The sequence below is a fragment of the Pseudomonas fragi genome (assembly GCF_002269505.1).
Classification (GTDB): Bacteria; Pseudomonadota; Gammaproteobacteria; order Pseudomonadales; family Pseudomonadaceae; genus Aquipseudomonas; species Aquipseudomonas fragi_D.
Window position 1 is genome coordinate 1 of the sequence record NZ_NQKQ01000030.1, and the last position, 56461, is coordinate 56461.

The 56461-nt window shown below is 59.3% G+C and carries 53 protein-coding genes and 3 pseudogenes (1 of these 56 cut by a window edge); 23 read left to right on the plus strand and 33 right to left on the minus strand.

The features are described 5' to 3' along the window. Positions 1–77 precede the first annotated feature (77 nt). From CJU81_RS20510 to CJU81_RS20535, 5 genes and pseudogenes are all read right to left on the minus strand, one after another. Positions 78–269, minus strand: a pseudogene (locus CJU81_RS20510) (helix-turn-helix domain-containing protein); the annotation flags it as partial. An 870-nt stretch (positions 270–1139) separates the two neighbouring features. Continuing rightward, positions 1140–1271: a DUF4880 domain-containing protein gene (locus CJU81_RS20515; protein ID WP_095038023.1), complete on the minus strand. Its 132-nt coding sequence runs from the start codon at positions 1269–1271 to the stop codon at positions 1140–1142. Next, positions 1271–1744, minus strand: a pseudogene (locus CJU81_RS20520) (sigma-70 family RNA polymerase sigma factor); the annotation flags it as partial. The pseudogene CJU81_RS20520 and the gene CJU81_RS20515, both read right to left, overlap by 1 nt. A gap of 632 nt (positions 1745–2376) precedes the next feature. Beyond that, the gene (locus CJU81_RS20530) at positions 2377–2703 is read right to left on the minus strand and encodes a hypothetical protein (RefSeq protein ID WP_095038026.1); all 327 of its coding nucleotides are present in this window, start codon (positions 2701–2703) and stop codon (positions 2377–2379) included. 236 nt (positions 2704–2939) lie between these two features. After that, positions 2940–3980 (minus strand): LacI family DNA-binding transcriptional regulator, encoded by a 1041-nt coding sequence (locus CJU81_RS20535; RefSeq protein ID WP_095038027.1) that lies wholly within the window; start codon positions 3978–3980, stop codon positions 2940–2942. Between the two features lie 205 nt (positions 3981–4185). Here CJU81_RS20535 and CJU81_RS20540 point away from each other — a divergent pair, with 205 nt between their 5' ends. From CJU81_RS20540 to CJU81_RS20565, 6 genes are all read left to right on the plus strand, one after another. After that, positions 4186–6411, plus strand: coding sequence for a TonB-dependent receptor (locus CJU81_RS20540; protein WP_095038028.1), 2226 nt, complete (start codon positions 4186–4188; stop codon positions 6409–6411). A 2-nt stretch (positions 6412–6413) separates the two neighbouring features. Further along, a complete protein-coding gene (locus CJU81_RS20545) occupies positions 6414–7775 on the plus strand; it encodes an LLM class flavin-dependent oxidoreductase (protein WP_095038029.1) in 1362 nt (453 codons plus the stop codon). Then, positions 7772–8809, plus strand: a complete 1038-nt coding sequence (gene mgrA, locus CJU81_RS20550; RefSeq protein WP_095038030.1) for an L-glyceraldehyde 3-phosphate reductase — start codon at positions 7772–7774, stop codon at positions 8807–8809. Before CJU81_RS20545 ends, mgrA begins: the two co-directional genes overlap by 4 nt. A 49-nt stretch (positions 8810–8858) precedes the next feature. Beyond that, the gene (locus CJU81_RS20555) at positions 8859–9797 is read left to right on the plus strand and encodes a sulfonate ABC transporter substrate-binding protein (protein ID WP_095038031.1); all 939 of its coding nucleotides are present in this window, start codon (positions 8859–8861) and stop codon (positions 9795–9797) included. Between the two features lie 196 nt (positions 9798–9993). Continuing rightward, positions 9994–11595: an ABC transporter substrate-binding protein gene (locus tag CJU81_RS20560; RefSeq protein WP_095038032.1), complete on the plus strand. Its 1602-nt coding sequence runs from the start codon at positions 9994–9996 to the stop codon at positions 11593–11595. Between the two features lie 75 nt (positions 11596–11670). Next, complete coding sequence (locus CJU81_RS20565) at positions 11671–12276, plus strand: hypothetical protein (RefSeq protein ID WP_095038033.1); 606 nt, start codon at positions 11671–11673, stop codon at positions 12274–12276. Positions 12277–12314: 38 nt separating this feature from the next. Here CJU81_RS20565 and CJU81_RS20570 read toward each other — a convergent pair whose 3' ends face one another. Next, positions 12315–12821 (minus strand): GNAT family N-acetyltransferase, encoded by a 507-nt coding sequence (locus tag CJU81_RS20570; protein WP_095038071.1) that lies wholly within the window; start codon positions 12819–12821, stop codon positions 12315–12317. Between the two features lie 121 nt (positions 12822–12942). On the opposite strand from CJU81_RS20570, the gene CJU81_RS20575 reads away from it, so the two are divergent. Both CJU81_RS20575 and CJU81_RS20580 read left to right on the plus strand, forming a co-directional pair. Continuing rightward, positions 12943–13332 (plus strand): hypothetical protein, encoded by a 390-nt coding sequence (locus tag CJU81_RS20575; protein ID WP_141232619.1) that lies wholly within the window; start codon positions 12943–12945, stop codon positions 13330–13332. A gap of 24 nt (positions 13333–13356) precedes the next feature. Further along, positions 13357–13824 (plus strand): GNAT family N-acetyltransferase, encoded by a 468-nt coding sequence (locus CJU81_RS20580; RefSeq protein WP_095038035.1) that lies wholly within the window; start codon positions 13357–13359, stop codon positions 13822–13824. Positions 13825–13838: 14 nt separating this feature from the next. Here the strand turns inward: CJU81_RS20580 and CJU81_RS20585 are convergent, their stop codons facing one another. Further along, positions 13839–14183, minus strand: a complete 345-nt coding sequence (locus CJU81_RS20585) for an antibiotic biosynthesis monooxygenase family protein (RefSeq protein ID WP_095038036.1) — start codon at positions 14181–14183, stop codon at positions 13839–13841. Further along, complete coding sequence (locus CJU81_RS20590; protein WP_095038037.1) at positions 14180–15328, minus strand: cytochrome P450; 1149 nt, start codon at positions 15326–15328, stop codon at positions 14180–14182. Before CJU81_RS20590 ends, CJU81_RS20585 begins: the two co-directional genes overlap by 4 nt. Before the next feature lie 74 nt (positions 15329–15402). Here CJU81_RS20590 and CJU81_RS20595 point away from each other — a divergent pair, with 74 nt between their 5' ends. Further along, complete coding sequence (locus CJU81_RS20595; RefSeq protein ID WP_095038038.1) at positions 15403–16167, plus strand: ArsR/SmtB family transcription factor; 765 nt, start codon at positions 15403–15405, stop codon at positions 16165–16167. On the opposite strand, the gene CJU81_RS20600 is transcribed toward CJU81_RS20595, so the two are convergent. Further along, positions 16152–16607, minus strand: a complete 456-nt coding sequence (locus CJU81_RS20600) for a helix-turn-helix domain-containing protein (protein WP_095038039.1) — start codon at positions 16605–16607, stop codon at positions 16152–16154. The two genes, CJU81_RS20595 and CJU81_RS20600, sit on opposite strands and share 16 nt — an antisense overlap. Before the next feature lie 78 nt (positions 16608–16685). On the opposite strand from CJU81_RS20600, the gene CJU81_RS20605 reads away from it, so the two are divergent. From CJU81_RS20605 to CJU81_RS20620, 4 genes are all read left to right on the plus strand, one after another. Beyond that, positions 16686–17192, plus strand: coding sequence for a DUF2938 domain-containing protein (locus tag CJU81_RS20605; RefSeq protein ID WP_095038040.1), 507 nt, complete (start codon positions 16686–16688; stop codon positions 17190–17192). A gap of 369 nt (positions 17193–17561) precedes the next feature. Beyond that, the gene (locus CJU81_RS20610) at positions 17562–19091 is read left to right on the plus strand and encodes a flavin monoamine oxidase family protein (RefSeq protein WP_095038072.1); all 1530 of its coding nucleotides are present in this window, start codon (positions 17562–17564) and stop codon (positions 19089–19091) included. Positions 19092–19105: 14 nt separating this feature from the next. Continuing rightward, positions 19106–19501 carry a c-type cytochrome gene (locus tag CJU81_RS20615; protein WP_095038041.1) on the plus strand — a complete coding sequence of 132 codons (396 nt, stop codon included), beginning with the start codon at positions 19106–19108 and terminating at the stop codon, positions 19499–19501. A gap of 51 nt (positions 19502–19552) precedes the next feature. Continuing rightward, positions 19553–20056 (plus strand): RidA family protein, encoded by a 504-nt coding sequence (locus CJU81_RS20620; protein WP_095038042.1) that lies wholly within the window; start codon positions 19553–19555, stop codon positions 20054–20056. 37 nt (positions 20057–20093) lie between these two features. On the opposite strand, the gene CJU81_RS20625 is transcribed toward CJU81_RS20620, so the two are convergent. Further along, positions 20094–20594 (minus strand): HPP family protein, encoded by a 501-nt coding sequence (locus CJU81_RS20625; protein WP_095030868.1) that lies wholly within the window; start codon positions 20592–20594, stop codon positions 20094–20096. 106 nt (positions 20595–20700) lie between these two features. On the opposite strand from CJU81_RS20625, the gene CJU81_RS20630 reads away from it, so the two are divergent. Then, entirely contained in the window at positions 20701–21285 is a 585-nt protein-coding gene (locus CJU81_RS20630; protein ID WP_095038043.1) for a TetR/AcrR family transcriptional regulator, read from the plus strand. Here CJU81_RS20630 and CJU81_RS20635 read toward each other — a convergent pair. Further along, positions 21233–22135 (minus strand): LysR family transcriptional regulator, encoded by a 903-nt coding sequence (locus CJU81_RS20635; protein ID WP_095038044.1) that lies wholly within the window; start codon positions 22133–22135, stop codon positions 21233–21235. The genes CJU81_RS20630 and CJU81_RS20635 overlap by 53 nt on opposite strands. A 161-nt stretch (positions 22136–22296) precedes the next feature. Here CJU81_RS20635 and CJU81_RS20640 point away from each other — a divergent pair, with 161 nt between their 5' ends. Then, positions 22297–22677 (plus strand): RidA family protein, encoded by a 381-nt coding sequence (locus CJU81_RS20640; RefSeq protein WP_095038045.1) that lies wholly within the window; start codon positions 22297–22299, stop codon positions 22675–22677. 81 nt (positions 22678–22758) lie between these two features. On the opposite strand, the gene CJU81_RS20645 is transcribed toward CJU81_RS20640, so the two are convergent. Further along, positions 22759–23130 carry a GFA family protein gene (locus CJU81_RS20645; protein WP_095038046.1) on the minus strand — a complete coding sequence of 124 codons (372 nt, stop codon included), beginning with the start codon at positions 23128–23130 and terminating at the stop codon, positions 22759–22761. 184 nt (positions 23131–23314) lie between these two features. Between CJU81_RS20645 and CJU81_RS20650 the strand changes: the two genes are divergently transcribed. Beyond that, positions 23315–24178, plus strand: a complete 864-nt coding sequence (locus CJU81_RS20650) for a diguanylate cyclase (RefSeq protein ID WP_095038047.1) — start codon at positions 23315–23317, stop codon at positions 24176–24178. A 272-nt stretch (positions 24179–24450) separates the two neighbouring features. Next, positions 24451–25752, plus strand: a complete 1302-nt coding sequence (locus tag CJU81_RS20655) for an MFS transporter (RefSeq protein WP_095038048.1) — start codon at positions 24451–24453, stop codon at positions 25750–25752. Between the two features lie 90 nt (positions 25753–25842). Here CJU81_RS20655 and CJU81_RS20660 read toward each other — a convergent pair whose 3' ends face one another. The 3 genes from CJU81_RS20660 to CJU81_RS20670 all read right to left on the minus strand — a co-directional run bounded on the left by CJU81_RS20660 (position 25843) and on the right by CJU81_RS20670 (position 28032). Beyond that, entirely contained in the window at positions 25843–26382 is a 540-nt protein-coding gene (locus CJU81_RS20660) for a DUF1523 family protein (RefSeq protein ID WP_095038049.1), read from the minus strand. Between the two features lie 163 nt (positions 26383–26545). Then, on the minus strand, positions 26546–27649 hold the full coding sequence (locus CJU81_RS20665) for a DUF1615 domain-containing protein (RefSeq protein WP_141232620.1): 1104 nt from the start codon (positions 27647–27649) through the stop codon (positions 26546–26548). 41 nt (positions 27650–27690) lie between these two features. Beyond that, a complete protein-coding gene (locus tag CJU81_RS20670; RefSeq protein ID WP_095038050.1) occupies positions 27691–28032 on the minus strand; it encodes an FKBP-type peptidyl-prolyl cis-trans isomerase in 342 nt (113 codons plus the stop codon). A 305-nt stretch (positions 28033–28337) separates the two neighbouring features. On the opposite strand from CJU81_RS20670, the gene CJU81_RS20675 reads away from it, so the two are divergent. The 4 genes from CJU81_RS20675 to CJU81_RS20690 all read left to right on the plus strand — a co-directional run bounded on the left by CJU81_RS20675 (position 28338) and on the right by CJU81_RS20690 (position 32866). Then, the gene (locus CJU81_RS20675; RefSeq protein WP_095038051.1) at positions 28338–30596 is read left to right on the plus strand and encodes a FepA family TonB-dependent siderophore receptor; all 2259 of its coding nucleotides are present in this window, start codon (positions 28338–28340) and stop codon (positions 30594–30596) included. A gap of 107 nt (positions 30597–30703) precedes the next feature. Next, the gene (locus tag CJU81_RS20680) at positions 30704–30994 is read left to right on the plus strand and encodes an iron transporter (protein WP_095030856.1); all 291 of its coding nucleotides are present in this window, start codon (positions 30704–30706) and stop codon (positions 30992–30994) included. Beyond that, a complete protein-coding gene (locus CJU81_RS20685; protein ID WP_095038052.1) occupies positions 30991–32529 on the plus strand; it encodes a PepSY-associated TM helix domain-containing protein in 1539 nt (512 codons plus the stop codon). Before CJU81_RS20680 ends, CJU81_RS20685 begins: the two co-directional genes overlap by 4 nt. Position 32530: 1 nt before the next feature. Next, positions 32531–32866 carry a DUF3325 domain-containing protein gene (locus tag CJU81_RS20690; protein WP_095038053.1) on the plus strand — a complete coding sequence of 112 codons (336 nt, stop codon included), beginning with the start codon at positions 32531–32533 and terminating at the stop codon, positions 32864–32866. Between the two features lie 105 nt (positions 32867–32971). Here CJU81_RS20690 and CJU81_RS20695 read toward each other — a convergent pair whose 3' ends face one another. The 14 genes from CJU81_RS20695 to CJU81_RS20760 all read right to left on the minus strand — a co-directional run bounded on the left by CJU81_RS20695 (position 32972) and on the right by CJU81_RS20760 (position 51345). Beyond that, the gene (locus tag CJU81_RS20695) at positions 32972–33655 is read right to left on the minus strand and encodes an amino acid ABC transporter permease (protein WP_095038054.1); all 684 of its coding nucleotides are present in this window, start codon (positions 33653–33655) and stop codon (positions 32972–32974) included. Positions 33656–33658: 3 nt separating this feature from the next. Further along, positions 33659–34387, minus strand: coding sequence for an amino acid ABC transporter permease (locus tag CJU81_RS20700; protein ID WP_016780639.1), 729 nt, complete (start codon positions 34385–34387; stop codon positions 33659–33661). Between the two features lie 134 nt (positions 34388–34521). Continuing rightward, positions 34522–35328, minus strand: a complete 807-nt coding sequence (locus CJU81_RS20705; protein ID WP_095038055.1) for an ABC transporter substrate-binding protein — start codon at positions 35326–35328, stop codon at positions 34522–34524. A gap of 288 nt (positions 35329–35616) precedes the next feature. Next, a complete protein-coding gene (locus CJU81_RS20710) occupies positions 35617–37215 on the minus strand; it encodes an ABC transporter ATP-binding protein (RefSeq protein WP_095038056.1) in 1599 nt (532 codons plus the stop codon). Positions 37216–37223: 8 nt separating this feature from the next. After that, complete coding sequence (locus tag CJU81_RS20715; RefSeq protein WP_095038057.1) at positions 37224–38246, minus strand: ABC transporter permease; 1023 nt, start codon at positions 38244–38246, stop codon at positions 37224–37226. Further along, entirely contained in the window at positions 38246–39316 is a 1071-nt protein-coding gene (locus tag CJU81_RS20720; RefSeq protein WP_095038058.1) for a microcin C ABC transporter permease YejB, read from the minus strand. The genes CJU81_RS20715 and CJU81_RS20720 overlap by 1 nt, the downstream gene beginning before the upstream one ends. A gap of 1 nt (position 39317) precedes the next feature. Next, positions 39318–41195, minus strand: a complete 1878-nt coding sequence (locus tag CJU81_RS20725; RefSeq protein ID WP_095038059.1) for an extracellular solute-binding protein — start codon at positions 41193–41195, stop codon at positions 39318–39320. A 136-nt stretch (positions 41196–41331) separates the two neighbouring features. Then, positions 41332–44043: a TonB-dependent receptor gene (locus tag CJU81_RS20730; RefSeq protein ID WP_095038060.1), complete on the minus strand. Its 2712-nt coding sequence runs from the start codon at positions 44041–44043 to the stop codon at positions 41332–41334. A 221-nt stretch (positions 44044–44264) separates the two neighbouring features. Beyond that, entirely contained in the window at positions 44265–44666 is a 402-nt protein-coding gene (locus CJU81_RS20735; protein ID WP_016780647.1) for an ExbD/TolR family protein, read from the minus strand. Beyond that, the gene (locus CJU81_RS20740) at positions 44666–45370 is read right to left on the minus strand and encodes a MotA/TolQ/ExbB proton channel family protein (RefSeq protein WP_095030846.1); all 705 of its coding nucleotides are present in this window, start codon (positions 45368–45370) and stop codon (positions 44666–44668) included. The genes CJU81_RS20735 and CJU81_RS20740 overlap by 1 nt, the downstream gene beginning before the upstream one ends. 53 nt (positions 45371–45423) lie before the next feature. Continuing rightward, complete coding sequence (locus tag CJU81_RS20745; RefSeq protein ID WP_095038061.1) at positions 45424–46233, minus strand: energy transducer TonB; 810 nt, start codon at positions 46231–46233, stop codon at positions 45424–45426. A 688-nt stretch (positions 46234–46921) separates the two neighbouring features. After that, complete coding sequence (locus CJU81_RS20750) at positions 46922–48745, minus strand: ABC transporter ATP-binding protein (protein WP_095038062.1); 1824 nt, start codon at positions 48743–48745, stop codon at positions 46922–46924. A 550-nt stretch (positions 48746–49295) separates the two neighbouring features. Further along, entirely contained in the window at positions 49296–50684 is a 1389-nt protein-coding gene (locus CJU81_RS20755) for a sensor histidine kinase (protein WP_095038063.1), read from the minus strand. Further along, complete coding sequence (locus CJU81_RS20760) at positions 50662–51345, minus strand: response regulator transcription factor (protein ID WP_016780653.1); 684 nt, start codon at positions 51343–51345, stop codon at positions 50662–50664. Before CJU81_RS20760 ends, CJU81_RS20755 begins: the two co-directional genes overlap by 23 nt. Before the next feature lie 211 nt (positions 51346–51556). On the opposite strand from CJU81_RS20760, the gene CJU81_RS20765 reads away from it, so the two are divergent. Next, positions 51557–52912, plus strand: a complete 1356-nt coding sequence (locus tag CJU81_RS20765) for an MATE family efflux transporter (protein ID WP_095038064.1) — start codon at positions 51557–51559, stop codon at positions 52910–52912. A gap of 221 nt (positions 52913–53133) precedes the next feature. Here the strand turns inward: CJU81_RS20765 and CJU81_RS24295 are convergent. From CJU81_RS24295 to CJU81_RS20775, 3 genes and pseudogenes are all read right to left on the minus strand, one after another. Next, a pseudogene (locus tag CJU81_RS24295) lies at positions 53134–53211 on the minus strand (GNAT family N-acetyltransferase); the annotation flags it as partial. Positions 53212–53439: 228 nt separating this feature from the next. Then, positions 53440–53970, minus strand: a complete 531-nt coding sequence (locus CJU81_RS20770) for a nuclear transport factor 2 family protein (RefSeq protein ID WP_095038065.1) — start codon at positions 53968–53970, stop codon at positions 53440–53442. A gap of 34 nt (positions 53971–54004) precedes the next feature. Continuing rightward, positions 54005–55198 carry an MFS transporter gene (locus CJU81_RS20775; RefSeq protein WP_095038066.1) on the minus strand — a complete coding sequence of 398 codons (1194 nt, stop codon included), beginning with the start codon at positions 55196–55198 and terminating at the stop codon, positions 54005–54007. Between the two features lie 128 nt (positions 55199–55326). Here CJU81_RS20775 and CJU81_RS20780 point away from each other — a divergent pair, with 128 nt between their 5' ends. Beyond that, the gene (locus CJU81_RS20780) at positions 55327–56160 is read left to right on the plus strand and encodes a helix-turn-helix transcriptional regulator (RefSeq protein ID WP_095038067.1); all 834 of its coding nucleotides are present in this window, start codon (positions 55327–55329) and stop codon (positions 56158–56160) included. 8 nt (positions 56161–56168) lie between these two features. Here CJU81_RS20780 and CJU81_RS20785 read toward each other — a convergent pair whose 3' ends face one another. After that, on the minus strand, positions 56169–56461 hold the final stretch of the coding sequence (locus CJU81_RS20785; RefSeq protein WP_095038068.1) for a LacI family DNA-binding transcriptional regulator. The gene runs 736 nt beyond the window's last position; only the last 293 of its 1029 coding nucleotides appear in the window; its start codon lies beyond the right edge, outside the window; it ends in the stop codon at positions 56169–56171.

Consider the following 56461-nt stretch of genomic DNA (forward strand, 5'->3'; position numbering starts at 1 on the left):
TCGGTACTCAAGTGTTTGTATTGGGTAGACATGGCAACACCTTACATCAGGTGTTGCACTTGTTCCTTGAGACCGCCCTGTTGAGCCCTGCTGGTAGCTTGTATGGCGTCATAGTGAGACTGCTGGGGGGTGCGTTTGATCTCACGACTAATGGTGCTGGGGTGACGGCCTAGCAAAGCGGCAATAGCCCGCAACGTCTGTTGTTGAAATAGCATCACCATAATGGTGACGCGCTCCTCGGTACTCAAGTGTTTGTATTGGGTAGACATGGCAACACCTTACATCAGGTGTTGCACTTGTTCCTTGAGACCGCCATCCCTTTGCCCATGACTCCGGTGCCGATAACAGCTACCGAGTATAAATTTTCAGGCGTATCCATATGCGCAGCTCGCTCCAATGTAGAAATGTGGGGTGCATCATAACGAATGCCGAATATTGGCAGGTAGTGAAAATGGGTAAGCGTGCGAACTGAACCCTCTTGTTGCTTTTCAGACTTTCTGATTCGCTTCTGGTTTTGTAGCCATATCGAAGGGCTGCCCAGCTTGATATGACATCTACGATCACGGCGTGCGCTTTTGCACCTGCGCTGCCTTCGGTTAAGACCGCACACACAGGGTGCCTCAACGGGTCAAAATATCCGAGCCCTGCTGGGTCTATCGAACCAGCAGGGTTGCCCGATAAGGTAAAGATAAGCCAGTGTCTGTTCGCTGCAAATGGTCATTGGCTTATTATTGTCTCTGTGGACCTGAAAAAGCCCGCATTGGCGGGTTTCAGTGTGTTGCTGGAATCAGGTGCTCGGTTGGCGGTTTTGCCCAGGCAGGCTTCAGCCGATCAGCTTGGCTGTCGACATTGCGGACGACTAAACCCGATCGCTGGTTTGGCAGCGATAGGCCCAGACTATTCCCCGCTTCAGGCATGCGCAAGTGAAGGTAATTCGTTCGGATGATTCGCGAGATAGAAAGCGAAACGTCGTAGGAAAGCCCTGATTCTGTATGAGTAAGCTAGCGCAGATAGTGTGCAGAGGCACCTGTTCGTTTGTCTGAAGCTACAAGAAACTTCAGTTCTCATCAGTCACTTGAGTTTGCAGTTTTAGCACCCGTATACGCTGTATACATTCACAGCGCTACGTGCATTGAGGCTCAGGCGTGTACCGTCAGCCAGGCTTGCCAGTCACTTTTTTCCTGATCACTGACTTCACCCGAGGACAAAACCGCGTACCACTCGGCAGCCTCTTGCTGGGCGGGCGCCGCTGGCGGGCAAGGGGTATCCATCAGAGTCGGTCCTGAGCAACCGCAGTCATGCACTGTAATAATGCGCGAGCGATGTATTGGCGTACCGAACTTTGGGATACGCCCAGTTGCTCGGCGATTTGACGATGGGTAAGCCCCTCGAGCTGACAAAGCAGAAACGCCTTGCGCACCTTGTACGACAAGCCATTGAGCAGGGTGTCTAGCGCATGAAGTGTCTGTAGCAGTTGTAAGCCATCTTCGGGCGAAGGCATTAGCGCTTCAGGCAACTGGGCCAGCGCTTCAAGATAGCTCTGCTCCAATTGGCGCCGACGTAGCAGGTTCACAAACAGGCTGTGGGCGATCGTCACGAGGTAGGCCAGCGGTTGCTCTACCTCTGTCAGTGCACGCTTGTTCAATACCCGCACAAAAGTGTCCTGTGCCAGATCTGCTGCCACTTCCGGACAGCCCAGGCGTTGATACAGCCAACGCCGCAGCCACGTGTGATGTTCACCATAATGGCGCTAAACAATGCAGTGTGCCGGGCGTCGCTCATCCAGGATTTCCATAAATTTGACCTGTAGAACGGCCTAGGGTCGGTTCAGCGAGGGACATGGATAGACTTTCCGCAGGAGTGTGCTGTCGTTTTATAAATAGGAATGATTATTACGTGCGCTTGTGGAGGATGGAAACACACTGCTGGCAATCAGCAAACAAAGGGCCTTCGGGTGCTTGGCGTTTTCCGGGGGATTACCGACGCGTCAACGGCGATTCTGGAAGGTCACGGCACACGAGGGTTCCTGGCGTTGAAAGGCGTATTCCATGTACTGACGTTCGTGCGGGTTAAGTACAAAGCTTTGAAAGTTTCGAATTGATCTGACAGTTACCGGATGTTAGGTGGTAACTGTCAGGTGCAATCAAGCCAGTTTGCTTTGGTGTGCCGGACTCGTTTCCCGTTGGAAGATAATACGCTTGGCAAACGACTGCTATAGCTCTAACTAACCCAAGGCTCGGTTTTACAATCTGCGCAGTAAAAAGGCAGAGATTTAACCCTAGGAGCACGCAGGAGAACAACGCCTCGACTTGCGAAGAGGTAAGCGCTAGAGTTTAGGTCTATTGTGTTTTAAAGTGTAACAGTGGATGGCTGTAACTATATAATGATATCCATGCGCGGCCCGAGGCCATCAACCATTAAAGAAATATTGGCTCGTATATCGCAACGTGCATTATAAAGATTGATGACAGCTCTCAGTTCCCGATCAATGATGTCTCGCGCTTCCTCTCTTTTTTCACAGTCTGTTTGCGCTGTGAGTGTCACCCGGCCGGAAAAAGTGGTTTCGACTGTGGTCAGCTTGGTCCAGTCAGGGTTATCTATATTGGCGATGGCTTTTCTGACTTTGTCAGCTGCTTTGGCTGCACTGTCAGTATCTCCTGTCGGAGAAATCGAGTAAGTGAATAGGAAGTGGTATTTTGTCATTTGATACGCCCTTTTGATAGAGTGTTTTAATATGCCATGCGCTGCGCATGGCTTATGCAGACAATAACACTTGAGTTGGAAGGGGAAGTGCAGTCATTCAGCCTGTTTTGATGAAATAGTGTGTGTAATTGTTTGCTTGTCAGGTTTGTAGTTTGTTACCGGTTTTTACATTTAAATGATGGCTGTGCATTGTTCGGTGGCGATGAAGTTTGATTGGCTGTAATGGCCGGCAGTGTTTAAGTGCTTTCACGCTCGATCAACAGGCATTCCAGCAGGTTTAAACGCTGCAACTCGTTTTCCAGCGGCAGTACGCCGAGGCTTTCCAGCACCCGCGTCGCCGCCATTACACCGATTTCCAGGGCAGGGGGTTTGAGGGTGCTCAAACTCGGCAACAGCATCTGGGCAAATGGATAATCGCCAAACCCGAGGACTGCGCAATCTTCGGGGATTCTCAGCCCCGAGCGTTGTCCGGCCAGCAACCCGCCCGCCGCGAGGTTGTCGTTGGCGAAGATGATTGCATCCGGTGGGGAGGGGGCCTGCATCAGTGTTTCCATGGCCTGTTTTCCGGCTTCAAAGGGTGCCAGACCCACTTGCGGGGCAAAGACCCACGGCTGCAGGCCCAACTCGTGCGTACAGCGGATGTAACCATCGCGGCGCTCCAGCGCACTGAAATCCCCGGCACTGCTGTTCAGCACAAAAGCAATGCGCCGGTAGCCTTTACCATGCAGGTAACGCGCGGCTGTCGCACCCACTTCAATGTGGGAAAAACCGATCTGCACAGGCCCGCGCCCGGGTTGGTAGTCCCAGGTTTCAATCACCGGTATGTCCGCTTCAGCGATCATTCTTTCGGTGTCCGCGCTGTGGAAGTGACTGGTCAATACCAACGCCGCCGGTGACCAGCCGAGAAATGCGCGCACTGCGCTTTCTTCCTGTTCAACGCTGAAGTAACTCGATGCCAGCAGCAGTTGGTAACCGTAGCGGCTGAGGGTGTCGCTGAAACCCTGGATCGTGTTGGCGAAGATCGGCCCGGATATGTTCGGGATCACCATGCCAATGATTTTACCCCGAGCAGAAGCCAGCCCTCCGGCGACCAGGTTGGGCACATAGCCCAACTGTGCGACCACGGCAGCGATGCGCTCGCGCAGCTCTGGCGATACGTGCTCCGGCTGGTTGAAAAAACGCGAAACGGTGATGGCTGAAACGCCGGCCTGTTGCGCCACGGTATTGAGGGTCACGCGCCCGGCACCACGGCGTTTACGGGGTAAATGGTCTCTCAACGTGCAACCCTCTAAATAACAAAAAGATATATAAAAGTGGTATTTAGGTATTTGACGGCATATTGGACTGTTACTGATACTAGCGATGTTAGCGCTAACAACGCGCTTTGTCTGCTACTCGCTCGAGCGAATGCCCAAGACACATTTCAGCCGCTGTGGTCGTAGAACGGCAGCGGTTCAGGGCACATTTTCGAGCGGGTAGACCATGCGTACTTTTCCTGGGGCAACAAATACTCTGGCACACTCGATTCATATTGCCGGGTGGTTATCTACCGGTCTGGCCGTGTTTGCGCTTGGCAATGCGGTTGCTGCCGACAGCAATGAGCAGGCGATTACCCTTGATGCCGTCACCGTCAGTGCGACCCGTCGCGAAGAACCACTGCAAAAAGTCCCGGTGGCGGTTTCCGTTGTCGACGGTGAACAGCTGGAGCGAGACGGCCGTAACAGCGTATCGAGCATCGTCCAGCAAGTGCCGTCACTGAATTTCCGTACCGGTGCCTCGAACAAGGACACCTCGTTGTTTGTGCGTGGCGTGGGCACGATCTCGACTTCACCGGGCGTAGAGCCGACCGTGGCGACGGTGATCGATGGCGTGGTCTACGCGCGCCCGGGGCAAACCACCCTGGACCTGCTGGATCTGGACCGGATTGAAGTCTTGAGAGGCCCGCAAGGTACGTTGTTCGGCAAGAACGCTTCGGCCGGGGTGATGAATATCATCAGCCGGGCACCGAGTGCTGAAACCCAGGGTTATATCGATCAATCCTACTTCAGCGGCAACGAAAGCCGTACCCGTTTCGGCCTTGGTGGCAGCCTGATTCCAGACACCCTGACAGGCTCGGTCACGGCGTTGTTCGGCACCTATGACGGTAATGTCGATAACGCGTACAACGGCCAGGAGGTCAATGGCTATAACCACAAGGGCGCACGGGGCAAGCTGGTGTTCACACCCGACGATGACCTGACGCTCACCGTGATCGCGGACTATATGCAGTCCCATGACGATGCGCCCAATGGCGTGGTGGTCGAGGCACTGACGCCGGGTTTTGCCAATGCGCTGGGCCCGGTGTGGGCATCCAGCGACAACCGCAAGATCAACACCGATACGCGTTCGCGGGTGGATGACATCAATAAGGGCCTCTCAGCCCAGCTTGACTGGAACCTGGGCGATTACACCCTGACCTCGATCACCGCGTGGCGGGGTTGGGACAATACCCAGTACCAGGATGGCGATCGTCTCAGCACCGTGACCGCCGATTTCCCTGGCTCTGCCGACCAGGGCGATTTGACGTTCAACCAGTATTCTCAGGAGCTGCGCCTGGCCTCACCCAAGGGTGAGTTTCTGGAGTACGTGGGTGGTCTGTTCTACATGCACGGCAAGGACGATGAAACCTACCGGCGCACGTTGACCACACCTGCCAGCGTCAACACCGGGATCGCCGATTACAGCACTACCAGCGACAGTTACGCGGTGTTCGGTGAAAGCACGCTGAACTTCACTTCGTCTTTTCGTGGCATCGCCGGCCTGCGCTGGACCCATGACGATCTGAAGTACGATCACCGCCGGGTGTCCACTTCGGCCACCGCCGTCACCGGCATCCAGCCGGGCACCAGCAGCTCCGGGTCAGTGGACGAAGACGGCTGGTCAGGACGGCTTGGTCTGCAATACGACCTGAGCGACACCGTCACCACTTATCTGACCTATTCCCGTGGTTACAAAGGCCCGGCCTACAACGTGTTTTTCAATATGCAGCCCCGTGATACCGACGCTCTGAAACCTGAAACGTCGAATAACTGGGAGTTGGGGATTAAAGCCACGTCCTGGAACAATCGCCTGACCACCAATCTGGCGGTCTTCCATAGCCAGTACGACAACTATCAGGCGAACTTCTTCGACACTGTGGCCGGGCAGGTGGTGACCCGTCTGATCAACGCAGGCAGCGTCAGCACCGAAGGCGTCGAGCTCGATTACGCTTTGCAGGCGACCCGGCAATTGAAGTTTTCCGGCGCGCTGGCGTACACCCATGCCCGTATCGACAAGTTTGGCTGCCCGGCGGGCGCTGCGGCGTCCTGTAACGTCAATGGCAAGCCGCTGCCGTACAGTCCTGACTGGAAAAGCTATGTGCGCGCCGACTACAGCATCCCGCTGGATAACGGTATGGATGTGGAACTGGGGACCGACTACAGCTGGCAGAGCGAAGTGCAATACGACATCAGCCAGAACGCCGACACCAAACAGGGCACCTACGGAATCTGGAATGCCAGCATCGCTCTGGCTGATTACAACAACGGCTGGCGCGTAGCGCTGCTGGGTAAAAACCTCGCGGACAAATCCTACTCACCCATGCTGGCCTCCGGCGGAACTTACATCTACCGCGCTGTGCCACGGGACGACGAACGCTATTTTGGTGTGCAACTGCGCAAGGACTTCTGACCATGTCTCGACAGCTCAAACTGGGGGCTTTTCTCATGGCCGGCGGGCATCATGTCGCCGCCTGGCGGCACCCCGAAACACCGGCCGATGCCGGGCTCGATTTCGCCCATTACAGACGCCTGGCGCAGATTGCCGAAGCCGCCAGGTTTGACGCTTTGTTTGTTGCCGACAGCGTCGCCGCGCCGAGGGACGAGATTGCCAGTCGTATGGCGCGCTCGACGTATTTTGAGCCCCTGACCTTGCTTTCAGCCCTGAGTGTGGTGACCGAACATATCGGCCTGATTGCCACGGCGACCACCAGCTACAACGAGCCTTATCATGTGGCGCGCAAATTCGCCTCGCTGGATCACCTGTCCGGCGGGCGGGCGGGGTGGAATCTGGTGACGTCGGACAACGCCGCCGAAGCGCAAAATTTTGGCCGTGAGCAGCACATCGGGCACGCTGATCGCTACAGCCGCGCCCGCGAGTTTCATCAGGTCGTCACGGGGCTGTGGGACAGTTGGGAAGATGATGCGTTTATCCGCGACAAGACCAGCGGCGCCTATTACGACCCCGCCAAGTTGCATGTGCTGGATCATCAGGGTGTGCACTTCCGGGTCAAAGGCCCGCTCAACGTTGCGCGCTCGCCGCAAGGGCAGCCGGTGATTGTGCAGGCCGGATCTTCCGAGAGCGGCCGCGATCTGGCGGCACAAACGGCGGAGGTGGTCTTCACGGCACAAACCTCGCTGGCCAATGCCCAGGCGTTTTACGCGGATCTCAAAGGCCGTTTGAGCCAATATGGCCGCAGCCCTGACGCGCTGAAAATCATGCCCGGCGTGTTTGTCGTGGTCGGTGCCACCGAAGCGCAAGCCCAGGAAAAATTTCAAACCTTTCAGCGACTGGTCGAGCCTGAGGTGGGCGTTGCCTTGCTCGGGCGCATGCTCGGCAACTTTGACCTGTCGATGTATCCACTGGACGGGCCGCTGCCTGACTTGCCGCTCACCGACAGCGGTCAGCAGAGCCGGCAGAAATTGCTGACCGAGCTGGCAGGCCAGGACAATCTCAGTCTCGCCGAGCTGGGCAGAAGAATTGCCGGGGGGCGCGGCCATTACACGCTGGTCGGTACAGCGGTGCAGATTGCCGACTGCTTGCAGGAATGGTTCGAGCAAGGTGCAGCCGATGGCTTCAACGTGCTGGTGCCGCACCTGCCAGGAGGTCTGGAAGATTTCGCCAACGCCGTCGTGCCCGAGCTGCAACGGCGGGGGCTGTTCAGAACCGAATACGAAGGCGGTACCTTGCGTGAGAACCTGGGGCTGGCGCGGCCTGCAAACACACTCACACAGCGTCGACATCCCTCTGCAGACAATCAGGAAATCGCTCAATGACTTACATCGCAGCTGACAACCGTTACGACGCCATCCCTTACCGCCGCGTGGGCCGTAGTGGCCTGGTGTTGCCCGCACTGTCCCTTGGTCTGTGGCACAACTTCGGCGACAGCACACCGATCGACACCCAGCGCGCGCTGTTGCGTACCGCGTTCGATCTGGGGATCAACCATTTCGACCTGGCCAACAACTACGGCCCGCCCTATGGCAGTGCCGAGGTCAACTTCGGCCGCCTGTTGCGTGAAGACTTCAAGCAGTACCGCGATGAACTGATCATCTCCAGTAAAGCCGGTTGGGACATGTGGCCGGGGCCGTACGGGCAGGGCGGCGGCTCGCGCAAATACGTGCTGGCCAGCCTCGATCAGAGCCTGCAACGCCTGGGCGTGGACTATGTCGATATCTTTTATTCCCACCGTTTCGACCCCGACACCCCGCTGGAGGAGACCGCCAGCGCCCTGGCCACGGCGGTGCAGCAGGGCAAGGCGCTGTACATCGGCATCTCTTCCTATTCAGGGGTGAAAACCCGCGAGATGGCGGCGCTGCTCAAGGAATGGAAAGTGCCGCTGCTGATCCATCAGCCGGCTTACAACCTGCTCAATCGCTGGGTGGAAAAGGACTTGCTGGAGGCCACCGAGGAACTGGGTACCGGGGTGATTGCCTTTACCCCGCTGGCGCAGGGGCTTTTGACCGACAAGTACCTCAACGGTGTGCCGGCGGATGCGCGGGTCAATCGGCCGGGCGGCGGTTCATTGCTGCCTTCACATCTGAGCGAAGCCAACCTTGCGCAGGTGCGTGGGCTTAACGAAATCGCCAGGCGTCGTGGTCAGAGCCTGGCGCAAATGGCATTGGCCTGGACGCTACGGGATCCACGGGTAACGTCAGCGTTGATCGGTGCCAGTCGGCCAGAGCAAATCATCGAGAATGTCGGGGCCTTGAATAATCTGCGGTTTAGCGCTGAGGAGCTGGCGCAAATTGACCGGTTTGCCCAAGAGGGCGGGATCAACCTGTGGGAACGACCGTCGACGGCTGAGTAATTGCCAGTCCGACTCACCTTTACTCCCAGGCTTTAACGACGAGATTACGATGAAATTCCTGAACGTTTTTATGGCGGGATTAGCACTGATCAGTCTGGAAAATCCGGTCATGGCAGCAGATCCGGCAACCCTGAGAATTGGCTACCAGAAAGGCTCGATTGCTCTGTTACTGGCCAAAGAGCACGGACTTCTGGAGAAGCGTTTTGCGCAAACGGCGGTGCAGTGGATTGAGTTTCCTGCCGGGCCGCAGATGCTCGAAGCGCTCAACGTCAATGCGCTGGACATTGGCTCAACCGGGGACATCCCGCCGTTATTCGCGCAAGCGGCAGGCGCCGATCTGGTTTATATCGGTGCCGAGCCACCCAAGCCACAAGCGGAAACCCTGTTGGTGCGCGCTGACAGCCCGCTGCAAGACATCGCCGACTTGAAAGGAAAAAAGGTCGCCTTTCAACGCGGATCCAGTTCACATAACCTGATTTTGAGGGCGTTGAACAAGGCCGGATTGAGCTATCAGGACATCCAGCCAGTCAACCTGCCTCCGGCGGATGCGCGGGCCGCCTTTGAGCGGGGCAGCGTCGATGCCTGGGCAACCTGGGAGCCTTACTCGTCGCTGGCCTTGAGTCAGGGCAATGCCCGGGTGCTGGCCAACGGTGAGGGTCTGAACCTGTCAGGCCCGGTCTACACCGCCCGGCGCGCCTATGCACAAGCCAATGGTGCTTTTGTCCATGCAGTGCTTGATCAGCTTACTGGCGCTGAAGCGCTGACCCGCAGCCAGCGGGAAGAAAGCCTGAAGGTGGTGAAAAAATACATGGGCCTGCCCGACGCCGTGATTGCCAGCTATCTGGATAATCGGCCGCCTTCGCCGGTGCTGCCCATCGATGAAAGCATCATCAACGCCCAACAAATGACGGCCGATTTGTTTTATCAGAACCAGCTTCTGCCCAAAAAAATCGTGGTGCGTGATGCGGTCTGGCACGAGCCAGATTGAGCACAGATATGACCTGATTGCAGAACACCCAGACTGTTCTCGACCTGTTCCGCCAGCCTCACAGGGCTCCACTGAGGGTGATGATGCGCAATGGGGCTGGATTTTCACTACCTGATACGCCGCCACGGCGGTAATCTCGCTGAGCGCCGCTTTGGTTTATACCTCTGCTTACATACCTGCCATTTCCGGGGTCTCCATGGATAGAATCGCCTTCAAACCGCTCCTCCTTGCCGCCGGCCTTCTGGCGTTTATGCCAATGGCCCAGGCTGCCAGCACGCTGGTTTACTGTTCAGAGGCCAGCCCCGCCGGCTTCGACCCCAGCCAGTACACCAGCGGCACCGATTTTGATGCCTCCGCCGAAACCGTATTCAATCGCCTGACCCAGTTCAAGCGCGGTGGTACTGAAGTGGAACCTGGTCTGGCAACCGGTTGGGATGTCTCCAAAGACGGCCTGGCTTATACCTTTCACCTGCGTGACGGGGTCAAGTTCCATACCACCGATTTCTTTACCCCGACCCGGGATTTCAATGCGGATGACGTGTTGTTTACCTTCAATCGCCTGCTGGATGCCCAGAGCCCGTTCCGCAAGGCTTACCCGTCCGAGTCGCCGTACTTCACCGATATGGGCCTGAACAGCACGATCAAGAGTGTCGACAAGCTTGATGATCACACCGTGCGCTTCAACCTCAATAACGTTGATGCCGCATTTGTGCAAAACCTGGCCATGAGCTTCGCCTCGGTGCAATCGGCCGAATACGCGGATCAACTGCTCAAGCAGGGCAAGGCCGAAGAGATCAATCAGAAACCGGTGGGTACCGGGCCGTTTGTGTTCAAGCGCTACCAGAAGGATTCACAGATCCGCTACGTCGCCAACAAGCAGTACTGGAAGCCCGAGGATGTGAAACTCGATAATCTGGTCTTTGCCATTACCCCTGATGCGGCGTCGCGCCTGCAGAAACTCAAGGCCGGGGAGTGCCAGGTCAGTGGCTACCCGCGGCCGGCGGATATCGAGGTGATGAAGCAGGACCCCAATCTGCGCGTGCTGCAGCAAGCCGGGTTCAACCTGGGCTTTCTGGCCTATAACGTGACGCATCCGCCGCTGGACCAGCTCAAGGTGCGCCAGGCCCTGGACATGGCTATCGACAAGGCGGCGATCATCAAGGCCGTGTATCAGAGTGCCGGGCAATTGGCGCAGAACGCCTTGCCACCGGCGCAGTGGTCTTATGACCCGACTATCAAGGATGCCCCCTACGACCCGGCCAAGGCCCGGGCGCTCTTGAAAGAAGCCGGGGTGGCACCCGGTACCACCATCAACCTCTGGGCGATGACCGTGCAACGTGCCTCCAACCCGAACGCACGCATGTCGGCACAGATCATCCAGCAGGATTGGGCCAAGGTCGGCATCAAGGCCAATATCGTCAGCTATGAATGGGGCGAGTACATCAAGCGCGCCAAGAATGGCGAGCACGACGTGATGATTTACGGCTGGACGGGTGACAACGGCGACCCGGATAACTGGCTCGGTGTGCTCTACAGTTGTGCGGCGGTCAAGGGCAGCAACTACGCCAAATGGTGCAACCCTGACTACGACAAGCTGGTGCAGCAAGCCAAGCTCAGCAGCGACCGCGAGCAACGCATCAAGTTGTATCAAGAGGCGCAGAAAATCCTCAAGGAACAGGTACCCATTACACCCATTGCCAACTCGACGGTCTTTCAGCCCTTGCGCAAGGAAGTGACCGACTTCAAGATCAGCCCCTTTGGCCTGACACCGTTCTACGGGGTGGGTCTGGATAAGTGACAACAATGCCTGATCAAGTGCCCGAGAGGCCTTGATCGGGTTTTTTAATACACAGGGACGTTGCGGTATGTATCAATGATTTTGGTAGTTGAAGGCATCAGCGCCAGCGGTAAAACCACGTGGTGTACTCAGCAGGGTGGGCAGCATGTGATTGCTGAACACGGCCGTATGGACGGTGTGCCGGAGCGCGCCAGCGATCCCGTTGCGGCCGCAGTTTTCTGGGCTGAGCGTAACGTCGATCGCTGGCAAGCCGCGTTGGCCATGGAAGCCAGCACTTCGTGGGCGGTGTGCGACAGTGACCCGCTCAAGCTTCACTACCTGTGGTGCCTCTGGCAGATCGGCGAGGCCAGCACAAACGACTGGCTAACAGAACTGGACGCTACCCGCGACACCGTCGCACAGGGGCGTATCGGCTTTGCAGACGCCTACATTGTAAGGGCCATAGACCCGCAACTGGCGCGGCAGCGGGCCCTTGCAGACACTACCCGGCGCAGGAGCAATTTCGAGTTGCACGTGCGGCTGCAGCAAGCGTTGCTGAGCTGGTACGCAGCGATCGAGCAGGTGCTGCCTGGCAGTGTGCAAGTGGGCTTTCCTGCAAAAATGCCCGCTGTGCAACCCCGTGATGACAGGTACTCGTTGGCGGCCTTTGACCGGATGATCGCGTTGCTGCCCGGTAAGTAATCAGCGCTAACGCAACAATCCCCACCACGCCCGGTCATTTACTCGCGTGCTTCAAACGCCGCAGCGTATTTCACTACTCCGACAGGCACCTCGCCGGCAAAGGGCAGGGCCTGGAAGTATTCGGGGGGAACGCCGGGCAACTCAAGGCCGGGGTGGGCTTTAAAGCCGAAGCGGCCATAATAACCGGGGTCGCCCAACACGACGCAACCGGCAGCGCCCAGGTGCCGCAACTGTTCGAGTGCGGCCTTCATCAATGCCGAGCCAATGCCCTTGCCCTGACAGTCAGGCCTTACGCTGATCGGTCCCAGGCCATACCAGCCGGTTACCCCGGATGAAATGCTGACAGGGGAAATGGCAACATGCCCGAGGATTTCGTCTTGTTCTACCGCCACCAGGGAGATGCTCAGTTGTCCGGTGCGCCGCAGCGCATTGACGATGAAATGCTCGGTGTGGCTTGAATGCTCTTCGTTGCGGAACGCCGCCTCGGTCAGGCGACTAATCGCTTCGATATCTTGCGGGTGCTCGTTGCGCAGGGTCATGTTCAACGTTTCGAAATCCATAAATACCCTTGGTCCAGTTGGCAAATGGCTGCCAACGTTATGGGTACCAGTCTAGGCTGCAAAGTAGATGACGCAGGTTAACTTTTGCTTAAACCGGGGGCAGGATATGGATATCTCGATTTATCGAATGCAGGGCCTTCTGGACAACGCCTACGCACGCGCTGCGCCGCTTGCGGTGTTCTTTAACGGCAAGCCGGTCGGGCGCGTGGAAACGGGTGAAACGTTGCTTCTGAGCCTTGCTGATACTGCGGGTACATTGCAGGTATTCCTGCTTGAGTCCGGCAATGTGCCCTATATCGGCCAATATGCTTATGACAACATGACCCCCAGCAACAGCCTGGAGATCAGTGCGCAGCACGAGGTTCAGGCGTTCTCGGTAAGGACGCGTGCCTGGGTGTTTTTTGATGTGCTGGATCTGGGGTTTTTAAAGGCGCTCAACAACAGGATTCTGCTACTAGAACCTTGTGTGCACAAGAACGGCAGCCCATGCCGATAACGCGATCGACATAAGGAAATATCAATGATCAGGACACTGCTCGATACCGATCTGGGCGCTGCCAGCGCGTTGTGCATGCGTTCGTTCATGCAAGCGGTAGCGCCATCGTTATCGGCTGCCGGGGTGGCCACATTCACAACCGTGGCATCGGTTGGAGGGTTTGTGCAGCGCGCTATGCAGGACAATCTGCAGTTGGTGTTTGCCGATACCGACGGCTTGAAGGGCGTCGCGGAACTGAAGCAGGGGCGCCACGTAGCGCTGCTGTTTGTCGACCCGCACTGCCAGCACCAAGGGGTCGGCGAAGCGCTGCTGGCGGCGCTGATTGAGCAGGTGCGCACCCCCGTGCTGAGCGTGAGTGCTTCGCTGCCTTCGATACGTTTTTATGAGCGGTATGGCTTCAAGTGTTCAGGGGAGGTGGACGAGTCAGCGGGGCTGGTTTACCAGCCGATGGAGAAAGCAATGCCGACAACGTCTATGCCGCCGGCAGGCTGATCCATACCCTGTGCTTATTCATGTGCCTGGCGGCTATCACCCGGCGCCTGGGCCCGATCCTCAAGGCTGTAGTCGCGCACCACGTGGGCAATACGCAGATGGTAGTCAGCGAAAACCTGCGTGCGGCCCGCGCACTGGGCTGCGCGATGCTGCTCAAGGCCGCGCCAGCGCTTGACCGCTTCCTCATCGCGCCAGAATGACAGTGAAAGTACTTTGCCCGGCTCACTCAGGCTTTCGAAACGCTCGACTGAGATAAAACCGTCCAGCTCTGCCAGCAAGGGTTTCAGTTCACCTGCAAGGTCCAGGTAACGCTGATAGTGCGTCTCGTGAGGCCATGCCTCAAAAATAACGGCGATCATAGGGCACCCTCGAATTGCGGGATACGGCCATTCAGGGAGGGCAGGTAATGCCAGCGCAGTTGTCGGGCAGATGACGGCGGCGGGTGTTGTAACCACAGTCTGATCGCCTCACTGGCGATGGTCAGTGCCAGTTGCTGGCCCGGACACTGGTGCCTTCCCGAGCCGAAGCTGAAGGTTTTTGGATGAGCCCGGTCAAGCAGGAAACTGTCGGGCGCCGGGTTCGCTGCGGGGTCCCTGTTGGCCGAAGCGAGCACCACCACAAGGGAATCGCCAGCTGCCAGGGTGCAGTTGGCGATCACGCATGGCCTGGCGACGAAGCGTCGGGTGTTCTGCACGGGCGGGTCGTATCGCGCCGTTTCTGCTACCAGCCTTGCGAGGGTTGCGGGTGCAGTTTGCACGGTTTCAAGCAACTCAGGGCTGCGATGCAGCGCGATCAGCGTGTTGCCGATCAGGCCTGCGCTGGCTTCGCAAGTCTGGGAGAGCAGGCCAATCAGGTTGGCGACCAAGGCGTCAGGGTCTGCCCAGGTCGTGGCGCGGCAGTCGCGCAAAATATGGCTCAACACGCTGCTGGCGTTGGCGTCATCACTCAGCAGCGTATTGAAGCTTGCACTTAGCCGGACTGCCCCGGCATGGGCTTTGGCGAGCTGAGGCCCGTTGCTTAAGGGTGACAGGCAGGCAACAAAGTCCCGCGTTCGCCTGACCACATCCCGGCACTGATCAGGGCTAAAGCCCAGCAAGGTGGCAATGACGTAAACCGGTAGAGTGAACATCAGTTCATCCAGTTTTTTGGCCGGGTTGTCGAGGGTGGCGACCAGGCCGGTCACAATGTCCGCCAGGCGTTGCGCTTCGACACTGGCCAATGCCGGCGCGATGGCCATTCGCGGGCGAAGGTGTGACGGGCCTTCATTCATCCGCATCATCTGCGCAAAAATCTGACCGGCGGCCCCTGGCGCAATGGGCGCTGGAACCGGTTCGTGCAGCGGGCGAACCCGGCAGTCGGGATGGTCGAGAATGGTCTCGACCACATGGGCGCCGCTGGCAATCCACAGGTGCAGGCCAGCATCGAAATATAACCCCCCCTGTTGCCTGAGTCGGGCGTAATAAGCGTAGGGATCGGCATGGGTGGCAGCTTCAAAGGGTGTCATTTCGCGCGTCCTGTTCACAAAGAACGGCTACTATCGAACACCCTTGATCTCGACGATTCGCTCTGGAGCGAAATATGCCCGCTGATAGCCATGACCTCGCCATTTCACGGGTGGCCGGCGCAATTGCCGAACCAGCACGCACTAAAATGCTCTGCTCGTTGATGGACGGTCATGCCCGCACCAGTACCGAATTGGGCGTGATCGCCGATGTCAGCGCCTCTACGGCGAGCGCTCATCTGGCAAGGCTCAGGGCAGATGGCCTGATAAGGTTGCATACCCAGGGCAGGCATCGCTACTACAGCCTGGCTGATGCGCAAGTGGCCAGGGCGCTTGAGGCCCTTATGGTGATCAGCCCGAATGCGGGCGCAGGTTTTGTGCCCACCACCCCCGGGCGCTTGCAGTTTGCGCGTACCTGTTATGACCATATGGCGGGCACATTGGCGGTACAGCTGCATGACTACTTTATCGCCTCGGGCTGGTTGACTGCAGCGGCTACCGGCCGTGGCTTGTATGAACTTACGGCGAGTGGCGAAAGCGCTCTGGGCGAGCTTGGCCTTGATCTGCAAACAGCAAAGTCACAACGCCGTCGCTTTGCCTGCTCATGCATGGACTGGAGCATGCGCCGCCCACATCTTGCCGGTGCCCTTGGCAGCGCTTTTCTGCAGATGGCCCTGCGCCGCAAATGGCTGGTCCAGGACCTCGACAGCCGGGCGCTTGCAGTGACGCCCAAGGGGCGTAAAGCGCTGGCTGACCAATTTGGTCTGCATCCTGAAAAGCACGATGATGCGTTATCAACTGCACAGGGCAGGGCTGTGCACGCAATTCATGGGGCTTTCTGACGCTTGTCCGTGGAAGTTTGATTGCGTCCCGGGTTTATCCGGTTGAGGCTGCGTGGTCTGACCGCGGCCAGTTTTTTCTGAAAGGTTGAGCATTCAATATGGCGGGGCGCAGGGCAGGCCGCCGCCCTGCGCAGCTCGTCGCGTATCGCGCTCAAGCGCTGGATGGTGCGATCAAGCTCGTCAGCCTTTTCGGCCAGCCGCTGGTGATCAATTTCAGGCTGACCGTCTGCGTTTAACATTGCGGCGATATCGTCCAGTGAAAACCCCGAACACTGCCCCAGCGCGATCAATGACAGGCGCTGGAGTACATCTGCATTGAATACACGGCTCAGGCCCCGACGACCTGTGGAGCGGATCAGCCCTTTTTCTTCGTAGTAGCGCAGGGTTGAGGGCGGCAGGCCGCAGCGCCGTGCCACTTCACCGATATCCATTTCTTTCATGCTTGACCTCAAGTCGACTTGAACTTGCAGACTGCTCTGACCAAGCCGTTAAAACAGGCTCAAAGCAGAGGGAACAACATGCAAACAAGTGAGATGGTACTGCGTATTCTGCTGGTTGGCGTGGGAGCCACGTTGATCATGGATGCAGGCGCTTTAATTCGCGCGCGGGTCTTTGGCATCGCGTCCCTGGACTATGGGCTCGTCGGTCGTTGGCTGGGGCACATGCTGCAAGGTCAGTTTCAGCATGCCGCGATTGTGGCTGCGCCCCGTGTCAGGCATGAGCGCCTGACCGGCTGGGTGTTTCATTACCTGACCGGTATTGTTTTCGCCATGCTGCTGGTGGGGTTCAAGGGCTTGGAGTGGCTCAGTCATCCCACGCTGATACCTGCATTGGCCACTGGCCTGATCAGCGTGGTGGCCCCGTTCTTTATCTTGCAGCCCGCGTTCGGCCTCGGCATTGCGGCATCCAGGACGGCGGCTCCGCGCGTGGCGCGCCGGCGCAGCGTGATTACCCATCTGACATTCGGCCTGGGGCTTTTTGTGGCCGGGTGGCTGGTGCTGTTGTTCTATCCTGTACAGGCGTGATCCCGGCCCGACAGCGATGCGCCCATGAGGCACGCAGGCGTCTGGCCTGCCCAATGCTGGCGCATCCGTCTTGCACCAAAAACTGACCTGGCCGACCTGTCTGGAAGCATTGTGCCGCATATGTTTTGCGATTTTTCCCATATGTCCCGTTTTTTCTCTCGCCTTTAATTCTTGGCATACCGCTTGCTCAAGGACATCACCGGGCGCAGACATTTCTGTGGTCGGGCGATGACCCATGCCGGGTTGTTCGTCAGTCATTGCCTGCGTATTTCCCTTCGATGCAAAGGACTGGTCATGCAAGAGAAAGCAATGGTTGTGAGCCGACGCAAAGTACTCAACTGGATCGGCGTGACAGCAGGCGCCGCTGCGATGTATCAAGCGATGAGCTCATTGGGCTTTGCCGCAGAATCAAATTATCAGCGTGATTTTGCCTTGAGCGGCGCGCCCAAGGGCACTCGCGTCCTGATCCTCGGTGCAGGCCTGGCCGGCATGACCGCCGCTTACGAGCTGCGCAAGGCCGGCTATCAGGTCAAGGTGCTGGAGTTCAATGCCAAGCCGGGCGGGCGTTGCTGGACGCTGCGTGGCGGTGACCGCTTCACCGAGCTGGGCGGCGCTACCCAGCATTGCGAATTTGACAAGGGCCTGTACCTCAACCCCGGCCCGTGGCGTATCCCTTATCACCACCATGCCGTGCTCGATTACTGCCACAAATTCGGCGTCGCCCTGGAACCCTTTATCCAGGTCAACTACAACGCGATGGTGCACTCCACCAAGGCATTTGATGGCAAGCCGCAGCGCTATCGTGAGGTACAGGCCGACTTTCAGGGGCATGTGGCCGAGTTGTTGAGCAAGGCGGTCAATCAGCACGGCCTGGATCAGGCGCTGACCCGGGAAGACCGCGAACGCCTGCTGGAAGTGATGCGCAAATGGGGCGCGCTGGACGCGAACAATGCCTACAAAAAGTCCCTGGAGACCAGCATGCGTCGTGGCTTTGCCGTGGACGACGGTGGCGGCCTGATGCCTGAAGCAGTGCCCTCCGAGCCGATCGACTGCAAGGCACTGCTCGACTCCAATCTGTGGCAAAGCATCGCCAGCGGCCAGGAATACGAATTCCAGAGCAGCATCTTCCAGCCGGTGGGCGGCATGGACATGATTGCCCAGGCCTTTCAGAAGCAGGTCAATGACCTGATCCACTACAACGCCAAAGTCACGCGCATCCAGCAAAACGACCAAGGCGTGACCGTGACCTATCAGAACAGCGACGGCAGCGGCGGGGCACAGCAGGAACAGGCCGACTGGTGCGTATGTACCTTACCGCTGTCGATCCTCGGGCAACTGCCGGTTGATGTCAGTGCACCGATGATGAGCGCGATCCGCGCCGTGCCCTACGAGTCTTCGATAAAGGTCGGACTGCAATTCAAACGCCGTTTCTGGGAGCAGGACGAGCATATCTACGGTGGCATCAGCTACACCGATACGCCGATCAGCAAAATCAGCTACCCGAGCACCGACTATGGCAAACAGGGCAAGGGCGTATTGCTCGGTGCCTATATCTGGGGGCCGAACGCTTATGAGTTCACGGCCATGAGCCCGCAAATGCGTGTGCAGAAAGCCGTTGAGTACGGTACCCAGGTCCACGGGCAATACCCGGCAGAGTTCGAAAACGGCATCGCCGTCGGCTGGCACCGTGTGCCCTGGACCAACGGCTGCTACGGCCTGTGGACCCCTGAAACCCGCCAGCAGCATTACAAAAACCTGTGCCAGATTGACGGTCGCATCGTCCTTGCCGGCGAGCATGCTTCCTATATCCCGGCCTGGATGGAGGGCGCGATCCTGTCCTCCCAGGATGCGATCAAACGTCTGCATACCCATATCATCGCCAGCGCGAAAGCGGCCTGAGCCAGGAGTCAGCCATGCGAACGACTTTAACCCCCGCTATCCTGGCAGGCCTGCTGGTCAGTGCTTGTGCCTTTGCTGAAGATGCGCCGATGTTGTCCACTTCCGGCAAGTTCGATCAGCCCGGCGGCGAAGCCCTGTTCAATCAGGTCTGCCAGGGCTGCCATATGGCTGAAGGCCAGGGCTCCCACGGGGCGGGCGCCTATCCGGCGCTGGCCGCCAACCCCAAGCTGGGGGCCAAGGTGTACCCGGTGTTTATGGTGACATCAGGGCAGGGCGGTATGCCGGGTTTCAAGAAGTACATGGATGACCAGCAGATCGCCTCGGTGGTCAATTATGTGCGAACTCATTTTGGTAACCATTACGCCGATAGCGTGACGGTCGAGGATGTTCAGGCGGTCACTCGCCGCTGACAAGCAACCATGGACTGCGCGCTTTTTTCATACCTTTGAAGGAATATAAAAATGTCTAAAAAAATGATCCCCGCTTTTGTGTTGACCTCGGTGCTTGCCGGCCTGATGGCTACCCAGGTCAGTGCCGCAGAAGTGATCCGCCACAAGCTGCCCAACTCCGATTTCCCGATTTCCCTGGCCGTCGAGATTCCGCCGGGTGTTACCGTGGTCAATCTCAGCGGTGTGGTGCCGCCCATTGCCGACAGCAAGGCTGATCCCAAGACCCTGGCGGCCTATGGTGACACCGAAGTGCAGACGGTCAACGTGCTGAAAAATATCGAGGCTACTCTCAAAAGCCTGGGCCTGAGCATGGGCGATGTGATCAAGATGCAGGTGTATCTGGTGGGCACGCCGGAAACCGGCAAAATGGACTTCGCTGGCTTTATGAAGGGCTACACCCAGTTCTTCGGCACCAAGGCCCAGCCCAAGCTGCCAACCCGTTCGGCGTTCCAGGTGGCCGGCCTGGCCAACCCCAACTATCTGGTAGAGATCGAGGTCACGGCAGCCCGGCCTTAACCCCGTCGCCAATGCGCTTGCCCGGCAGGCAAGCGCGCTACCACCAGTACTTGGGATAACTGCCCGGGTGACGGGAGTTATTCAGGCACCAGGCAACCACCACGATCACGATGGAACCGGCCAGCACCGGGGTTAGCAAAAAAGACAGCGGCGCGCCTGTCATCAGCACCACAATCGGGTTTGCCCCTGCTGGAGCATGTACGGTGCGGGTTTGTTGCATGGCAACCAGCGCCAGACCTACAGCCAAAGCACATGCCCACCATGAATTGCCCAGCGTGTGCAAAATAATCAGCCCCACCAGAGTCGAGATGACATGCCCGCCGATAATGCTGCGTGGCTGCGCCAGCGGCGAGTCGGGGACACCAAATGCCAGCACGCAACTGGCTCCCATCGAAGCCATCAGCCACGGTGTGCCCGACAGGTTGCTCAGCCAGCCAGTAGCGCCAATGGCGATGACCACACCCATGAACGATGTCAGCGTGAAACGCAGCGAGGGCGCGGCTGGCGCACCTGATTTGAGCAGGCGTGGGGTCGGCATGGTAGTACTCGCGATAAGGGAAATGGCACAAAAGGATACCGATCGGTATCCTTGAAAGTCAACCGATCGGTATACACTGTGCTGATTCCACAGGAGGCCAGCGCCAATGAGTACGTCTGATGTGATCACCAGCGCCGCCTTGCGCCTGTTCTATCGGCAGGGCTTTCACGCTACCGGGGTGGAGCAGTTGAGTCAGGAGGCAGGCGTTACCAAGAAAACCCTGTACCGGCATTTTTCCAGCAAGGAAGATCTCGTCGAGGCCGCCCTGGAGCTACGCCACAACGAGTTCCTGGCGAAAGTGCGTGCGGTGGTTGATGCGGTTCCCGCCGCAAAGCGCCCGCTTGCCTACCTTGATTTTATAGCGTCCTGGGTTCAGGAGCCGGGCTTTTACGGCTGTGCTTTCATCAACGCATCCGCGGAATATGCCAGCCTGTCATTGCCGCCGCACAGGCTGGCACGCCAGCACAAGCAAGCACTGCAGGCTTATCTTGAGGACATGTACGCGCAAGCAGGGTGTAGCAATCCTCGCCTGGCAGCCATGCAGCTTCTGCTGATCGGCGAGGGCTTGATCGTGTCATGCCAGGTCAATGGTGCGTGCCCTGACTTGATCAAGGCGGCCAGGGATATGGTGGTATTGCTCAGCCCGCAAATGGCGGCTGAACCGGCGGTAAAAGTTCATCCATCAAACTGAATACGGTGGCTTTCACCGCACTGTTCAGGTCGGTCCATGCCAGCCCTGTGGTTGCCCGGTAGTCGCCCAGCTGCAGGGGCCTGGAGATGACATTGGCGGGCAGTGCGCGCCCGGCGTTGGCCGGCAGCAGGCCAACCCCCAGCCCGGCGGACACCAGCGCCAGCATGGTGGTGAACTCACCCAGTTCGGTTGCTATCTGCAACTGCGCGCCCTGGCGGGTGAGCGCTTGCATCAGCTCATCGTAAAAGCCGGGGGCGTAGCGCCGGGCCAGGATAAACACCGGCAGTTGCGCCAGGTCTGTTGGATGCAGGCTGGTGCAAGCCACCAGCGGATGATCGCCGGGCAGGGCGACAATAAAGTTTTCCTGCAGCACTGCACGGGTATGGATGCCCGGGATGGCAGCCGGCAGGCGCATCAGGCCGAAGTCGAGCTGGCCGCTTTTCAGCGCCGCAGCCTGATCCGGGCCGGGCATGTCCTTGAGTTCAAGCTCGATGCGTGGCAAGCGCGCATGCAGTGCGCGGACCAGCGTGGGCAGCAGCTCGGGCAGTACCGAGGAAACAAAGCCCAGGCGAACGCGGCCGATCTCTCCGCGCCCGCCCGCCCTGGCCACATCCGCTGCGTGCGCTGACTGGTAAAGCGTGGCCCGGGCTTCGGGCAGGAAGATAGTGCCCACTTCGGTCAGCGCCACGGAGTGCCGGTTACGCTCGAACAAACGCACCCCCAGCTCTTCTTCAAGCATTTTGATCTGCATGCTCAGGGCCGGTTGGACAATGGACAGCCGTTGCGCGGCGCGGCCGAAGTGCAGCTCTTCGGCCAGGGTCACAAATGATCGCAGGTGTTTGATTTCCACAGGGCACTCCAGGCTATGCAACGACGTCATGGCGAAGCGCATGATAATGGATCACAAGCCGTATTAGCCAAGCACGCGCATGCGCGGCCACGCAAAAAAAAGCGCACGGTGCGGGCGGACGTTGGACAATGGCTGTTTTCAACTCAAGCGAGCGATTACTTATGTCTCAACACGACCTCACTTTTATCCCTGATCCTGATGCGGACTCCATCTCTTCGGATGTTGCCGGTTTCGCGGGCTTGCTGGTTTCGACGCAGATTCCGACCCGTGCTGATGGCAGCCTGGAACTGGGCGGGATTATCGAGCAGAGCGAGTGCACGTTGCAGGCGCTCAAGCTGGCGCTGGAGAAGGCGGGCAGCTCGATGGAGCGGGTGTTGCATCTGACTATTTACCTGACCGATATGGCTGATCGTGCGGCCTTCAACGAAGTCTATAAACGTTTCTTTGCCAAGCCGTGGCCGGTGCGGGCGGCTGTAGGCGTGGCCGAGCTGGCGGTTGCGGGGATGCGGGTGGAAGTGACGGCCATGGCGGCCAAGGGCTGACTCCCGGAGGGAGAGGGGACTCAAGGCAAAAGCAGATCTGCGCAACGCCGCAAACCAGCACCCTCTCCCTGCGGGAGAGGGTCAAACCCAGTGCACTGGCGAATCGAGATAAACATGTTTTTGCTTTTGTGCCACAAAGGGCGTGTCGAGCGTGCCCAGCGCAATGGAAATCCAGTCGGCAAACTCACCTTCGCTGCGTGACCAGAACAGGGTCGAACCGCACTGCGAGCAAAACTCGCGGACCACCGTCGGCGAGGAAGAGTAGGCCGTAATTTTGTCAGCGCCGTGAAGTATCCGCAGTGCGCTGCGCGCAATGCTGGCGTAGGAGGAAAATGCGGCACCATGGCCTTTTCGACACTGCCCGCAATGGCAATGGCTCACTGCTTTTGGCGTTGTGAGCAGCTCATAACGGACCGCTGCACACAGGCAGCTGCCTTGATATCGCTCTGTCATGGTGGCGTCCCTGGGTTTGAACAAATACTGACTTTAGCACCTTGATGCGACCCGCTGACTATCTCTGTTGGCGTTGCTGGTGTCCGGTTTTTGACGCCAAAAATGCCACATAAAATGGTTATTTGGCCATTGCTTTGCTATCAGGCTATGATCAGGGCGATTTTCAAACCGGACACCCCGAGCTATGGCCGTTGACCTGCAGGCGCTCTATCCCAAACTGATCCATCTGATGTTGGACACGGTGTTTGTGGTCGACAGGGACAACCGGATTGCCTTTGTCAGTGATGCTTGCCAGACCCTGTTGGGCTACCGTGCCGACGAGCTTACGGGGACCCTGATCACGGACTATATACACCCTGAGGACCTGGCGATTTCACGGGCCTCCATTGTCCGGGTGATGAATGGCCAGGCCCATGTCGATTTTCGCAATCGCTATATCCGCAAGGATGGCGCTGTCGTGCATATCCTCTGGGCAGCCTTCTGGTCTGAGGATGTCGGTGCGCGGATCGGGGTGGCGCGGGACGTGACGGCCTTGAGGGAGGCCGAGGATGAATTGCGCTTTCTGGCTCATCACGACCCGCTGACCAAACTGACCAACCGTTCGCTGTTCAATGACCGCCTGGAATCTGCCCTGCGTACCGCACGCCGGCGCCAGAGCACGCTGGCCTTGCTGTTTGTGGATATGAATGATTTCAAGGGCATCAATGATGCCTATGGGCATGCCACCGGGGATCGCGTGTTGTGCATGGCTGCGCAACGCCTGCACAGTTGCGTGCGCGAATCGGACACGGTGGCGCGCATGGGCGGTGATGAGTTCACCGTGCTGTTGACCGATATCCAGTCTGCGGACGACGTGGCATGGAAGATCGAACAGATTACGGTGGCGATGGCCGAGCCGCTCGGTGCTGAATTTGGCGGGATTCAAATGCCGTCCTGCAGTATCGGCATGGCCTTTTACCCCGTAGACGGCGAGGATGCCGATACGCTGCTCAGCCATGCCGATGGCGATATGTACCGGATAAAAAGGCAGCGTTCCAGGGCCGGATGACAAGGGGCTGGGCAACTGCGGCAAAATGGCCTGAAAAATCCCGGAGCGCTCGCTTCAAATTGCCCCCGGCTGCAGCTACTATGCGCGCCCTGATTCTGCCGGGTCGATGCTTGTCTTGAGCCTTGCCTGTCACTCGTCCACCACGTCCGTGGCGTCGAAGACGCACAATCACACCTTCGGTTTTTCTGTCCCGCCCCGGCCTTTGCCGGCAGGCGCCGCTGTGCTTTTGCCCGAGCGGATTATCCAATGAACAATGAGGTCTTGAGTCAATCATGTCTGTCCAATTGCTGGCGATGGCGCTGGCGCCGTTACTTGGGCTGTTTATTATCAGTATCGGCAACGGCATGCTTGCCTCACTGACCACACTGCGCCTGGACACCATGGGCCAATCGGCGACCATGGTCGGCATCGTGTCTTCCGCTTATTTTATCGGCCTGACCCTGGGCTCGATCTTCAATGACCGGCTGATCGTGCGCATCGGCCATATCCGCGCCTACAGCTGCTTCGCGGCATTGATTGCCACCTCGATCCTGTTCCAGGGCATGTCATCCGAGCCCTGGACATGGTTTGTCTTGCGCCTGGTCAACGGCTGGGCCAGCGTCGGCGTGTTCCTGGTGGTGGAAAGCTGGCTGTTGATGGCCGCCGACCCCAAGATTCGCGGGCGCCTGCTGGCCCTGTATATGATTGCCCTTTACGGTGCGGGGTTGCTGGGGCAGGTCAATCTGGGCGCCATTGCCCTGACCGGTGACACGGTGCCCTTTATGATCGCCGCCATTCTGGCCTCGCTGTCGTTGTTGCCCATTGTCATGCTGCCGCGGGCAACCCCCATTGTTGAGCGCGCAGAACCGCTGATGCCGCTGCAGTTGCTGCGTGCCACGCCCACCGGCGTGATTGGCTGCTTTGGTTCGGGCATTGCCATTGCGGCGGTCTATGCGCTGCTGCCCCTGTATCTGCAACGCATCGGCATGGACGTCACCGAAGTGGGGCATATGATGGCCTGGGTGATTCTCGGCGCCATGCTGTTGCAGTACCCGGTCGGGCGCTGGTCGGACCATCAGGACCGGCACCTGGTATTGATCGTGCTGGGCGCTGCCTGTGCGCTGCTGTCGCTGATCATCCTGATGCTGCCAGCCGGTTCGCCGCTGTTGGTGGTGGCGTTTTTTCTGCTGGGGGGCGGTATCTTCGCGATTTACCCGGTGGCGGTCAGCCATGCGGCGGACCGGGCATCGTCTGGGGCGATCGTGAGCATGATCCAGGGTCTGCTGCTGATCAACTCCCTGGGCTGTGCCATCAGCCCGCTGGTGATTTCGCCGCTGATGACCCGGGTGGGTGAGGCCGGGCTGTTCTGGGCCCTGGCCGCGCTGAACGTGGGCCTGGTGCTGCTGTTTGCCTGGCGCCGTGCCAAGGGCTCGGAGCCTGTGACCGCAGCACCTTTTACCGCTGCGGCACAAATGTCGGCAGTTGGTGTCGAGATGCGCGTCACCGAAGACCTGGCCCAGGCCGTGCTGGAGCATGAGCGCGAGGCCGATGTTGGCGTGGCAGACGAGCTGGCTGTGGCTACCGGCAAACCTTGAGGTCAAGGACTGCCGGTGAGGCCGCAGGGGAGGGTGTCGCGGGTGACCGATTGACGGCCCCTGGAATGCGCCCCCGCAGGGGCGCAGCGATCAATTGACCGGCATTTGTGGGCGACGTTTGACGCGACGCTTGATAAAGACGGCAATCACGATCAAGACCAGTGCCAGCACGCTGAAGAACACGGTGTTGAACCAGGGGAAAGGTTCATCGCGGCTGTTGGTGGCTTCTATCGCGGTGATATTGGGGAATACCGAGAAGATCTTGATGCGCCAGCCGTAGTAGCGGATCAGTGCCAGTTGGTTGGCATCGCGGGAGTACCCCTGGGCCTTGGCCTGGATATCGGCAGAGTCGAACTTGAAATACCAGGGGAAGGACCAGCCGGTGTCTTCGTTGCGATAAACCATGACCTCCTTGGTCACCGGGTCTTCAGTGTTGATGAAGTACACATCGCGGGTCGGGCCGTCAGCCGGGTTTTCTGCGCTGATCACACCGTTGTGATCCATGCGCTTGACCTCAACCCCCGTGACCATCACCACATCGTGCTGGGGCAGAAAGTAAAACAGCCCCAGCCCCACAGCGCCGACTGCCAGCAGGATGACCCCCAGAATGATGCCTTTGAGCCATTTCATGCAAAAACCACGCACATATCAATTATTCCTGATGACTGTTGATTGAACTTGCGGCGCAGCTTATCGCAGCCTGCCCAAGGGACTACAAGGCCTGCATGCGCTGGCTACATAATTTGTAGCATTTTAGCTGCGCGTTTGCCTGCAGGCTCGCCCCTGCAAAAACTCAGCGGCTAGCCGCTGCCCGGCTCATGCACCGCTGGCGTCGTTCATCAACCCGCTGGGCAAACCAGGCGGTGGTCAGGTTGCGGGTGATTTTCGGGCTTTGCAGGGTGATGCCCGGTAATACCGCACGGGGCAGCGGCTTGCCCTGCTGGCGGTCGGCGAGGGCGAACACGTCCTGGTACAGATCGGTTTCGTTGAAGTCCAGGCTGTCGCCTTTTTCAAGCTGACGGCGGATTGCGTTATGGCTCAGGCCCAGTTGCTTGCCAAGAGCCCTTACCGCCAGCTCGGTGGAGCCGACCGCGTAGGAGCCCGGGATGGTCAGGTCGCCATCAAGTGCCAGTGGTATGCCAGACGCACGGCTGACGGCATTCTGAAAAGCGGCATTGCGGCTGGCGTACCAGCCCGCATTGAAGTCGGCAAAGCGATAAATCGGTTGTGTGTAGTCCACCGGATAACCCAGCAGGTGAGCGATGCCGAAGTACATGCCACCGCGTCGAGTGAAGACTTCCTGGCGGATCGAGCGGGCCACGGGGTAGGGGTAGTCCCGTGCGCGTTTTTCGGCAAAGGCGATGCTGACCTGCATTGGCCCGCCGGTGTGTACCGGGTTCAAGCCACCAAACAGGCTTTTACCTAGTGGCACCATGCCAATGAAATCATCAAAAATGGTGCTCAACTGGCCCTCGGTGCGGGCCGCATCCAGGCGTTGATTGTAGGTTTTGCCGTCGGGCGAGGTGATGTTCAGCGCACTGCGCACCACAAATTCGGGGATATGCAGCTTGCCGGCGCGGCGGTTGATTTCGCTGCGGGCGATTTTGGCCAGCCCCGGCACCGGCGGATCGGCCTGGAAGGTCGACTCCTGCTCGGTCACGGCCAGCACGGAACACAGGTTTTCATCGGTGGGCGCCAGGCCTTGGGCGCTGAATGCGACCTGGATATCAGTGGCCCAGCCGGTGCGGTCCGCGGTCTTGGCCGGCAGCAGTTGCACAATGCGGGCGCGGGTCTGGTCGGGAGTCCGGCTTGGCAGTGTCTGCGTGCTCTGACTGCTGCAACCTGCCAGTGCCACTAGCGTAATAATCGGTAAACAACACCTGAAAAATCGATTCACCAGCCTTTAACTCCCTAGTAGTGCGCAACGTGCAGTCGCGCTCAATCGTCGCGTGTAAGCACTTCCAGCAGTTCGATCTCAAACCGCAGGTTGGAGTTCGGTGTGATATGCGCGCCCATGCTTCTTTCACCATAGGCCAGGTGCGCGGGCACCTGCAGTGCGCGCTTGCCGCCGACCTTCATGCCCATCAGGCCGATGTCCCAGCCCTTGATCACTCGCCCGGTGCCGATCACGCACTGGAACGGCTTGCCGCGCTGATGCGAAGAGTCAAATACCGTGCCGTCTTCGAGCCAACCGGTGTAGTGCGTGGTAATCAGGGCGCCCTTGACCACGGCTTTGCCGTCGCCGGCTAAGAGGTCAGTGATGTGCAGTTGGTCAGTCATGGTGACAAGGCTCAAAAAAGTAGGATGAAGGATTGTACAGGGCAGGGGATTTCTTGATCTGAGGGCATTGTTGCAATTTGTATTAATTTTTTTATGTAGGAAAAGGCTCTAAAACAAAGGGATTGTGGAACTTGCGAATGAGGATTGGTGTCAATTGCGCTTTACTCTCAAATGAGATTGTTTATCATTGCGACCCTGGCAGTGCCGGGGAAAGCTAAATACGTAGGTCCTTTCTGGGTCGAGCGTCAGCAATTTCCAGCCTTTGGCCTGCTGAGCACACTCCATTGTTAAGGGATCAACTGGACATGTCGTCTCGATTCAACCGCAGTCATCTTTCACTGGCTCTCATGGCCGCTCTGGCTTCGCCCACCTTGCTCGCTGACGCACTTGAGCGCGAGCGTGACGAAGTACCGGTAGAGGCCACCGATTTGCCGGTGGATGGCACCCGTCAGGCGTTGCAACTCGAAGAAACCCGCGTACTGGGCACCGCTGCACAGGAGTTGAAGCAAGCGCCGGGCGTGTCGATCATCACCGCCGAAGACATCAAGAAGCGCCCGCCGGCCAATGACCTGTCCGATATCATTCGTCGCGAGCCCGGGGTCAACCTCACCGGCAACAGCTCCAGCGGCGCGCGCGGCAATAACCGCCAGATCGACCTGCGCGGTATGGGCCCGGAAAACACCCTGATCCTGATTGACGGCAAGCCGTCTTCTTCGCGCAACGCCCAACGCTATGGCTGGAGCGGCGACCGTGATACCCGTGGCGAAACCAACTGGGTACCGGCCGAAGAAGTCGAACGCATCGAGATCCTGCGTGGCCCGGCAGCCGCACGTTACGGTTCCGGGGCAATGGGCGGGGTGGTCAATATCATCACCAAGCGCCCTTCGAACAAGCTCAGCGGCTCGTTGACCGCCTATTACCTGTCGCCGGAAGACGACGCCGAAGGTGTCAGCAAACGCACCAACTTTAACCTCAGCGGGCCGATCACGGATGATCTGGTGTTTCGTGTGTATGGCGGCCTTAACAAGACCGATGCTGATGACCCGGGTATCAACACCGCCGCCCAGGCATCCCCCGACAGCGTTGTGGCGGGCCGCGAAGGCGTGCGCAACAAAGACATCAACGGCCTGGTCAGCTGGCAGTTCACCCCTGAACAAACCCTGGACCTGGAAGCCAGCTACAGCCGCCAGGGCAATATTTTTGCCGGTGACACCATGCTCAACAGCGGTGGTGACTTCGTCAACAGCCTGACCGGCAAAGAAACCAGCGTGCTGCAACGCAGTACCTTTTCGGCCACCCACAATGGCTCGTTTGACTGGGGCTCGACGTCGGCCTCGTTGACCCATGATCTGACCCGTAACGCCCGCCTCAACGAAGGCCTGGCCGGTTATGGTGAAGGCGCGCCGTCTGCGAGCGCCGGCAAGTTCGAGTCGCGCCTGCGCAACACCCGCGCCACCGGCGAGGTCAACTTGCCGCTGAATATGGGCACCGCCCAGGTACTGACGTTGGGGGGCGAGTACCTCTACGAGTCGCTCAACGACCCGGGCTCGCTGCGCCCGCAAAGCTGGGACCCGGGTGCTGATGGTGGCGCGGCGCTGCCGGGCACTGACCGCACCGAAACCAAATCCACGGCCAACAGCTATGCCTTCTACGTTGAAGACAACATTGAAGTCGGCGCCAAGACCATCGTCACTCCCGGCGTGCGTTTTGATCACCACAGCGAATTTGGCGGCAACTGGAGCCCGAGCCTCAATGCCTCGCACCAGATCACCGATGAGTTGAGCATCAAGGGCGGTATTGCCCGGGCCTACAAGACCCCGAACCTGTACCAGTCCAACCCCAACTACCTGTTGTACAGCCGTGGTGCGGGCTGCAGCTCGGTGGAAGTGAACATCGGTGGCTGCTACCTGGTCGGTAACCCGGACCTCAAGCCGGAAATCAGCGTCAACAAAGAGATCGGCCTGGCATTCGATAAAGGCACATGGCGCACCAGCGCCACCTATTTCCGCAACGACTACCAGAACAAGATCAATGCCAGCAACGAAGCGGCATTCCGCCTGCCCAACGGCCGTCGCGTGCTGCAATGGGAAAACAGCGGCAAGGCCATCGTGCAAGGGGTTGAAGGCAACCTGTTTGTCAGCCTGCGTGACGATCTGGACTGGAACACCAACCTGACCTACATGATCGAAAGCAAGGACAAGGAAACCGGCGACCCGCTGAGCATCATCCCCAAGTACACCCTCAACACCATGCTCGATTGGTACGCCACCGAAAAACTGTCGTTCCAGGTCAGCGGTACTTACTACGGCAAGCAGGAAGCGCCCAAGCGTAACAACCGCGCCAACGAAGCACTCGACAAATCCGTGCAGCAACCGGTCGACCCTTACGGTCTGGTGGGCCTGAGCAGCGGCTATGAGTTCAACAAAAACTTCAGCGTGCGGGTGGGCATCAACAACCTGTTCGACAAGCAGCTGTACCGCAAAGGCAACGCGGACGAAGCGGGTGCGCAAACCTACAACGAGGCGGGCCGTGCGTACTTTGCCTCGGTGACCAGTTCGTTCTGATAACACTGTGGCCCATGCAGGCGCGACACCCGTGAAAACGGGTGCCGCGCCGTTGTCGCATCTGGCCCGGGCAAAAAACCGCAGCTCGATAGTAGGGGATTGAACAAATGAAACTCGCAACGTCGGCCTGGGTGCCGATTGTGTCGCGCACACTGGCTGCGCTGGTCGGCGGTTATGCCTTTACCTATGCCTTTACTGCTGCATTGGCGCGGCTGCTGCCGCTGGACAATGTGGACTCGATGATCGTCGCCAGCCTGCTGTCGTTCGTGATCTATACCTTCGCCATTCTGTGGGCGTTTGCCGCCCGCCATCAGTGGTCAGCCTGGATGGGCGCAGTGCTCGCGGTGCCCCTGGCAGGCATCGGCTTTTGGCCACAATTGCTGGAGCAACTGGGATGAAACAGACCCTGACCCAATCCATGGCCTGGCTGCACACCTGGGGCGGCTTGATCGTCGGTTGGTTGTTGTTCGTGATCTTTTTAACCGGCAGCCTGGCAGTCTTTGATCAGGAGATCGACAACTGGATGACCCCCGAGCTGCCGGCCCACCACCTGACCGACGAGCAGGCCGCGCAACGGGCACTGACTTACCTGCAGACCCACAAGGCCGACGCAAAACAGTGGGGCATCAGCCTGCCCTATGAGCGCTCGCCGCAATTGCAGGCCTCTACCGGCGGGCGCCGTGATGGCGTGTCGGTGACCCTGGACCCTGATACCGGCGAAGTGTTGCCGGTGCGCGAAACAGTAGGGGGGCGGTTTTTCTTTCTGTTTCACTTCACCTTGCACATGCCGCGCATGATCGGCATTTACCTGGTCGGTGCGCTGGCCATGGGCATGCTTGCGGCGTTGGTCAGCGGCATCGTGATCCACAAGAAGTTTTTCAAGGAGTTCTTCACCTTCCGCCCCGCCAAAGGCCAGCGCTCGTGGCTTGACGCGCATAACGCCAGTGCCGTGCTGTTGCTGCCGTTTCACTTGATGATCACTTACACCGGGTTGGCGATTTTTCTGGTGATCTATATGCCGGCAGCGATGGACGCGCTATTCGATGGTGACCGCGAGGCCTTTTTCAAGGCACAGGACAAGACGCCGGCCAGCGTTGCCGTGCAGCGCCCGGCAACCACAGAGCCTGCACCGCTGGTAGCCCTGGGGCCGTTGCTGAGCCAGGCCCGGGCAGTCATGGGACCGTTGGGCGGGATCAGCATCAGCAACCCCGGGATGAGCAATGCCGAAATTCAGATCCGTCCGATTCTGGGCAATCGCATTGCCCTGACCAAGGGCCAGGGCATGCGTTTTGACGGGGTTAGCGGTGAGCAATTATCCGGGCCGACCGAAATGCGGCCCACGGTGCTGACCCATCGGGTAATTTCAGGGCTGCACTTTGCCCAGTTCGGCGGTTACCCGATGCGCTGGCTGTACTTTATTTGCGGCCTGATCAGCAGCGCCATGATTGCCAGCGGGCTGGTGTTGTTCACGGTCAAGCGGCGGCGCAAGTACGCCAGCGAAGGTCGGGTTGCCCAGGTGCTCTACCGTCTGGTTGAAGCCCTCAACGTGACGGTCATGGCGGGCTTGAGCCTGGCCTGCATCAGCCTGTTGTGGGGCAACCGGCTGTTGCCGCTGGGCATGGTCGATCGGCCTGATGCGGAATTGAATGTGTTCTTTGGTGTGTGGGCGTTGAGCTTTGTTCATGCGCTGGTGCGCCCGCGCATGCAGGCCTGGCGCGAGCAGCTGGGGTTGGCAGGTTTGATGTGCGTGAGCTTGCCGTTGTTGAGTGTATTTACAGTCAACCGGCCTTGGGCACTGCACAGCAGCATGGGTGTTGAGCTGACCGCGATGGTGCTGGGCGCCTTGTTGTTGTGGGCGTGCTGGAAAGTATCGCAACCGGCGGTGGAGCGGGTGCCGCGCAAAAAGACCGCCGTCATGGCCGAGGTGAATTGAGATGCTGGCTGATTTTTTTGCGGGTCTGGGATTCGCCTACCTCGGCATGCTGGCGCTGTGTCAGGGGTTGGACCGCCATTACAAACAGGTGTGGGGCAAAGCCCCATCGGCCCGACTGAGCCGTTTGCTGCGGGTTGCTGGCTGGGTGAGCCTGGCACTGAGCTTGTGGTTTTGCGCGCAGGCCTGGGGCTGGGCGATGGGGCCGGTGGGCTGGTTTGGCCTGCTCTCGCTGAGCGGTTTTAGCCTGCTGATGCTGTTGCCTTATCGGCCGCGACTGGCCGTGTGGCTGCCAATGGGCTTCGTGCCGGTTTGGGCGGTGATCGCAACCTTGCTCTGATGCCCGACCTTGTAGTCGCTGACGAGGAACGAAGGCTGCGAAGAGACCTGGGTGCTCTTGCAGAAAACGGGGGGCTGCGCCCCCCTTCGCAGCCTTCGGCAGCGACTACCGGGTCTGCGCGGGTTTTCGCACCCAGCGATTGGCAATCAGATCCAGGCTGCTGCAAAACACGAAGTACACCAGCGCCACAAACAGGAATATTTCGGTGGGGTGCACCATCACCCGATTACTGATCTGGGTGGCGACAAACGACAGTTCGCCCACGCCGATCACATAGGCCAGCGAGGTGTCCTTGATCAGTGAGATCCACTGGTTGAGAAAGGAGGGCAGCATCATCGGCAGGGCCTGGGGCAGGATGATCAGGCGCAGCACCTGCCACTTGCCCAGGCCCAGCGCCGTGCCTGCCGCCCATTGCCCGGCCGGCAGGCTGCTGATTCCGGCATACACCGAGTGCGCCAGGTACGCACCGCCAATCAGCGACAGCGCACACACCACGGTGGCCAGCGCGGGTACATCAACCTTGAACAGGATGGGCAGCAGGAAGTAACTCCAGAAAATCAGCATCACCACTGGAATTGCCCGCAAAAATCCCAGTACCCCCAGCAGCAACCAGCGCATTTTGCCGCGAATCATCACCAGCGCAATGCCCAGCACCAGCCCCAGCAATGCCGAGATAATCCCTGACAACAGGCTGAGCAGCAGCGTCAGTGCCGCGCCGCCCAAAGGTCCGTTGGGCCAGGCACCGAGCATGAAATAGGAAAAATTGTCACTGATAACCGAAAAATCCATGACTTACACCACTCCTTGGCGATACCACTTACTGCGTGCAATCAACTGGCCAAGCACTTCGATCAAGGCAATGCTGGCCACATACAGCAGGGTGGCAAAACCGAAGGCCTGGAAGGTCTTGAAGGTTTCGGTCTCGACCTGACGCGAGGCATAGGACAGCTCGGCCAAGCCAATGGCCATGGTCAGTGACGAGTTTTTCAGGGCGTTCATGTACTGCCCCAGCAACGGCCCCAGCGCCGTGCGCAGCGCCTGCGGGAACACGATATAGCGCCACACCTGTGCCGGTCTCAGGCCCAGTGCCAGGCCCGCCGCCCGTTGTTCTACGCGCACCGAGCTGACACCTGCGCGAAACTCCTCGCAAATAAAGGCGGCGGTATAGAGCATCAGCCCCCAGAACCCGGCGAGAAATTCAAACGACGGCCATTCAATTTCAAACAGGCCCAGGGACAGGCTTCGGGGCTGGTTGAGCCACATCACCAGCCCTTCGGGCAACATGGCCGTGACCCCGAAGTACCAGAAAAACAGCTGCACCAGCAGTGGCGTGTTGCGAAACAGGGCCAGGTAGGCCCGTGCCGGCCATGACCACACACGCAAAGGCGAGAGGCGTGCCAGGCACAGCAAAAACCCCAGCCCGGTCGCCACCAGACAGGTCAGCAGGGAAAGGATCAGGGTGAGGACAAAACCATCGAGCAACCAGTGCAGGTATTGCGGGGCAAGCAGTTCACCGAACATAGAAACAGCGTCCATCCAGAAACGAGCCAACCCGTCCGGTTGACCGTGACGGGCTGAAGGAGACAGGAGCTGTGGGAACGAGCCTGCCCGTGCAAAGTCTTCGCGAGCAGGCTCGCTCCCACAGAGGCAGTGGCTTAGCTCTTGTCGCCAATCTTGTACAGGCGGGTCAGCGGGGTCTTGGTGGTCGGACCGAACCAGGCGTCATAAATGCCCTGGGCCTTGCCCTGGGCTTCGAGGTCGGTGAGGGTCTGGTTGACCACCTCGGTCAGGCGCGCTTCGCCTTTGGGAATGCCGACACCGATCAGGTCATTGGAAATGGTGAACGGCGGCACTTCGTATTTGTCCTTGTCCGGCACATTGGCCAGCAGGCCGATCAGCTTCGGGCCGTCCTGGGTGATGGCTTGGACGTTACCGTTGCGCAGGGCAGTGAAGGCGAAGGGGGTGTCATCGTAGGCCACCACTTTGGCACCGGGGAATTTCTCGCGCAGTACGCCTTCGTTGACTGTGCCCTTGTCCACGCCCACGCGCCATTTATTCAGTTCGTCGGGGGATGTGAGGGTGCCTTTCTTGACGATAAATTGCTGGCCCGAAGCGAAGTACGGAATGCTGAAATTCACCTGCTCGGCGCGCTCGGGGGTGATGGTAAAGTTGGCCAATACCAGGTCCACCTTGTTCGCGACCAGCAAGGGTACGCGGTTGGCCGGGTTGGTCGGCTGCAACTGCAACTTCACGCCCAGCTTGTCGGCGATGGCCTTGGCGTAGTCCACGTCCAGGCCTTCGATCTGCTTGCTTTTGGCATCGACAAAGCCGAATGGCGGGTTACTGTCAAAGGACGCTACACGCAGCACGCCGGATTTTTTGATGTCATCCAGACGATCGGCGTGGGCCAGGCCAGATAAAACAGCCAGGGTCAGGGCGGTGAGGGCAGTGAATTTTTTCATTTCGTTCTCATCATGAGTTGGAAGAGTTATGACGAGAGTCTTGCAGGAAATTTTAATTTTAAAAAAGAATATAAAATGATTTATATATTCTTTTAGGTTCTATGTGTTGGTCTGTAGTCGCTGACGAGGAGCGAAGGCTGCGATCGGCTGCGTAGCGGCCGTAAAACCTGAGAAACGGATTCAATTGGCACACCGCGGTGTCTGATTTTGCGACTGCTTCGTCGCAGTGGCACACCAAACCGATCGCAGCCTTCGTTCCTCGTCAGCGACTACAAGAGGTGCCGGATCTTATGCCAACTCAAGTTCCTGCGTCTTCAAGCTGCTGGCCTGCAACAGTTCCCGGGTATAGGGGTGTTGCGGGTTGTCGAAGATGGACTGCGCATCCCCCTGTTCCACCACTTTGCCGTCCTTGATCACGATCATGTCGTGGGCCAGGGCATGCACCACCGCCAGGTCGTGGCTGATAAACAGGTAGGTCAGGCCATGCCGCGCCTGCAGGTCGCGCAGCAGGTCGACCACCTGTTTTTGCACCGTGCGGTCCAGCGCCGAGGTCGGCTCGTCGAGCAGTATCAAGTCCGGTTCCATGATCAGCGCGCGGGCAATGGAGATGCGCTGGCGCTGGCCACCCGAGAATTCATGGGGGTAGCGATGGCGGCTTTGCGGGTCCAGGCCTACTTCCTGCAAGACCCGGATCACCGCCGCCTCGCGCTCCTGTTCAGTGCCAATGTCATGGGCCAGCAAGCCTTCGCTGATGATCTGCTGCACTGACATGCGCGGGCTCAGGCTGCCAAACGGGTCCTGGAACACCACCTGCATCTGCCGGCGCAATGGACGCAGCAGGTTCTGACTGAGGATGTTCAGTTGTTTGTTGCCAAAACGGATATCCCCCTCTGAGTCGACCAGCCGCAAAATCGCCTGGCCGAGGGTTGATTTGCCCGAGCCGGACTCGCCGACAATACCCAGGGTGCGGCCTTTTTTCAGCTCAAAACTGACCCCGTCCACCGCCTTGATAAAGTGCCGCTCGCGGCTGAACAGCGGCTTGGGCAGGGGAAACCAGACCTTCAGGTCGCGGACCTCCAGCAGGTTGTGCCGGTATTCGCCGGGCACGGGGCTGCCTGTGGGCTCGGCCTCGATCAGCATGCGGCTATAGGGGTGTTTCGGCTCGCGGAACAGGGCCGCGCAACTGGCCTGCTCGACAATCTCGCCGCCGCGCATCACACACACGCGCTGGGCGATTTTACGCACCAGGTTGAGGTCGTGGCTGATCAGCAACAACGACATGCCCAGGCGCTGTTGCAGGTCGATCAACAGTTCGAGGATTTTTTGCTGCACCGTCACGTCCAGTGCCGTGGTCGGTTCATCGGCAATCAACAACTCCGGTTCGTTGGCCAGGGCCATCGCAATCATTACCCGCTGGCGCTGCCCGCCGGACAGCTGGTGCGGGTAGGCATTGAGGCGTTTGGCCGGTTCGCGGATGCCCACCAGTTCCAGCAGTTCCAGGGTGCGTTGGCGCGCTGCCCGGGTTTTCAGGCCCTTGTGGGTGATGAGGATTTCACTGATCTGCTTTTGCACCGTGTGCAACGGGTTAAGCGAGGTCATCGGCTCCTGAAAAATCATCGCAATGCGGTTGCCGCGCAAGCTGCGCAACTGGCTGTCAGTGGCTGTAACCAGGTCGGTGCCGGCATAACGGATGCTGCCTTGGGTCTGCACGTCTTTGCCCGGCAGCAAGCGCAGGATCGAGTGCGCCGTGACCGATTTGCCCGAGCCCGACTCGCCCACCAGGGCCATGCACTCGCCACGGCGGATATCGAGGTTGATGCCGTGAACCACTTCTGCCCCGGCAAAGCTCACGCGCAAGTCGCGGATTTCTATCAGTGTGTTGGTCATGTCAATTCTCAGGTCCGGGGATCGAAGGCATCGCGGCAGGCTTCGCCGATAAACACCAGTAGCGACAGGATCAGCGCCAGCGCACAGAACGCGGTCAGGCCCAGCCACGGCGCCTGCAGATTGTGTTTGGCCTGGCCGATCAGTTCGCCCAGCGAGGCGCTGCCCGGCGGCATGCCGAAGCCGAGAAAGTCCAGGGCGGTGAGGGTGGCGATCGCGCCGGTCAGGATAAAGGGCAGGTAGGTCAGGGTGGAGGTCATGGCGTTGGGCAGGATATGCCGGCGCATCAGTGCACCGTCGGTCAGGCCCAATGCCCGCGCGGCCTTGACGTATTCCAGGCTGCGCCCGCGCAAGAACTCGGCGCGCACCACGTCCACCAGGGCCAGCCAGCTGAACAGCGCCATGATGCCCAGCAACCACCAGAAACTCGGCGCCACAAAGCCGGACAAAATGATCAGCAGGTACAACACCGGCAACCCGGCCCAGATTTCCTGCACCCGTTGGCCAAGCAGGTCGACCAGGCCACCGTAGAAGCCTTGCAAGGCACCGGCGGTAATCCCGACCACGGTGCTGATAGCCGTCAGGATCAAGGCAAACAGGATGGAAATCCGTGCGCCGAATATGACCCGGGCCAGCACGTCCCGGGCCTGGTCGTCAGTGCCCAGCCAGTTGGTGGCGCTCGGCGGGCTGGGTGAGGGCTCCTGGAGGTCGTAGTTGACGGTGTCGTAGCTGAACGGAATCGGCGCGAACAGCATCCAGCCGCCCTGATCGGTAATCAGCGTGCGCACGTAGTCGCTGCGGTAATCGGGTTCGAAGGGCAACTCGCCGCCGAAATCGGTTTCGAGATGGCTGCTGACAATCGGAAAGTACCAGCTGTCCTTGTAGTGAATCGCCAGGGGCTTGTCGTTGGCAATCAGTTCACCGCCCAGGCATACCACGAACAGCCCGATAAAGATCCACAGCGACCACCAGCCGCGGCGGTTGGCCTTGAAGTGTTTGAGGCGGCGACGGCCAAGCGGGGAGAGGGTAAACATCAGGCAGTCCTCGCCGAGAAATCGATACGGGGGTCGAGCAGGGTGTAGCACAGGTCGCCGATTAACTTGATCAGCAGGCCGAACAGGGTGAACAGAAACAGCGTGCCGAACACCACCGGGTAGTCCCGCGACACTGCCGCTTCGTAGCTCATGCGGCCGATACCGTCGAGGTTGAAGATGGTTTCAATCAACAGTGAACCGGCAAAGAACACTTCGATCAGCGCTTGGGGAATCCCGGCCACCACCAGCAACATGGCGTTGCGCATCACATGGCCGTAGAGCACGCGCCGCTCGGTAAGGCCCTTGGCTCGCGCGGTGACCACATACTGGCGGCTGATTTCGTTGAGGAAGCTGTTTTTGGTGAGGATGGTCAGCGTGGCAAAACCGCCGATCACCAGTGCCGATACCGGCAGCACCATGTGCCACAGGTAGTCACCGATCTTGCCGAAAAAACTCAGGCTGTCGAAGTTGTCCGAGACAATGCCCTGCACCGGGAACCAGCTGACATAACTGCCGCCGGCAAACACCACGATCAACAGAATGGCGAACAGAAATGCCGGCATGGCGTAGCCGATGATAATTGCGGTGCTGGTCCATACATCGAAGGCGCTGCCGTTGTGAATGGCTTTGCGGATGCCCAGCGGGATTGAAATCAGGTAGGTGATCAGCGTTGCCCACAAACCCAGCGAAATGGACACCGGCAACTTTTCCACGATCAGGTCGGTGACCTTGGCGCCGCGAAAGAAGCTGGTGCCGAAGTCCAGTTGCGCGTAGTTCTTGAGCATCAGCCACAGACGCTCGTGCATGGGTTTGTCGAAGCCGTAATGCTTGGTGATTTCTTCGATCAGCGCCGGGTCGAGGCCGCGACTGCTGCGGCTGGCACCCGCGGCGGACGCGGCCATTTCACCGCCACCACCGCCCACTGCAGCGCCGCCAAAGCCCTGCAAGCGGGCAATCGCTTGATCTACCGGGCCACCGGGGGCGGCCTGCACGATCAGAAAGTTGACCACCAGAATGCACAGCAGGGTGGGGATGATGAGTAACAGGCGACGGCTGATGTAATGCAGCATCTCAATGACCCTCCGGCTGTGCGCTGGCCTGGCCATACGCAGCGTTGGTTAACGGGGTTTTGCTGATTTCCCACCAGGTGTCCAGGCCTTCATCGAACTTGGCCTCCTTGGCGGGCTGGCCGAAGCGGTTCAGGTACACCGTCGGGGTGCCCACCGAGTAGTAGTGCGGAATCATGTAGTAGTTCCACAGCAGTACACGGTCGAGGGCGCGGGTGTAGTGGACCATTTCTTCGCGGCTGTTGGCCTGGACTACCCCGTCAATCAGCCTGTCGACGGCCGGGTTGCGCAGCACCATGTTGTTGGAAGCACCGGCCTGGGTGGCGCTGCGTGAGCCAAACATGTCGTACAGCTCGCGGCCCGGCGAAACGATCGGCTGACCGTTGCGGGGGAACTGGCCGACCATCATGTCGTAGTCGCGGGCGTTGGTGCGGTTGATGTACTGCGCCGAGTCGACTTTGCGAATGTCCATGGTGATGCCGATCTGCGCCAGGGTACGTTTCCAGGGCAGAACCATGCGATCGAAACCGCTCGGGCTGTCGAGAAAGGTGAAGCGCAGGGGTTCGCCCCTGGCGTTGACCAGCAGGTTGTTTTTCGGTGTCCAGCCGGCTTCCTTGAGCAGTGCCAGGGCTTGCAGCTGTTTATCGCGGATATAGCCACTGCCATCGGTTTTCGGCGCCTGGTACACCTGGGTGAACACTTCATCGGGGATTTGCCCGCGCAAGGGTTCAAGAATTTCCAGCTCACGGGCGTCGGGCAGGGCCGTGGCGGACATTTCGCTTTTGGGGAAGTAGCTTTGCTCGCGCACATAAAAATTGCGCATCATCTGCTTGTTGGTCCATTCAAAATCCCACAGCAGGCTCAGCGCCTCGCGTACCCGGCGGTCCTGAAAAAACGGGTTTTGCAGGTTGAAGGTAAACCCCTGGCCGGCACTGGGTTTTTCCTTGGCGAACACGCCTTTCTGCAAGCGCCCGTCGCTCAATACCGGGCTGGCGTAGCCGATGCTGAAACCGGTGGCGGAAAACTCGCGGTTGTAATCAAACGCCCCGGCTTTAAGCATCTCGCGGGCTACGTCTATGTCGCTGTAGAACATCACTTTCAAACGGTCGAAGTTGTACAGGCCTTTGCTCACCGGCAAGTCTTTGGCCCACCAGGTTTTGTTGCGTTCAAAGCTCACACTGCGCCCCGGGTCAACCTGGGAGACCGAATACGGGCCGCTGCCCAGCGGCGGCTCGTAGCCGCCCCCGGTGGCAAAGTCGCGGGTCTTCCACCAGTGTTCCGGCAGCACGTGCATGCTCGCCAGATCCAGCGCCAGGGTGCGGTTCTGGTTGTTCTTGAAGTCGAAGCGTATCTGCAGCGGACCTTCGATGACCCGGTCCTTGACCTCGCCGTAGAGCATGCGATAGCTCAGGCTGCCTTTGGTCATCAGGGTGTCGTAGGTATAGGCCACGTCCTGGGCGGTGATCGGGGTGTCGTCAGCGAAGCGGGCCTTGGGGTTCAGGTAGAACCGTACACACAGGCCGTCGGGGTCGCGTTCGATCTTTTGCGCCACAAGCCCGTAAACCGTATAGGGCTCGTCCAGCGAGCGGAATGCCAGAGGGGCGTTCACCCATTGATCGACCTGGGCGACACCGGTGCCCTGGTCGATATACGGCGACAGGTAAGTGAACTGGCCAATTTCCATTGACGTGCGACTCAGCGAACCGCCTTTGGGCGCATCCGGGTTTACAAAGTCGAAGTGCTGGAAACTGGCCGGGTATTTGGGCGCTTCGCCATACACCGTCAGGGCATGGCCGGGCGCGGCGTTGACGCTCAGGCACACGCAAGACAACACGGGTACCAGCAGCGAACGGAGCAGGGGCAGGAAAAATGCAGACATCATTGGGCTTCCTTGTACCGCGTGTAGAACCATCGACTGCCTGGAAAAATCCCCGCCGCATTGCGCGTTAAAACGCGGCGGGGTCGCGATTTCGCAGTTAAACCGCTGCCGGCCGGAGTGTGCCGGCAGCGCTGGTTACTCAGAAGTGATAGGTAGCACGGGCGAAGAATGTACGGCCCATTGGATCGGCGTAACGTGGATCGTAGCCATTCTGGAAGTTGTAGGCCTGGTTGGAGAACGGCGGGTTACGGTCGAACATGTTCTTGATCCCCGCATCCAGGTCCACGGTTTTATTGAAAGTGTAGCCACCGGAGATATCCCACAAGGTGTAAGACGCTACACGGGAGTGAGTGTCCGGATCGGCGTCGTCATAACCGCTGGTGAAGCGGTTGACCAGCGAGGCACGGTAGGCGCCCAGGTTCCAGGTGCCGCTGAGCACGTGCTTCCAGCGCGCGACCATACCGTCATCCTTGAACGCACCGACTTTGTCGGTGTAGCTGCCGCCGATGGTGGTCTGGTAGTCATAGCGCGACACGTAAGTGCCCTGCAGACCCAGGCCGAACTGACCATACGGGGTGTTGGGGAACTTGTAGTCCAGCGACACATCGACGCCGCTGGTTTTAACGGCACCCAGGTTGGCGAGGCCGGTCTGTACGTAGTTCAGAGAGCCGTCAGCATTGCGAATATAGCGGTCAGCATAGGCGTTCGGATCGTCAAAGACGGTGGATTCCGGAAACTCGGCAATCTGGTTGGCGATGTGAATCCACCAGAAATCCAGGCCCATCGACAGATTGCGCACGGGTTGGTAGACAAAACCGACGGTCACGTTGCGGGCTTTTTCAGGGGACAGTTCAGTGTTGCCGCCGGTGCGGTTATGGAACTGTTGACCGCAGTCGCGCCCGGCGTTGCCGCCCGGTTGCACGACGCCGCCGGTGCACAGGCGCGGATCGTTGTAGTAGCCCTGGGTGTAAGTGGTGTATTGCGGGTTGTACAGCTCGTACAGCGACGGTGCGCGGAAGCCTTCGCTGTAGGCACCGCGTACCACCAGCTCTTTGACCGGCTGGTAGCGGAACGAGTATTTCGGGTTGGTGGTGCTGCCAAAGTCGCTGTATTTGTCGTGACGCACGGCGGCCGACAGTTCCAGGCTGTCGAGCACGGGCACGTTCAGTTCGGTGTACACCGCCTTGACGTTACGGTCACCCGAGACACTGGCGTCAGGGTCGGCTCCGAGGCTGGAAATATCCGCGACAAAACCATCGAAGGTCTGGTGGAACTTCTCCTGCCGATATTCACCGCCGATCGCCAGGCCCGACGGGCCTGCGCCGAACCAGTCGCCGACTTCACGGCTCATGCGCCCGTCGATACCGGTGACCCGGCCCACCGAAGACATGTACTGGCCATGATATTGGTGATCGTCGATATAGGCCTGCCCGGCAGGTGTCTGCGGACCGAACGGATTGATGATGCCATCCGCAATGCCGTTGAGCATGGCCGCGTCGCTGGCGTAACCGCCCGTGACGCTGGAGTTCACCTGATTCTGGTTGTACGAGGCACCGACATTGTAATCCCAGCCCTTGGCCACACCATCAAAGCTCAATACCAGACGCTGGCTGGTGTTCTGGTCTTTGCTCTGGCGGCCACCGGCAGCGGTTTCTCGCCAGTTCAGGCCGATCGGTTGCGTAGGGTCGAACGACGGATCGCTGCTGCCCGGGGTTATGCCGTTGCCCGGGTAGTAGGGCGAACTCGGGTCCATGCTGGCGCCGATCAGGGGGGCGGGGGCAACACCCACGGCATTGTTGTTGCGGGCCCAGAAGTACTCGAGGTTGACGTTGTCGTCATCGGTGATCTTGCCGGTGGCCTTGCCGAAAAAGGAGGTCTTCTCGGTTTCCGGCAGCAGGTCGACGTAGTTGCGCGTGTCATAGCGGCACAGCCCCTGGCGCAGAACCAGGTTTGCCCCGTTGCAACCATTGGCCGACAGCGGGTTGGTGTTGATATTGCCCTGGCTCCAGTTGGCGGGGTAAGACGTGCCGGACGTCTGATCCAGGCCGCGGCCCGGGTCGTAGTTGCTGGCGAACGTGCGGTCCCTGGCATGCAGGGCGTTCTGCTTGTTATAGCCGGCGACGGCCATGACATTGAAACGGTCTTTTTCCAGATCGCCATAGCCCCAGCTACCGCTGATATCGTGGCTGTCGCCGCCACCGCTGGCGTCTGCCCCTTCGCCGCCGAGGGACAGGGTGCCGTCGGTCATGGATTTTTTGGTGATGAAGTTGATCACGCCGCCAATCGCGTCAGTGCCGTACAAGGCCGATGCGCCGTCGCGCAATACTTCGACGCGGTCAATGGCGGCAAACGGGATGGTGTTCAGGTCTACCGCTGAGCCGTCGATGGCGTTGTTGCCCAGGCGGCGGCCGTTAAGCAGTACCAGGGTCTTGTTGGCACCGATGCCGCGCATGTCGGCAAAGCTCGAACCCCCGGTGCCGGAACCTACGGAGCTGGCCGAGTTGCGCAATGACTGGTTGCCCGTCACGCGCTGCATGATCTCGGCGGTGGTGGTTACGCCTTCGTTGCGTAACTGCTCGGCACGCAGGATGGTGATGGGCACGGCGGTTTCGGCATCCACGCGGCGGATTGCCGAGCCGGTCACTTCGACCCGGTCCAGCTGCGTGGTGGCTGGCGCAGGCGCCGTATCAGCGCTGCTGACAGTAGCGCTCGAATCCGCTGCAGTCACTTCGGCTGCCTGCAACTGGCCCGCGCTCATCCCCAGAGCAACCAGATACAGCGGCACAAAACGGTGACGCTGCAAGCTTGCAACGAGCGGCTTGAGGGTAAAACCTGAACTCTTCATCTGCATGGTTATTTCCGACTTATTCAGACGTTTATTGGAATGGCCTTGTGAGCCCTCATGACTCCAGTTGGGTTGTGTCGACCCGGGCAAAACACGTTTTTCAAGCAAGCCGCTCCCCTGCAGGGGCCAAAAGACCCCTGCGCGGCGTGGGTGGTGCGTGGTTACAACAGGATCAAAAGCCCCTCACCCTGACCCTCTCCCGGAGGGAGAGGGTTGGGGTGAGGGCTTCATCTGGCGGTCATCACCGAAATCTTGGTAATGCCCGAACGCTCGATGGAGGCCATGGCCTTGGCCACCTGGCCGTAGTTGACCCCTTCGTCCGCCTGCAACTGCACGCGTACTTCCGGGTCTTGGGCCTTGACGTCCTGCAGGCTTTTTTCCAGCAGTTCGGGGGCCACTTCGTTCTTGGCCAGGTAGAACTTGCCGTCCTGGTCGACGCTGACCACCACCGGGTCTTTTTTCTGCGCCGAGGCCACGGCATCGGTCTTGGGCAGGTTGATCTTGATCGCGTTGGTCATCATCGGTGTGGTCACGATAAACACCACCAGCAGCACCAGCATCACGTCCACCAGCGGGGTGACGTTCATTTCACTGAGTACTTCGTCGCTGTCCTGGGTTGAGAAAGACATCAGCTTGCCTCCCGCACTGGCGTGCGCTTGTTGGAAATGGCCTGGCGGTCGATGGCAAAGGCGCTGCGCTGGGCGAGGGCGTCGAAGTCATGGGCGAAGTCGTCCATGTTGGCCGAGGCCAGCTTGAGGCGGCGCAGGAAGAAGTTGTAAATCAGCACCGCCGGTACTGCGACCGCGATACCTACACCGGTGGCGATCAAGGCATGGCCGATGGGTCCGGCTACGGTTTCCAGACTGGCCGAACCGGTGGCGCCGATGGTCTGCAGCGCCTCCATGATCCCCCATACGGTGCCGAACAGGCCGATAAAGGGCGCGGTGCTGCCGATACTGGCGAGGATCGCCTGGCCGCTTTCCAGGGCGCGGCGTTCCTTTTGGATCTGTTGGCGCAGGTTGCGCTCCAGGCGATCGGAGCGGTTGATGGTGTGGGCCAGTTGCTGGGTGGTGCGTGGCGTGTCATCGACAATCATGGCTTCAAAACCGCTGTTGGCGATGCGGGCCAGGGCGCCGGGGTACTGGCTGGCGTGTTCGGCGGCGGTCAGCAGGTCAGGGGCGGCCCAGAAGGCTTTGCTGAACTGGTTGTTCTGCGCTTTCTGGCGCAGGTATTGCGATGACTTGATGAGCAGCAAGGCCCAGCTCACCACCGAAAACAGCACCAGTGCCCAGAGCACCCCGGGGACAATCATGGAAGACAGAGACTCGTTCATGGTTACACCTCACACGGCGGCTAAATAAAAGTTAGTGTCGGCACCCGGCTGGGTTATTCCGGCAATTTGAAAGAGATGGTCTGGGTGGCAAATCCTTCGATGGGGGTATCCCCTCGTTTGGCCGGGACAAACTTCCAGTTGCGTACGGCTTCTACTGCAGCGTCATCGAGTGCCTGTTTGCCGCTGGATCGGGTGACCTCCACCGTGCCGGCGCGACCGTTGGGCAGCACCTTGATGCGCAGCACCACGGTGCCTTCCCAGCTGCGGCGCAAGGCCAGGGACGGGTACTCCGGCGGCGGGTTGCCAAGGCTGGCCAACCCCGAGACCGCGGCGGTTTCCTTGACCGGGCCCGGCGCTGCGGCAGGTGCTGCGGGTGCTGTTGGCGCAGTCGGTGCCGCCGGAGCAGCAGGAGCCGGTGGCGCTGGCTTGACCGGCTGCGGTTTTTGCACGGGTTTGGGCTTGACCACCGGTTTGGGTTTTTCTATGGGCTTGGGTTTTTCCACCGGCTTGGGTGGTTCCTTCACTGCATCTTCGTCCTCGGGTGGTGCTTCGGGTTCTGGCGGCGGAGGCGGTGGTGGCGGCTCCTCCACGGGAGGCGCCGGGGGGGCAGGGCTGGTCAGTTCGACGGTCATCTCCGGAATCTCGGGAGGCGTCACTACAGGCTCGGCCTTGGCCTGCTGCATGACCCACCAGGCGCCTGCATGCAGCAGCGCCACCAGGCCCACCAGCAGCAGCGCCCGCGATGTCACCAGGCCCCCGGGTGTCGAGGTGTTGGGTACATGGGGAATATGGGTCCACTGCTGTACTCGTTCGGCGTCGAGTAGCGGGGTAGACCGCGTTTTATTCTTTACCTCGTCACTCATAAAAGTCCCTCGACTAAATGAAGGGCAATAAGGCTCCGTTCGCCCTTGCACGCAGGGACGAGAACTATGGGGTCAATGTTCAGGCAATAAGTGAGAGGGCACTTATTGCGGTCTATCAAGGACTCAAGGCTAAGGTTTTCATTTTTATTCCCAATGGCTGGAGCAAATAAGGTGGTGTCGGGAGTTGTGTAAAGTTCCGTTAAGTTATGTAAAGCAACAGCTATGCCAGAAGTGGCGGGAATTTTTGGCGGCGGGCATCTAATTTAATCAGGGCGTGACAGGTTTCATGCCGAGTAATTGCAAAAAGGTTAATGAGGAAGAAATGAACTAGTGCGTCACCGGAAGTAACTGGCTTAGTTGTATGATTAGTTGGGTGTTATTGTCGGACAATCAGGCGGTTGTGTTCGGGTGTAATGAAACAGTGCACCAAAGTGAACAGTGACTGCCAACTTACAGTGCAGTTGCTAGACCATGCAGTGGGCGTAGGGCGTTGCGTGTGCCAACAGGGGGCGCAGCCGGTTAAACCGCTCAGGGTCGCGGGGTCGGCGGGTTGCAAATAAAAAAGCACCTGCCAGCCGAACGTCGGCGGGCAGGTGCTTATAGGCTAATAACTTCAAGTAATAAAAAAGTGTGCGCCAGGCAGTTAGTGTTGCGAAAAGGTCATTTAGTTGTGCGGTTATAAAGACTGCTAAGCTTTTTCCGTGACTAGTGAGTCATCTTTATGTGTATCTTTTTCGCTTAACAAACCATCGGATTGATGCTGCCAAAGTCGGTAGTACAGGCCTTTGCGCTCAAGTAGCTGGTTGTGACTGCCATCTTCGGCAATGTGCCCTTTGTCCAATACAACAATGCGGTCCAGATGGGCGATAGTTGAGAGCCGATGGGCAACTACCAGTACGGTTTTGTCCGCCATGATGTCGTCAAGACTGCTCTGGATCAGACTTTCGGTTTCTGAATCCAGGCTGGCGGTGGCTTCGTCCAGTATCAGGATGGGGGCGTTCTTTAACAGTGCCCGGGCAATCGCGATCCGCTGGCGTTGACCACCGGACAACTTGACCCCGCGTTCACCGATCAGCGCGTCATACCCTTCGGGCATTTGCAGAATGAACTCATGGGCATGGGCGCGTTTGGCGGCCAGGATAATTTGCACTTCACCGGCATTCACATCGCCATAGCCGATATTCTCGCGCAAGGATCGATGAAACAGTCCGGGCTCCTGGGGGATCAAGCCGATATGGGTGTGCAGCGATTGCTGGGTCATGGCCTGAATATCGATACCGTCCACTTCAATTTTCCCGCTCTGGGGCTCGTACGAACGCAGCAAAAGACTGAGCAACGTTGATTTTCCGGAGCCGGACAAACCAACAATGCCCACCCGTTGCCCGGCCCGAATATCCAGATTGAAGTGTTTGAAGATCGGCCTGTCGGAGCTGTAGCCGAAGTTGACATCGCGAAAGCGGATCGCGCCTTTCTCGATATTGACCGGTTGGGCGCTGTGCTGATCGGGCATTTCATGGGGTTGCAGCAGGGTATCGATACTGCTCTCGATATTGCCGATGCACTCGAAAAAATGCATGAACTGCATGCTCAAAAAGCTGCATTGCGCCACGATCATCAAGCCTAGGGTGGCCACCATCACAAACTGGCCCACATCGATCTTGCCCAGATGCCACAAGTACAGCGCCAGGGCCACCAGCCCGACGCGCAGCACAATGGCCAGGCTGTCCTGCAGCATGCGGACCTTTTCCTGATAGAAGAACGAGCGTTGTCCGGCGTGTTTTTCTTCGATCTGGTAGCGGGCCAGATAGTCGAGTTCGTAATCCTGACGGGCGAACAAGCGGATGCTATTAAGGTTGCCCACCGCATCGACAATCTTGCCGGTGGTCAGGCTACGGGCACTGGCATGTTTGCCGGCCAGTTTCTGGGCCTTGAGTGACAGCCGATACGCCAGCCAGGTGTAGGCCGCCACCCAGACCAGCAGGCCCAGGCCCAGCCAGGGCGACGCCAGGGAAAGCATGACCAGGCTGGTGACCAGCACCGCGACAATCGGCAGCATTTCCACGATCAGCAGCCAGGTGATTTCCAGCAGGCCGATGGTGCCTTCATTGATGCGGTGGGCCAGGCTGCCGGCGAAGTGTTCACCGAAATAGCGGGCCGAGTGACGCTGCAGATAGGCGAACAGGTCGCGCACGATGCGGATTTTCTGCAGCGGCCTGACCATGATCATGCAGAGCGTGGCGCCCCTGGCGAAGAGCAGTTGCATCACCGCCAGGGCGAACAGCAGGCCCAGGGCGGGCAGGCTGGCCTGCAACAGATCGCCTTGCTGCCAGGCGCCTTCACTGACTGCGCCGGTGATGCGGCCAATGGCGTAAGGCATCAGTGTGGCGGCCATCGCAGCGCCGACTTGCAGCAGTGTAATACCCCAATACCATCGCGGATACAGGCGGATGTAATGCCATACCAGGGCCCACGGCCGATTGGGAGGAACGGTTGTAGCGTCAAATTCGGACATGACATACCTGTCTTGTAAACAATGCCAAAAGAGCCGCTTCTGCCGCGCTTACTTAAAGGGCGGCCAAGCAGGGGGTACGCAGAAAAACAGGATGTGGCTATCCGGCGCCCGCACACACAAGGCGGGGCTTCAGAAAACTCGGCAGACTATGTATCAGTGCCCGGACAGGAGTTCTGGCCATGCCAGCGCAGGGCACACACATGCGGGGAATACAGGGGGAGGGTTGGCGAGCGCACATCTGACATCGTTGTTATTCCTTATGACAGCGGGTCATTGACGCGACTTTTGGTCCGTCTTTGCACTGAATATGGACGGCTATACCGCCCTTGTTCGCAACTGGTGCGGGTTGCACCCCCTGGAAGCTGTAATTCCGGAGAAAGAACTGCGAACGGGAAATAACAAGAAAAAACTGTGCCAAGTTGTGTCGGTCGAACATGAAGATTATTTATTGCAGGAGCACCGTGGTGCCGCAATCGCGGGCAAGCCCGCTCCCACAGGATGTTCATCGGCCATGTGGGAGCGGGCTTACCCGCGATTGAAGGCGACGCGGTTAACCGGGATTGATCAAACTTTGCCGACAATGCAGGGTCAGCCAGGCGCCGCCGCTTTCGCGGTTGTTTACCTCCAGGCTGAAGCCGTGCAGGCTGACGATGGCGGCCACGATGGACAGACCAAGGCCAAAGCCGCCGTGCTTGTCATCGACCCGGTAAAAACGCTGGAATACCGCCACCCGCTCGGCCTCGGGAATGCCGGGGCCGGTATCGAGCACTTCGATGCGCGGGCTGCCATTGTCGTCGGTGGCCCGCAGGATCACCTCACCACCGGGCGGGGTGAACTTGATCGAATTGCTCAGCAGGTTGGCCAGAGCTTCGAACAACAAGGCCCGGTCGCCCGTGAGGCCGGGCAAGGCCGCTGGGGTTTCGAGCGTCAACGTCACCTGACCCTCTTCAGCCAACGGCAGGTAAAAATCGTACAGTTCCTGCAGCAGCGGCAGCGGGTCGAGTTGCAGGAAGCCTGAGCGACGCTGATGATCTTCCAGTTCCGAGATGCGCAACAAACCGCGAAAGCGTGCCATCAGGGTGTCGGTTTCGCCGATCACTTCGTCCAGTTGCAACGCTTCGGCCGAGCCTTCGACGGCTTGCTGGCGCATCCGGTACAACTGGGCGCGCAATCGGGTCAGCGGGGTGCGCAGGTCGTGGGCAATGTTGTCGCACACGCCCTTGACCTCGTGCATCAGCAGTTCGATGCGATCGAGCATGGCGTTGACAATGGCGGCCAGCATATCCAGTTCGTCACGCCGGTTGGACAGTGGCAGGCGGTAGGTCAGGTCGCCGGCGACAATCGCTTCGGCGCTGGCCTGGATCGACCGGATGCGTTGCAGCGGGCGGCGGCGCAGCAAGTGCCAGCCGGCAATGCCGGGGATGATGGTCAGCGACAGGCCCCAGATCAGCGCATGCAAAATGATCCGCGTGACGGCAAACAGTGAGCCGTTGTCGCGCACCAGCACCAGCCAGCGGCCGTCCTGGGTTTGCGTGGCCACGGCATCGCAGCTGTCTTGCGGCAGGTTGGGGTCATCGGAGTCGATACAGCTGCTCAGGGCGTGGATCTGGCCGTCCAGCGGCAAGCCCTGAGGAATGGACTGGATCGGCCCGCTCAGCGGCTTGTGTTGCTGATCGAACAGGCCATAGGCATCCACTGCCCGCATATCGAAGGTCATGCTGGTGGCCAGCGCTTCGTCCAGTTGTTCGCCTTCAAAGCGGGCAAACAGGTGCTGGCGCTGCATCAACGAATGCCTGGCCAGGTTGCCCAGGTAATCCGAGACTTCGTAATACAGCACCCCCATCAGGATGCAGCTCCAGGCCACAAACAGGAAACTGTACAGCGCCAGCAGCCGGCTGCTGGAAGAACGCCAGCCCTTAGAGGGGTTCGGCAATGACATAACCCGAGCCTCGAACAGTGCGAATCAGAGGCACCTGGCCCGGCGGATCGATTTTTTTGCGCAGGCGACCGATGTGCACATCGATGAGGTTGGTGCCCGGGTCGAAGTGATAGCCCCAGACTTCTTCGAAAATCATCATGCGCGAGAGGATTTGCCCGGTGTTGCGCATCAAAAATTCCAGCAACTTGTATTCGGTGGGTAGCAGGCTCAGTTGTTGCTCGCTGCGGCTGGCTTCGCGGGTAATCAGGTTGAGTTCGAGGTCGGAGACGCGCAGCGAGGTTTCGTATTTGTCAGCCGGGCTCTTGCGCCGCAGCAGCACTTCCACGCGGGCTGCCATCTCATCGCTGGCAAAGGGCTTGGTCAGGTAATCATCACCTCCGGCACGCAGGCCGCGAACGCGCTCATCGACATCGGAGAGGGCGCTGATCATCAAGATCGGTGTGCTCACCCCAATGGTGCGCAGGGTGGTGACAATCGCCAGGCCGTCGAGCTCGGGGAGCATGCGGTCGAGGGTGATCAGGTCGTAATCGCCACTTACGGCGCGGACCAGGCCTTCGCGGCCGTTGGCAACCCAATCGACCTCAAGGCCGTGGCTGGTCAATTCAGCCACGATTTCTTTGGCCGTTACGGCATCGTCTTCAATGGTCAAAATACGCGTCATACCGTCACCTGATGAGCTTTTTTATCGGTGAGCACATTTTGCCCATAAAAAGCTGAAACGTTTCTGAATATTTCTTCATGTTCAGCCAACTGTTAGAAAGGGCAGGTCTAAGGCCAATGCCCAGCGCTTTGGATGGGGGGTTTATTGGCTTCAATATTAAGTTACATATGCGGTATAAACCCACGTCGTTACTTTCTCGGACTCACTTTTCATGCAAACCCCTTCACAACGGCCGCTATGGCTGATCTACCTGATCTTCCTGGCGCCGATGGTCCTGTCCAATTTCCTGCAGAGTTTTTCCGGGACCCTTAACGGCATCTATGTCGGGCAACTGCTGGGCACCCAGGCGCTGGCTGCGGTGTCGGGGATGTTTCCCATCGTGTTCTTTTTTATCGCGCTGGTGATTGGCCTGGGGGCGGGGGCTTCAGTGCTGATCGGTCAGGCCTGGGGCGCGCGGGAAACCGCACTGGTCAAGCAGATCACCGGGGCAACCCTGACCCTCGGCGCAGCGATCGGCCTGGTCGCCGCGGTGCTCGGCAGTCTGCTGGCGCGCCCGGCCTTGCAGGCGTTGGGTACCCCGGTTGACGTGCTGGAAGAAGCCGTCGGCTATGCCCGGGTGATGATGCTGATCATGCCGTTGCTGCTGGTATTTATCCTGTTTACCCAGATTTTGCGCGGGGTCAGCGATACGGTATCGCCGTTGCTGGCGCTGATGGTGTCCACGGCGGTGGGGTTGCTGCTGACCCCTGCGCTGATCCTGGGCTGGGGTGGCCTGCCAACCCTGGGTATTCAAAGTGCGGCCTATGCGGGGCTGGTGGGTAACGTACTGGCCATGCTGTTTCTGGTGTTGCGCCTGCGCCACAAAAACCATGTGATGGCCCCGGATCGCGAGCTGTGGGCCGCGCTGCGCCTGAACCGGGACATCCTGGGCAAGGTGCTGCGTATCGGTTTGCCGACAGGCGTGCAGATGGTGGTGTTGTCGCTGTCGGAGCTGGTGATTCTGGCGCTGGTCAACAGCCACGGTTCCCAGGCCACGGCGGCCTATGGCGCAGTGACCCAGATCGTCAACTATGTACAGTTTCCGGCACTGTCGATTGCCATTACCGCTTCGATCCTCGGCGCCCAGGCCATTGGAGCAGGGCGCATCGAACGCATAGGGCCGATCCTGCGCACCGGCTTGCTGATCAACCTGTGCCTGACCGGTGCCCTGGTGGTGCTCGGCTATGTGCTGTCGCACTGGTTGCTGGGCTTGTTCATCACCGATGTCGAGGCGCGGGTAAGGGCCGAGCACCTGCTGCACATCATGCTCTGGAGCGTGCTGGTGTTCGGCTTCCAGGCGGTGATCGGCGGGATCATGCGGGCCAGCGGCGTGGTGCTGGTGCCCATGGGTATCACGATTTTTTGCGTGCTGTGTATCGAACTGCCGGCAGCGTATGTGCTGGATGCGCATTTTGGCCTGCAGGGCGTGTGGATGGCGTTTCCGGTGACCTATGTGGCCATGCTGGTTCTGCAGACCGCCTACTACCGGCTGGTATGGCGGCACAAGCAGATTCAGCGGCTGGTGTGAGGTTTGCGCTGCCGGTCCGGCGAGCTTGCGCGCGATGCGGGCTCAGCCCATGACGTGGCACCGCACCCCAGGACACGGCACGGCTTTGCTCGCGCAACCAGACAGGGACGCGGGGGGATCCCAGAACTGCCCGACATATTTGTTTTCGAAGCAGACCAATGCCTTTTTGCGTCTTGTGGGGTGGCGGGAATAACGAGCGCCGCAAGCGCTGGTAAAGGCAGTCAGAGAGCCATGATCATCTCATGCCAGGCCATGCCGCCGTGCTCGGACCGCGATGGCTGAACATAGGCATAGCCCATGCAGTTGCAGGTAGTGGTCCGCTTTACGGGCTCCCGCGTGGCTGGCGGGGGGATCGAGAAACAAACGTGAATGTTACACGGATCATTGGGGCATTGAATTGATGATTGCAGGCTGCGGGGTCTGCTCACTGGGTTTTCGGCAACATGATCTGGATGCAGAGCAGATCGTGCAATCGAAACTGCGCCATTGCTTGCATCCTGAAGTGATGCCCGTTCAAACACTCGGGCTCAAGATTTAAAAAACTTCAGGGTGGACTCAAGATCGCCCACCGCCGGTGCAGCCCTGACCAAGTCTTGAGCCATGCACCAAGGGTAACTGAGGCTCTGCAGCCAGTTCATCACCGGCTCCAGGTCTTGCGCCGCGTACACCTGCATATGCTCGATGGTGATGCTGAGATGGCGAACCAGCCCCGACCCCGGTACGAACTGCCACAGATAGTCGCCGCAGCCTATGCGCAGCTCACCGCTGGTCTTGACGGACATGCCTACCAGCCATTGGCAGGTATGTGTGCTGGCGTGCCCGGCGGGAGGCTGGCCGATGCACAGGGTGTAGACGTTCTCATAGGTCTGGGCAAAATTGCGCACCAGTATGTCCGCTATCGCGGCTCGGCCGCTGGCCTGGGCCGGAAAGGCGATGGTTGCCGTGCGCACAGTCATTTCCAGGCTGGCGTCAGGGGTGAAGCAGTGCCGTAACAGGTCTGGCCGGTTGCCGTCCTTGGCATGGATGTAGTGTTCAATCGAGTGGGCGGGTGCAGGCATGGGGGATTCGCTCTGAAAGGGGTTGCAGGGTGATTTATTTGCTGTTGCCGATGCCCGTTTCAAGTGCCTCGGAAGAGGGTATGCGCAGGCTTGAAAACTGCACCAGCGCGGCCAGCAGCGCTACTGCGCCGGCACTCAGTGCCAGCGTCCAGACGGGCAGGGCCAACAGCAAGCCGCCCGCACCCGCACCCAGGGCGCTGCCAAGATAGAGTGCCGATTCATTCAAGGCCACAGCCAGATTGCTGTCACCCTGGGCTTGGCGTTCAGCAATCAACCTGTTGTTTTGTGGAACCTGCAGGGCCCAGCCCACACAGCCCCACAGCGCAATCGCCAGCATCGCCAGCCAGGGCGACAGCGCAGCGGCCAGTGGCAGCAGCAAGAGTGCAGTGGCCAGAATCAGCAGGATGATCAAGGTCAGCAAAGGGCCTTCGATGCGTTCCGCCAACGGCGCAATCAGGAAGCTGCCCGCAACGCCGCCAAGGCCCCACGCCCAAAGCCAGGGGGCAATGTTATCGATGCCACCGAACTCGGGATCGCCCAGCAGCGGCGCAATAAAGGTGTACATCCCCAGGCTGGAGACAGCGGCCAGCAATGACACCAGCAGGATGCTCATGACCTTGCGATCGCTCAGCAGCAAGCGTCTGCTGCTGATGGCTATCTGTGGCCCGGCCGCTAGCCGCACAGGGCTGCACGCCAGCCCCAGCCATGCACCGCCCGCCAGCAGGGCTATCAACCACAGCGCTGCCTGCCAGCCCGCCCGCTCGGCCAGCAACAGGCTGCAAGGCACACCCAGAACGGTGCCTGCGGCCATGCCTGTCATGATCATGGCGATCGCCCGGCCACGCTGGCCGGGCAGGGCGACGGCACTGCTGGCGGCGATTGCAGTTGCCAGATAGACCCCGGCCCCCAGCCCGGCAAAAGCCCGCGACACCAGCAGAGCGACAAAATCATCGACCAGCGCACTGGCCACATTGGCCAGCAAAAACACTGCCAGGGCCGCAAGCATTGCGAACCGTTGCCGGTGGGCGGGCAAAAGGGCCACCACTACAGGCGAACCAATCCCGTAAGCCAGGGAAAAAACCGTCACCAGTTGCGCGGCCACCGCAACCTCCACGTTGAACGCCTGGCCGATCATGGGGATCAGCCCCGCCGTGACAAAGGACGCCATGCCCAGCGCAAATGCGCCCAGGGCGAGCCAGTAGACCGAAGGGGGAGTTGTCCTGAACATGAGAATCTTCCTGTGCGAAATGGGCTGGGCGGGAACGGTCACGCCAGCCTCGGCGCGCTGGATTCTTTAGTAGGCGGCTAATTGTTACAATATCAACCATTTATGCTATTACAGGGAGTAACAGCCTTATGGGCAGAACACTGCAACGCACCCGCGATGAGCTGGCGGCATTCTTGCGCAGTCGTCGTGAGCGTATTTCCCCCGAGCAGGCCGGTTTGCCCGCTGGCGGGCGCAGGCGAACACCGGGGCTGCGCCGCGAGGAAGTCGCTGCGTTGGCGGGAGTGGGGCTGACCTGGTACACCTGGCTTGAGCAAGGCCGCGACATTGGTGTGTCGACGGCGTTTCTCGACAGCCTGTGCCGGGTCTTGAAACTGGATGCCACCGAGCGCCGGCATTTGTACTTGCTGACCTACCAGCGGGCGCCTGCCGAACAGGCGCAAACCTGGTGCGTGGTGCCGCCCGTGATCCATCGCATGATGGCTGACATGCCCTTGCGACCTGCCTATGTGCTGAATCTGCGCTGGGATGTACTGGCCTGGAATGCGGCAGCCGATAAAGTCTTCGATTTTGCCGCCAGGCCCCCTGAACAACGCAATCTGTTGTGGCTGTTGTTTACCGATGAGCGCATGCGCGTGCTGCTGTGCCCCTGGCAGGAGCAGGCCATCCAGTTGCTCTGCGCCTTTCGCCGGGGCTTTGCCCATGCTTCGGCGCAAAGCGATGTTGGCGAACTGGTGCGCAGCCTGGAAAAGGTCAGTGCCGAGTTCAAGCACTGGTGGCACCGCAACGACATCCACGGCTCGAGCCACGGTATCCGGCATTTGAATATCGAGTCAGTGGGGCGGGTGCCTTTTGAGCAGGCGACCCTGACCATCGACACCAACCGGCATTTGCATCTGGTGTATTACGCGCCCGGTCCGCAATCACCGGAGCAGAGCCGGTTTGAGGCCTGGCTGCAGGGCTGAGCGGCGACTTATACGAGCAGTGAGGAACTTGCCCGCACCTGCAGCTGCGGGGCCAGAATCACCGATTCACAGGCTTCGCCCTTGATGCGCTGGAGCAGCAGTTGCACGGCATGCTGGCCCATCTCGGCCAGCGGCAGGCGCACGCTGGTCAGCGGTACGGTCAGTTCATTGGCCAGCGGGATGTCATTGAAACCGACCACGGCAATGTCCTTGCCTGGTACCAGGCCCTTGTCCCGCGCCGCGCCCATCAAGCCGATGGCGAGAAAGTCGTTGACCGCGAAAAACGCCTGCGGTCGCGGGT

Excerpts from the sequence above, each read along its gene's own strand:
- CJU81_RS20750 (WP_095038062.1), bottom strand. The coding sequence starts at position 48,745 with ATGTCCGAATTTGACGCTACAACCGTTCCTCCCAATCGGCCGTGGGCC.
- CJU81_RS20620 (WP_095038042.1), top strand. The coding sequence starts at position 19,553 with ATGTCTAAAAAAATGATCCCCGCTTTTGTGTTGACCTCGGTGCTTGCC.
- CJU81_RS20530 (WP_095038026.1), bottom strand. The coding sequence starts at position 2,703 with ATGACAAAATACCACTTCCTATTCACTTACTCGATTTCTCCGACAGGA.
- CJU81_RS20725 (WP_095038059.1), bottom strand. The coding sequence starts at position 41,195 with ATGATGTCTGCATTTTTCCTGCCCCTGCTCCGTTCGCTGCTGGTACCC.
- CJU81_RS20670 (WP_095038050.1), bottom strand. The coding sequence starts at position 28,032 with ATGACTGACCAACTGCACATCACTGACCTCTTAGCCGGCGACGGCAAA.
- CJU81_RS20605 (WP_095038040.1), top strand. The coding sequence starts at position 16,686 with ATGCAAACAAGTGAGATGGTACTGCGTATTCTGCTGGTTGGCGTGGGA.
- CJU81_RS20565 (WP_095038033.1), top strand. The coding sequence starts at position 11,671 with ATGATTTTGGTAGTTGAAGGCATCAGCGCCAGCGGTAAAACCACGTGG.
- CJU81_RS20695 (WP_095038054.1), bottom strand. The coding sequence starts at position 33,655 with ATGGATTTTTCGGTTATCAGTGACAATTTTTCCTATTTCATGCTCGGT.
- CJU81_RS20775 (WP_095038066.1), bottom strand. The coding sequence starts at position 55,198 with ATGTTCAGGACAACTCCCCCTTCGGTCTACTGGCTCGCCCTGGGCGCA.
- CJU81_RS20660 (WP_095038049.1), bottom strand. The coding sequence starts at position 26,382 with ATGAAATGGCTCAAAGGCATCATTCTGGGGGTCATCCTGCTGGCAGTC.
- CJU81_RS20590 (WP_095038037.1), bottom strand. The coding sequence starts at position 15,328 with ATGACACCCTTTGAAGCTGCCACCCATGCCGATCCCTACGCTTATTAC.
- CJU81_RS20555 (WP_095038031.1), top strand. The coding sequence starts at position 8,859 with ATGAAATTCCTGAACGTTTTTATGGCGGGATTAGCACTGATCAGTCTG.
- CJU81_RS20715 (WP_095038057.1), bottom strand. The coding sequence starts at position 38,246 with ATGTTTACCCTCTCCCCGCTTGGCCGTCGCCGCCTCAAACACTTCAAG.
- CJU81_RS20765 (WP_095038064.1), top strand. The coding sequence starts at position 51,557 with ATGCAAACCCCTTCACAACGGCCGCTATGGCTGATCTACCTGATCTTC.
- CJU81_RS20615 (WP_095038041.1), top strand. The coding sequence starts at position 19,106 with ATGCGAACGACTTTAACCCCCGCTATCCTGGCAGGCCTGCTGGTCAGT.
- CJU81_RS20540 (WP_095038028.1), top strand. The coding sequence starts at position 4,186 with ATGCGTACTTTTCCTGGGGCAACAAATACTCTGGCACACTCGATTCAT.
- CJU81_RS20780 (WP_095038067.1), top strand. The coding sequence starts at position 55,327 with ATGGGCAGAACACTGCAACGCACCCGCGATGAGCTGGCGGCATTCTTG.
- CJU81_RS20655 (WP_095038048.1), top strand. The coding sequence starts at position 24,451 with ATGTCTGTCCAATTGCTGGCGATGGCGCTGGCGCCGTTACTTGGGCTG.
- mgrA (WP_095038030.1), top strand. The coding sequence starts at position 7,772 with ATGACTTACATCGCAGCTGACAACCGTTACGACGCCATCCCTTACCGC.
- CJU81_RS20760 (WP_016780653.1), bottom strand. The coding sequence starts at position 51,345 with ATGACGCGTATTTTGACCATTGAAGACGATGCCGTAACGGCCAAAGAA.
- CJU81_RS20625 (WP_095030868.1), bottom strand. The coding sequence starts at position 20,594 with ATGCCGACCCCACGCCTGCTCAAATCAGGTGCGCCAGCCGCGCCCTCG.
- CJU81_RS20705 (WP_095038055.1), bottom strand. The coding sequence starts at position 35,328 with ATGAAAAAATTCACTGCCCTCACCGCCCTGACCCTGGCTGTTTTATCT.
- CJU81_RS20770 (WP_095038065.1), bottom strand. The coding sequence starts at position 53,970 with ATGCCTGCACCCGCCCACTCGATTGAACACTACATCCATGCCAAGGAC.
- CJU81_RS20585 (WP_095038036.1), bottom strand. The coding sequence starts at position 14,183 with ATGATCGCCGTTATTTTTGAGGCATGGCCTCACGAGACGCACTATCAG.
- CJU81_RS20690 (WP_095038053.1), top strand. The coding sequence starts at position 32,531 with ATGCTGGCTGATTTTTTTGCGGGTCTGGGATTCGCCTACCTCGGCATG.
- CJU81_RS20735 (WP_016780647.1), bottom strand. The coding sequence starts at position 44,666 with ATGTCTTTCTCAACCCAGGACAGCGACGAAGTACTCAGTGAAATGAAC.
- CJU81_RS20630 (WP_095038043.1), top strand. The coding sequence starts at position 20,701 with ATGAGTACGTCTGATGTGATCACCAGCGCCGCCTTGCGCCTGTTCTAT.
- CJU81_RS20675 (WP_095038051.1), top strand. The coding sequence starts at position 28,338 with ATGTCGTCTCGATTCAACCGCAGTCATCTTTCACTGGCTCTCATGGCC.
- CJU81_RS20685 (WP_095038052.1), top strand. The coding sequence starts at position 30,991 with ATGAAACAGACCCTGACCCAATCCATGGCCTGGCTGCACACCTGGGGC.
- CJU81_RS20560 (WP_095038032.1), top strand. The coding sequence starts at position 9,994 with ATGGATAGAATCGCCTTCAAACCGCTCCTCCTTGCCGCCGGCCTTCTG.
- CJU81_RS20710 (WP_095038056.1), bottom strand. The coding sequence starts at position 37,215 with ATGACCAACACACTGATAGAAATCCGCGACTTGCGCGTGAGCTTTGCC.
- CJU81_RS20700 (WP_016780639.1), bottom strand. The coding sequence starts at position 34,387 with ATGTTCGGTGAACTGCTTGCCCCGCAATACCTGCACTGGTTGCTCGAT.
- CJU81_RS20730 (WP_095038060.1), bottom strand. The coding sequence starts at position 44,043 with ATGCAGATGAAGAGTTCAGGTTTTACCCTCAAGCCGCTCGTTGCAAGC.
- CJU81_RS20680 (WP_095030856.1), top strand. The coding sequence starts at position 30,704 with ATGAAACTCGCAACGTCGGCCTGGGTGCCGATTGTGTCGCGCACACTG.
- CJU81_RS20740 (WP_095030846.1), bottom strand. The coding sequence starts at position 45,370 with ATGAACGAGTCTCTGTCTTCCATGATTGTCCCCGGGGTGCTCTGGGCA.
- CJU81_RS20640 (WP_095038045.1), top strand. The coding sequence starts at position 22,297 with ATGTCTCAACACGACCTCACTTTTATCCCTGATCCTGATGCGGACTCC.
- CJU81_RS20600 (WP_095038039.1), bottom strand. The coding sequence starts at position 16,607 with ATGAAAGAAATGGATATCGGTGAAGTGGCACGGCGCTGCGGCCTGCCG.
- CJU81_RS20580 (WP_095038035.1), top strand. The coding sequence starts at position 13,357 with ATGATCAGGACACTGCTCGATACCGATCTGGGCGCTGCCAGCGCGTTG.
- CJU81_RS20595 (WP_095038038.1), top strand. The coding sequence starts at position 15,403 with ATGCCCGCTGATAGCCATGACCTCGCCATTTCACGGGTGGCCGGCGCA.
- CJU81_RS20645 (WP_095038046.1), bottom strand. The coding sequence starts at position 23,130 with ATGACAGAGCGATATCAAGGCAGCTGCCTGTGTGCAGCGGTCCGTTAT.
- CJU81_RS20755 (WP_095038063.1), bottom strand. The coding sequence starts at position 50,684 with ATGTCATTGCCGAACCCCTCTAAGGGCTGGCGTTCTTCCAGCAGCCGG.
- CJU81_RS20515 (WP_095038023.1), bottom strand. The coding sequence starts at position 1,271 with ATGGATACCCCTTGCCCGCCAGCGGCGCCCGCCCAGCAAGAGGCTGCC.
- CJU81_RS20650 (WP_095038047.1), top strand. The coding sequence starts at position 23,315 with ATGGCCGTTGACCTGCAGGCGCTCTATCCCAAACTGATCCATCTGATG.
- CJU81_RS20745 (WP_095038061.1), bottom strand. The coding sequence starts at position 46,233 with ATGAGTGACGAGGTAAAGAATAAAACGCGGTCTACCCCGCTACTCGAC.
- CJU81_RS20545 (WP_095038029.1), top strand. The coding sequence starts at position 6,414 with ATGTCTCGACAGCTCAAACTGGGGGCTTTTCTCATGGCCGGCGGGCAT.
- CJU81_RS20610 (WP_095038072.1), top strand. The coding sequence starts at position 17,562 with ATGTATCAAGCGATGAGCTCATTGGGCTTTGCCGCAGAATCAAATTAT.
- CJU81_RS20720 (WP_095038058.1), bottom strand. The coding sequence starts at position 39,316 with ATGCTGCATTACATCAGCCGTCGCCTGTTACTCATCATCCCCACCCTG.
- CJU81_RS20575 (WP_141232619.1), top strand. The coding sequence starts at position 12,943 with ATGGATATCTCGATTTATCGAATGCAGGGCCTTCTGGACAACGCCTAC.